Source organism: Paraglaciecola sp. MB-3u-78, assembly GCF_002835935.1.
Taxonomy (GTDB): Bacteria; Pseudomonadota; Gammaproteobacteria; order Enterobacterales; family Alteromonadaceae; genus Paraglaciecola.
This window is the reverse complement of sequence record NZ_PJCF01000013.1, coordinates 57,672-115,342: the sequence shown is the minus strand read 5'-3', so window position 1 is coordinate 115,342 and position 57,671 is coordinate 57,672. Positions and strand designations below refer to the sequence as shown.

The 57,671-nt window shown below is 41.5% G+C and carries 49 protein-coding genes (1 of these 49 only partly in view); 36 read left to right on the top strand and 13 right to left on the bottom strand.

All coding sequences use genetic code 11. The features are described 5' to 3' along the window. Positions 1-27: 27 nt before the first annotated feature. From CXF95_RS30090 to CXF95_RS24360, 3 genes are all read left to right on the top strand, one after another. A complete protein-coding gene (locus CXF95_RS30090; protein ID WP_198556692.1) occupies positions 28-168 on the top strand; it encodes a hypothetical protein in 141 nt (46 codons plus the stop codon). Next, positions 161-721, top strand: a complete 561-nt coding sequence (locus tag CXF95_RS24370; RefSeq protein ID WP_101201106.1) for a demethoxyubiquinone hydroxylase family protein — start codon at positions 161-163, stop codon at positions 719-721. The genes CXF95_RS30090 and CXF95_RS24370 overlap by 8 nt, the downstream gene beginning before the upstream one ends. A gap of 427 nt (positions 722-1,148) precedes the next feature. Then, positions 1,149-1,637, top strand: coding sequence for a ribonuclease HI (locus CXF95_RS24360; protein WP_101201104.1), 489 nt, complete (start codon positions 1,149-1,151; stop codon positions 1,635-1,637). Positions 1,638-1,779: 142 nt separating this feature from the next. On the opposite strand, the gene CXF95_RS24355 is transcribed toward CXF95_RS24360, so the two are convergent. After that, on the bottom strand, positions 1,780-2,454 hold the full coding sequence (locus CXF95_RS24355) for a type 1 glutamine amidotransferase domain-containing protein (RefSeq protein ID WP_101201103.1): 675 nt from the start codon (positions 2,452-2,454) through the stop codon (positions 1,780-1,782). A gap of 407 nt (positions 2,455-2,861) precedes the next feature. Beyond that, the gene (locus CXF95_RS29720; RefSeq protein WP_157828232.1) at positions 2,862-3,326 is read right to left on the bottom strand and encodes a hypothetical protein; all 465 of its coding nucleotides are present in this window, start codon (positions 3,324-3,326) and stop codon (positions 2,862-2,864) included. A 128-nt stretch (positions 3,327-3,454) separates the two neighbouring features. On the opposite strand from CXF95_RS29720, the gene CXF95_RS24350 reads away from it, so the two are divergent. From CXF95_RS24350 to CXF95_RS24320, 7 genes are all read left to right on the top strand, one after another. Beyond that, positions 3,455-4,582, top strand: a complete 1,128-nt coding sequence (locus tag CXF95_RS24350; RefSeq protein WP_101201102.1) for a PQQ-dependent sugar dehydrogenase — start codon at positions 3,455-3,457, stop codon at positions 4,580-4,582. A gap of 485 nt (positions 4,583-5,067) precedes the next feature. Then, complete coding sequence (locus CXF95_RS24345) at positions 5,068-7,881, top strand: bifunctional aconitate hydratase 2/2-methylisocitrate dehydratase (protein ID WP_101201101.1); 2,814 nt, start codon at positions 5,068-5,070, stop codon at positions 7,879-7,881. A gap of 417 nt (positions 7,882-8,298) precedes the next feature. Beyond that, positions 8,299-10,911 carry a bifunctional aconitate hydratase 2/2-methylisocitrate dehydratase gene (gene acnB / locus CXF95_RS24340; RefSeq protein WP_101201100.1) on the top strand — a complete coding sequence of 871 codons (2,613 nt, stop codon included), beginning with the start codon at positions 8,299-8,301 and terminating at the stop codon, positions 10,909-10,911. A gap of 186 nt (positions 10,912-11,097) precedes the next feature. Continuing rightward, positions 11,098-11,550, top strand: coding sequence for a DUF192 domain-containing protein (locus CXF95_RS24335; RefSeq protein ID WP_101201099.1), 453 nt, complete (start codon positions 11,098-11,100; stop codon positions 11,548-11,550). A gap of 192 nt (positions 11,551-11,742) precedes the next feature. Further along, positions 11,743-13,104 carry a lysine-sensitive aspartokinase 3 gene (gene lysC / locus CXF95_RS24330; protein WP_101201218.1) on the top strand — a complete coding sequence of 454 codons (1,362 nt, stop codon included), beginning with the start codon at positions 11,743-11,745 and terminating at the stop codon, positions 13,102-13,104. A 393-nt stretch (positions 13,105-13,497) separates the two neighbouring features. Continuing rightward, positions 13,498-13,749 (top strand): carboxypeptidase-like regulatory domain-containing protein, encoded by a 252-nt coding sequence (locus tag CXF95_RS24325; RefSeq protein ID WP_157828231.1) that lies wholly within the window; start codon positions 13,498-13,500, stop codon positions 13,747-13,749. 161 nt (positions 13,750-13,910) lie between these two features. Continuing rightward, on the top strand, positions 13,911-14,192 hold the full coding sequence (locus tag CXF95_RS24320) for a hypothetical protein (RefSeq protein ID WP_101201097.1): 282 nt from the start codon (positions 13,911-13,913) through the stop codon (positions 14,190-14,192). Between the two features lie 568 nt (positions 14,193-14,760). On the opposite strand, the gene CXF95_RS24315 is transcribed toward CXF95_RS24320, so the two are convergent. Both CXF95_RS24315 and CXF95_RS24310 read right to left on the bottom strand, forming a co-directional pair. Further along, on the bottom strand, positions 14,761-15,435 hold the full coding sequence (locus tag CXF95_RS24315) for a hypothetical protein (protein ID WP_101201096.1): 675 nt from the start codon (positions 15,433-15,435) through the stop codon (positions 14,761-14,763). Positions 15,436-15,953: 518 nt separating this feature from the next. Continuing rightward, on the bottom strand, positions 15,954-16,307 hold the full coding sequence (locus CXF95_RS24310) for a hypothetical protein (protein ID WP_101201095.1): 354 nt from the start codon (positions 16,305-16,307) through the stop codon (positions 15,954-15,956). 715 nt (positions 16,308-17,022) lie between these two features. Between CXF95_RS24310 and CXF95_RS24305 the strand changes: the two genes are divergently transcribed. Further along, complete coding sequence (locus CXF95_RS24305) at positions 17,023-17,607, top strand: porin family protein (RefSeq protein WP_101201094.1); 585 nt, start codon at positions 17,023-17,025, stop codon at positions 17,605-17,607. A 730-nt stretch (positions 17,608-18,337) separates the two neighbouring features. Here CXF95_RS24305 and CXF95_RS24300 read toward each other — a convergent pair. From CXF95_RS24300 to CXF95_RS24275, 5 genes are all read right to left on the bottom strand, one after another. Then, positions 18,338-19,096: a sterol desaturase family protein gene (locus tag CXF95_RS24300; RefSeq protein WP_101201093.1), complete on the bottom strand. Its 759-nt coding sequence runs from the start codon at positions 19,094-19,096 to the stop codon at positions 18,338-18,340. Between the two features lie 3 nt (positions 19,097-19,099). After that, positions 19,100-19,267: a PEP-CTERM sorting domain-containing protein gene (locus tag CXF95_RS24295; protein WP_101201092.1), complete on the bottom strand. Its 168-nt coding sequence runs from the start codon at positions 19,265-19,267 to the stop codon at positions 19,100-19,102. A 662-nt stretch (positions 19,268-19,929) separates the two neighbouring features. Then, complete coding sequence (locus CXF95_RS24285) at positions 19,930-20,946, bottom strand: tyrosine-type recombinase/integrase (RefSeq protein WP_101201091.1); 1,017 nt, start codon at positions 20,944-20,946, stop codon at positions 19,930-19,932. Then, entirely contained in the window at positions 20,934-21,914 is a 981-nt protein-coding gene (locus CXF95_RS24280) for a tyrosine-type recombinase/integrase (protein WP_101201090.1), read from the bottom strand. Before CXF95_RS24280 ends, CXF95_RS24285 begins: the two co-directional genes overlap by 13 nt. Further along, positions 21,911-23,152 carry a site-specific integrase gene (locus tag CXF95_RS24275; protein WP_101201089.1) on the bottom strand — a complete coding sequence of 414 codons (1,242 nt, stop codon included), beginning with the start codon at positions 23,150-23,152 and terminating at the stop codon, positions 21,911-21,913. The genes CXF95_RS24280 and CXF95_RS24275 overlap by 4 nt, the downstream gene beginning before the upstream one ends. Positions 23,153-23,655: 503 nt before the next feature. Here CXF95_RS24275 and CXF95_RS24270 point away from each other — a divergent pair. After that, the gene (locus CXF95_RS24270; protein WP_198556691.1) at positions 23,656-23,964 is read left to right on the top strand and encodes a phage integrase N-terminal SAM-like domain-containing protein; all 309 of its coding nucleotides are present in this window, start codon (positions 23,656-23,658) and stop codon (positions 23,962-23,964) included. 827 nt (positions 23,965-24,791) lie between these two features. On the opposite strand, the gene CXF95_RS24265 is transcribed toward CXF95_RS24270, so the two are convergent. After that, positions 24,792-25,769: a hypothetical protein gene (locus CXF95_RS24265; protein ID WP_232788017.1), complete on the bottom strand. Its 978-nt coding sequence runs from the start codon at positions 25,767-25,769 to the stop codon at positions 24,792-24,794. Between the two features lie 466 nt (positions 25,770-26,235). On the opposite strand from CXF95_RS24265, the gene tgt reads away from it, so the two are divergent. From tgt to CXF95_RS24215, 10 genes are all read left to right on the top strand, one after another. Then, positions 26,236-27,354 carry a tRNA guanosine(34) transglycosylase Tgt gene (gene tgt / locus CXF95_RS24260; protein WP_101201088.1) on the top strand — a complete coding sequence of 373 codons (1,119 nt, stop codon included), beginning with the start codon at positions 26,236-26,238 and terminating at the stop codon, positions 27,352-27,354. Between the two features lie 43 nt (positions 27,355-27,397). Then, positions 27,398-27,733 (top strand): preprotein translocase subunit YajC, encoded by a 336-nt coding sequence (gene yajC, locus CXF95_RS24255; RefSeq protein ID WP_101201087.1) that lies wholly within the window; start codon positions 27,398-27,400, stop codon positions 27,731-27,733. Positions 27,734-27,795: 62 nt separating this feature from the next. Next, positions 27,796-29,640 carry a protein translocase subunit SecD gene (gene secD / locus CXF95_RS24250; protein WP_101201086.1) on the top strand — a complete coding sequence of 615 codons (1,845 nt, stop codon included), beginning with the start codon at positions 27,796-27,798 and terminating at the stop codon, positions 29,638-29,640. A 10-nt stretch (positions 29,641-29,650) separates the two neighbouring features. After that, entirely contained in the window at positions 29,651-30,592 is a 942-nt protein-coding gene (gene secF / locus CXF95_RS24245; RefSeq protein WP_101201085.1) for a protein translocase subunit SecF, read from the top strand. Between the two features lie 244 nt (positions 30,593-30,836). Beyond that, on the top strand, positions 30,837-33,734 hold the full coding sequence (locus tag CXF95_RS24240) for an insulinase family protein (protein ID WP_101201084.1): 2,898 nt from the start codon (positions 30,837-30,839) through the stop codon (positions 33,732-33,734). Positions 33,735-33,805: 71 nt separating this feature from the next. Further along, positions 33,806-34,186, top strand: coding sequence for a hypothetical protein (locus CXF95_RS24235; RefSeq protein WP_232788016.1), 381 nt, complete (start codon positions 33,806-33,808; stop codon positions 34,184-34,186). A 70-nt stretch (positions 34,187-34,256) separates the two neighbouring features. After that, the gene (locus tag CXF95_RS24230; protein WP_232788031.1) at positions 34,257-34,685 is read left to right on the top strand and encodes a hypothetical protein; all 429 of its coding nucleotides are present in this window, start codon (positions 34,257-34,259) and stop codon (positions 34,683-34,685) included. Between the two features lie 106 nt (positions 34,686-34,791). Beyond that, on the top strand, positions 34,792-36,144 hold the full coding sequence (locus CXF95_RS24225) for a TolC family protein (RefSeq protein WP_232788015.1): 1,353 nt from the start codon (positions 34,792-34,794) through the stop codon (positions 36,142-36,144). Further along, positions 36,141-37,685, top strand: coding sequence for an efflux RND transporter periplasmic adaptor subunit (locus CXF95_RS24220; protein ID WP_101201083.1), 1,545 nt, complete (start codon positions 36,141-36,143; stop codon positions 37,683-37,685). Before CXF95_RS24225 ends, CXF95_RS24220 begins: the two co-directional genes overlap by 4 nt. Beyond that, the gene (locus tag CXF95_RS24215; RefSeq protein WP_101201082.1) at positions 37,678-40,797 is read left to right on the top strand and encodes an efflux RND transporter permease subunit; all 3,120 of its coding nucleotides are present in this window, start codon (positions 37,678-37,680) and stop codon (positions 40,795-40,797) included. The genes CXF95_RS24220 and CXF95_RS24215 overlap by 8 nt, the downstream gene beginning before the upstream one ends. 469 nt (positions 40,798-41,266) lie before the next feature. Here CXF95_RS24215 and suhB read toward each other — a convergent pair whose 3' ends face one another. After that, entirely contained in the window at positions 41,267-42,040 is a 774-nt protein-coding gene (gene suhB, locus CXF95_RS24210) for an inositol-1-monophosphatase (RefSeq protein WP_101201081.1), read from the bottom strand. Between the two features lie 265 nt (positions 42,041-42,305). Between suhB and trmJ the strand changes: the two genes are divergently transcribed. From trmJ to CXF95_RS24160, 10 genes are all read left to right on the top strand, one after another. Beyond that, entirely contained in the window at positions 42,306-43,046 is a 741-nt protein-coding gene (gene trmJ, locus CXF95_RS24205; RefSeq protein WP_101201080.1) for a tRNA (cytosine(32)/uridine(32)-2'-O)-methyltransferase TrmJ, read from the top strand. Positions 43,047-43,074: 28 nt separating this feature from the next. Then, complete coding sequence (gene cysE, locus CXF95_RS24200; RefSeq protein ID WP_101201079.1) at positions 43,075-43,884, top strand: serine O-acetyltransferase; 810 nt, start codon at positions 43,075-43,077, stop codon at positions 43,882-43,884. Positions 43,885-43,972: 88 nt separating this feature from the next. Then, on the top strand, positions 43,973-44,461 hold the full coding sequence (gene iscR, locus CXF95_RS24195; protein ID WP_101201078.1) for a Fe-S cluster assembly transcriptional regulator IscR: 489 nt from the start codon (positions 43,973-43,975) through the stop codon (positions 44,459-44,461). 12 nt (positions 44,462-44,473) lie between these two features. Next, the gene (locus tag CXF95_RS24190; protein WP_101201077.1) at positions 44,474-45,697 is read left to right on the top strand and encodes an IscS subfamily cysteine desulfurase; all 1,224 of its coding nucleotides are present in this window, start codon (positions 44,474-44,476) and stop codon (positions 45,695-45,697) included. A gap of 151 nt (positions 45,698-45,848) precedes the next feature. Beyond that, the gene (gene iscU / locus CXF95_RS24185; protein ID WP_101201076.1) at positions 45,849-46,235 is read left to right on the top strand and encodes a Fe-S cluster assembly scaffold IscU; all 387 of its coding nucleotides are present in this window, start codon (positions 45,849-45,851) and stop codon (positions 46,233-46,235) included. A gap of 27 nt (positions 46,236-46,262) precedes the next feature. Continuing rightward, on the top strand, positions 46,263-46,586 hold the full coding sequence (gene iscA, locus CXF95_RS24180) for an iron-sulfur cluster assembly protein IscA (RefSeq protein WP_101201075.1): 324 nt from the start codon (positions 46,263-46,265) through the stop codon (positions 46,584-46,586). Between the two features lie 58 nt (positions 46,587-46,644). Next, on the top strand, positions 46,645-47,172 hold the full coding sequence (hscB, locus tag CXF95_RS24175) for a co-chaperone HscB (RefSeq protein ID WP_101201074.1): 528 nt from the start codon (positions 46,645-46,647) through the stop codon (positions 47,170-47,172). Positions 47,173-47,209: 37 nt separating this feature from the next. Next, entirely contained in the window at positions 47,210-49,072 is a 1,863-nt protein-coding gene (gene hscA, locus CXF95_RS24170) for a Fe-S protein assembly chaperone HscA (RefSeq protein ID WP_101201073.1), read from the top strand. 35 nt (positions 49,073-49,107) lie between these two features. Further along, positions 49,108-49,446 (top strand): ISC system 2Fe-2S type ferredoxin, encoded by a 339-nt coding sequence (fdx, locus tag CXF95_RS24165; protein ID WP_101201072.1) that lies wholly within the window; start codon positions 49,108-49,110, stop codon positions 49,444-49,446. Between the two features lie 162 nt (positions 49,447-49,608). After that, positions 49,609-49,899, top strand: a complete 291-nt coding sequence (locus CXF95_RS24160) for a YebG family protein (protein WP_101201071.1) — start codon at positions 49,609-49,611, stop codon at positions 49,897-49,899. A gap of 650 nt (positions 49,900-50,549) precedes the next feature. On the opposite strand, the gene glnD is transcribed toward CXF95_RS24160, so the two are convergent. Next, positions 50,550-53,165, bottom strand: coding sequence for a [protein-PII] uridylyltransferase (gene glnD, locus CXF95_RS24155; RefSeq protein WP_101201070.1), 2,616 nt, complete (start codon positions 53,163-53,165; stop codon positions 50,550-50,552). 140 nt (positions 53,166-53,305) lie between these two features. Further along, on the bottom strand, positions 53,306-54,097 hold the full coding sequence (map, locus tag CXF95_RS24150; protein ID WP_101201069.1) for a type I methionyl aminopeptidase: 792 nt from the start codon (positions 54,095-54,097) through the stop codon (positions 53,306-53,308). Positions 54,098-54,671: 574 nt separating this feature from the next. Here map and rpsB point away from each other — a divergent pair. From rpsB to frr, 4 genes are all read left to right on the top strand, one after another. Continuing rightward, on the top strand, positions 54,672-55,403 hold the full coding sequence (gene rpsB, locus CXF95_RS24145; RefSeq protein ID WP_101201068.1) for a 30S ribosomal protein S2: 732 nt from the start codon (positions 54,672-54,674) through the stop codon (positions 55,401-55,403). 152 nt (positions 55,404-55,555) lie between these two features. Further along, on the top strand, positions 55,556-56,428 hold the full coding sequence (gene tsf / locus CXF95_RS24140) for a translation elongation factor Ts (protein WP_101201067.1): 873 nt from the start codon (positions 55,556-55,558) through the stop codon (positions 56,426-56,428). 221 nt (positions 56,429-56,649) lie between these two features. Next, positions 56,650-57,399: a UMP kinase gene (pyrH, locus tag CXF95_RS24135; protein ID WP_101201066.1), complete on the top strand. Its 750-nt coding sequence runs from the start codon at positions 56,650-56,652 to the stop codon at positions 57,397-57,399. A gap of 16 nt (positions 57,400-57,415) precedes the next feature. Beyond that, positions 57,416-57,671 carry the start of a ribosome recycling factor gene (gene frr / locus CXF95_RS24130; RefSeq protein WP_101201065.1) on the top strand. It continues 302 nt past the right edge of the window, so the window shows 256 of its 558 coding nt (coding positions 1-256); it begins with the start codon at positions 57,416-57,418; its stop codon lies beyond the right edge, outside the window.

Genomic DNA, 57,671 nt, shown 5'->3' with positions numbered 1-57,671 from the left:
ATTCATTATAGTTTTTAGGAGATGAGTGTGAGCGCACCTTGGGTTGCCTATATAGTTGTTGGTCTGGCAATATCGATGCTAGCGGTGCTTGGTATCGGATTAATGTCCTTATCGAGAAAAAATGCCAATACAAAAATGCCGGAGCAAGGCACAAGTAAAGATGCATAAGTTAAGTGTTTTTAATGCCACAAGATATGCCTCATCTATTCGTGCAGAACTGCGTGCTAGCCACGCGGGGGAAACTGGCGCTGTTTGGATATATCGGGGCATATTGCTGGTCAACCGTTTTAAGCGTGACACCGAGATAGAAACGTTCGCTAAACATCATTTAGCGACAGAGAAAGACCATCTGCTTCAATTTGAAAACCTGATCCATCGATTTAGAGGCAGTGCCCTTCTTTTTATCTGGATGTTCGCTGGGTTCATGATGGGGGTATTCTCGATGTTGCTTGGAAGGAATTGGGTTTATTACACAATTTACAAAGTAGAGTCATTTGTTGACGCTCATTACAGGCAACAAATACATGCCCTTTCCAAGCTAGAATTTTGTGACAAAATCGAGATTATACAAATGATGCAAGCTTGCAATGCAGATGAGCAAGCTCATAGAGACGAAGCGCTTCATGCGCTTAATGGTGAACCTAATCTAGCTATGCGAGTGTGGGGCAAACTGGTTGGAACTGGCTCACATTGCGCCGTTGTTGTGGCTAAATTACTTTAAAAGTATATACATGGGAAAGTCACTAAGAAACCGCCAACTGAAAGACTGCGATTACTGTGCAAAACCTGAGTCCGTATTGTATCGGATACGATTACAACAAGCCGCACCTTGGGTTTTTATCTGTTCTGGTTGTCAGTCGAAGGTAAAAAGCCAAGCGCTGTATCAATATGGAGGTACTTGGAAACAGCAGAAGCGACACTAATATCGTTAACTGCTTGCTGTAATGCTCTATTCACATCATATAATATAAATAAATGCTTTAACCTCCCCCCCAAGTTCCCCACCCAAGAACGTAAAGTTAAATTGAAATTGTTATCCTCAGCATACCGCTTATTTTCATTTTGAACTGAGTTGAATTGTTTAGTCCACAAGGGTGTGTAATATGCTGTAAAATTCAAAAATAACTGTATTTTTGAACGGATAATGGATGCTTCATTTAGAGGTTTTTACAGACGGCAGTGTTAATAACCAATTAAAAGTGGGATATGGCGCTTACCTAGTTGTATCAGAACAGTCTGTGTCTATAGACAGACTTAAACATAATGTGAAAATCAAACGCTTTGTACAAACGAGTTCGACTAAGTTGGAATTACAAACGTTGTTGTGGGCACTGGATGAGATCATCACTTTAGCTGATGAAAGCGATATCACTTTGTGCATTTATACCGATTCTCAAAATATTATTGGTCTGCCGGGCAGGCAAAGTGCGCTTGAACAGAGTCATTTTTTTACGGGTAAAAATAACAGGCTGAATAATTATGAACTGTACCAAGAGTTTTACCGATTAACTTCGCGTATACAATACAAGTTAGTTAAAGTGCTCGGCCATCAGGTATCCAGCAACAAAGATGAAACAGATACACTTTTCGGATTGGTTGATAAGGCATCTAGGCGAGCGTTGCGAGAAGAGTTTTAAGCAGTGCTTCTGGCACTGCCAGTCTTTGAGCCAAATACTTTTCAATCTTAATGCATATTTGTGACATGTCTGTACTTAAATTCATGTTTCTATTAAGTTTGTGGAGAACAGATATGATGTTTTGTTCTCCACATTTGAGAACTTATTTAGCTAACTGTTTCACAATCGCTGCAGCAACAGCATGAGCACTGGTAGGGTTTTGACCTGTTATTACGCGTTCGTCTTCGATGACAAACTCCCCCCAAGGCTGCACTTTGCTGTAACGAGCAGCGTTACGGGCAAGTGACTCTTCTAAAAGAAAAGGTACATCATTGATTGTGCCGTAATCTATTTCTTCTTCACGGGTAAAACCGGTGACAGATTTATTGGCTAATAGACTTTCACCGTTGCTTAATGCGATAGGCAATAAGGCCGCCGGACCATGACAGACTGCAGCGATAATACCGCCTTTTTCATAATGTTTGGCGCTAAGTGCCGCAAAATCGTGGTTACTCGCTAAATCAGATAACAGTCCAAAACCACCTGGATAGAATACAGCGTCGTAATCATCAATATTAACGTCAGATACAGGCAGAGTATTATTGAGCTTATTTTGAAACTCTTGGTTGTTGAGTATGGCGTCGTTAACTACGTCGCCTTCAATGTCGGTGCCATAAATGGGCGCTTTGCCACCTTTGATAGAAGCAATGTCATATTCAAACCCTGCTTCCAAAAAAGCATGCAATGCATGGGTTAATTCTGGTGAATAGGTACCATTTGCTTGGTCTGTGGTGCCTAATGTTCCATGATTAGTTACCGGAATAAGTATTTTTTTCATTGTGATCGCCTTTTAATTTGTCTTGTCAATTTGATGAATTTCAATTGGAGCGATTATAATCATTAAGCGCATTGACAACAATAAAGAGGCAACCATAAAATCATTGTGACTGCTGTGATATCCAAACCTCAGAAAGTATTTGTGGTGAAATCATCTTAGATGAACTCGATGGACAAACTGAGTTAAACACAGTTGTTGCGGGAAATTGCTGCCCATCTGTGGTGGTCCTATTGATAACTGTGAAGTGTATGCAGAAGAATTTTTGCGCCAAGGAGAAAATATGCCTTTAGCGCTAAACCTAGGGTTGTTTTTATGGTGCTTGTACAGGCTCAGAACACAAGCTTGCCAAGGAGATTAATAGCTTCTGGGCAAGGTAATGTAAAGCGAAGTGATAGGCAGCTAGCTGTCTAAATGACAGCTTTTGCGCCTGATTGACGAGTGCGTAAATGACTGAAAATCAAGCCCCCCATTGCTCCCGCCAAGCTCTGGCATAAAAAACCAAAGGTGCTGCGAGCTCCCGCTAATAAGGTGATTTCTAAAATCGGATGCATAGCTAAAAGAGCCACAGTGACCCCAACGCCTCCCGCCAAACAATACAGAAGGTAGGGTGACCACTTGAACCATTTGATGAATAGGCCTGCCACGATAAAAGCAATAAAATAACTAACGGCTACAACGATCCCATAAGTAGGATACAGGCCTAATAAGTCATCAAGACTCATACTGAGGCGATCGTTGAACAAAATTTCCACTCCTACCTTGGTCAATTCGGCCATCACAAATTGGCTATGAAACAAGCTTGCTAAAACAAATGCAAAAATCACTGCAACAAAAAAATGTGTACAAAGCCTAAGGTAAAAATTTAATTTCATAATGTGTTACTTATTTTAGTCTTGATGCGGGATATATAATGTGGCGATAATGGGCGAACTGAATGTTAATATCAACAGAACTATGATTATGTATTCAGATTTTATTCTAATTTAGAGACGACACACCTATGCAATATCGGGGTTTTATTTTTGGGCTGATTATACTCTTAAGCAGCAATTTTTATGGTTTAGCTGCGCAACAAGCAACGTTCCACAGTTATAAAATACAGGAAGTCGCCAGTGGTTTACATTTTCCTTGGTCGTTAGCCTTTTTACCTGATGGCAGTTTATTGGTAACTGAGCGTACGGGTAAATTGACTAGGGTAAGCAATGGCGAAGTGTCTGCGCCGATTACTGGCTTGCCCACTGATATATACGTTAAAGGGCAAGGCGGACTATTAGAGGTAGTGTTGCATCCTAATTTTGCCTCTAATCAATGGGTGTATATTTCTTACGCTATGGGCAATGATGACAAAAATGCTTTACAAGTTATGCGGGCAAAATTAATTGGTAACGAATTAGTAGAGCAACAAGTTGTTTTCACCGTGACACCTTTTAAGTCAACGCCCGTCCACTTTGCAGGGCGAATGGCTTTTTTACCTGATAACACATTACTTATCACCAGTGGTGATGGCTTTGATTACCGCGAAGATGCACAACGATTAAATAGTTTGCTGGGTAAAATAATTCGCATTAACGACGATGGCAGCGTACCAACCAATAACCCCTTTGTGACTGAAAACCCTGATTCGCCCAGCAATTATGTGTTTAGTTATGGGCATCGAAACCACCAAAGCCTACTTTTTGACTCCAAGCGAAATGTGATTTTTTCAAACGAGCACGGTCCAGATGGTGGTGATGAACTGAATATTATTCAAGCAGGGGTAAATTATGGTTGGCCCGTGATTACTCAAGGACTCGATTATATCGGCTCTCGCATTAGCCCTTTTACCGAATATCCAAATATGCAGCAACCCAGACTAGATTGGACCCCTTCTATTGCTCCTTCTGGTATGGCTGTTCACCAAGGTAATCTGTTTAGTGAACTAAATGGTGATTTATTAGTCAGTGTTCTGAAGTTTAAAGAAGTGCGATGGTTACATATGGACGGATTAAATGTGGTTGGTCAAACATCTTTGTTTAAAGAACTAGAGCAAAGAATTCGTGATGTTCGCGTTCACCCAGATGGTTCCATTTATATATTAACCGATAGCGATCAAGGAAAAATCTTGCGCATTATTCCAAGTGAAAATTAATAAGGTACGTTTTGAGATAGAAAAAATGTAATTTTTTTTAAGAAATAAACAGACTTATCAATTAAATAAATATTGAATATAAGTAAACAATGGCTTTAGCCAATGTCACTTTTTGGTCATAACCTTTATAATTTCACGGTTAAATCTCTATGCTCCAATGTGAGTTGCTATTTTTGGAGTCAACTTGAGGACACAAATTGTGTGAAACGCTTCTCGTAACACCTTATAGCGTAACCACATTATAGAGTGTGCCGCAGAGAATATCCCGCCTAAGCTGTGAGACGCTAAGCAAGTTGCCGGTTTAGTTGCGTTAACGAAAACACCACCCGCTGGAAAATAAACCGCTTATTTAAAGAATGCTGATATGCACAGCGCTTATTTTACCAAAAGATGCTTAATGAATAGAAAATTAGGTAAACTATCGACAAAATTTCATCATGCTAATTATCATATTATTAGCATGTTATATCCCTTGGGAGTTGTATATGAGTTTGTATTTAGAATACGTTAAAGAAATTGAAAGCCGTAAGAAAGATCTAGGATTGGCACCTAAGCCAATTGATGGCGCTGAATTATTAGCGGAAATTATCGAGCAAATTAAAGCCTCGGCCCATGAGCACAGAGAAGACTCGCTTCATTTCTTTATTTATAACACTTTGCCTGGAACAACCAGTGCAGCAGGTGTAAAAACTAAATTCTTAAAAGAAATCATTTTAGGTGAAGTCGTCGTCAAAGAAATTACACCTACCTTTGCTTTTGAGTTGTTATCTCATATGAAAGGTGGCCCCTCTGTAGAAGTACTTTTAGATTTAGCATTATCTGATGAGACATCAGTAGCAAAACCAGCTGCAGAAATATTAAAGAATCAAGTGTACTTATATGAAGCCGATATGAGCCGTCTTGAAAAGGCGTTTAAAACGGGCAATGCCATTGCCAAAGATATTCTTGAAAGTTATGCCAGAGCTGATTTTTTCACCAAACTTCCTGAAATAGACGAAGAAATTGAGGTGGTTACTTACATCGCTGGTGAGGGTGATATTTCTACGGATTTATTATCGCCAGGTAATCAAGCTCACTCTCGTTCAGATAGGGAATTGCACGGTAAGTGCCTTATTTCTCCCACTGCTCAAGCTGAAATCCAAGCACTGCAAAAACAACACCCAGCCAAAAGAGTGATGTTAATCGCTGAAAAAGGCACTATGGGTGTAGGTTCTTCTAGAATGTCAGGTATTAATAACGTGGCTTTATGGGCAGGTAAACAAGCCAGTCCTTATATTCCATTTGTGAATTTTGCTCCCGTTGTTGCAGGTACTAATGGCATTTCGCCTATCTTTTTAACGACTGTTGGTGTGACTGGCGGTATCGGTTTAGATCTTAAAAACTGGGTTAAAAAACTCGATGCTAACGGTAAACCTGTGCTTAACGAAAGTGGCGACCCCGTTCTTGAGCAAACTTACTCTGTCGAAACGGGCACAGTGTTAACGATTAACACTAAACACAAGAAGCTATTCAGCGGCGATAAAGAACTGGTTGATATCTCTTCGGCTTTCACCCCTCAAGCCGTTGAGTTTATGAAAGCAGGCGGGTCTTACGCCATTGTATTTGGTAAAAAATTACAAACTTTTGCAGCTGAAACTCTCGGTGTCGCGTTAGTGCCTGTATACGCTGCTTCTAAAGAAATTTCTCATCCAGGCCAAGGTTTAACTGCCGTTGAAAAAATCTTCAACAAAAATGCAGTAGGTGTTGCCTCTAAAACTGCTCTTCACGCTGGCTCTGATGTCCGTGTAACGGTCAATATTGTGGGTTCTCAAGATACAACCGGCTTAATGACGTCTCAAGAATTAGAGTCTATGGCCGCCATGGTTATTTCTCCTATTGTTGATGGAGCTTATCAATCGGGTTGTCATACTGCTTCAGTATGGGATTCCAAGGCACAAGCTAATATTCCCAAGCTAATGAGCTTTATGAATAAGTTTGGTCTTATCACAGCACGCGATCCTAAAGGTGTTTATCACCCAATGACGGATGTTATTCACAAAGTATTGAATGATATTACTGTGGATGAATGGGCGCTTATAATCGGCGGTGACTCGCACACTAGAATGTCGAAGGGTGTAGCGTTCGGTGCTGACTCAGGAACGGTTGCACTTGCGCTGGCTACTGGCGAAGCGAACATGCCTATCCCAGAGTCTGTCAAAGTGACGTTTAAAGGCAATATGAAAAACTACATGGATTTCCGTGATGTAGTGCATGCTACGCAAGCTCAAATGTTGAAGAAATTTGGCGATAATGTGTTCCAAGGAAGAGTCATCGAAGTTCACATTGGTACTTTACTTGCCGATCAAGCCTTCACCTTTACCGATTGGACTGCTGAAATGAAGGCGAAAGCCTCTATTTGTATTTCTCAAGATGACACTTTGATTGCGTCATTAGAAATAGCCAAGAGCCGTATTAAAATAATGATCGATAAGGGCATGGATAATGAAAACCAAGTTCTTCAAGGATTAATTGATATAGCAAATAAGCGAATTTCTGATATTACATCTGGAGAAAAGCCAGCACTAAGACCAGATGATAATGCTGAATATTTTGCCGAATTAGTGGTTGATCTTGATGCCATTGACGAACCTATGATTGCCGATCCAGACGTTAATAATGCCGATGTTTCAAAGCGTTATACTCATGATGCTATCAGACCTATTTCGTATTACAAAGGCAGCAAAAAAGTGGATTTAGCTTTTGTTGGGTCATGTATGGTTCACAAAGGGGATATGCAAATTATTTCTCAAATGTTGAGAAATATTGAAAAGCAAAACGGCAAAGTTGAATTTAAAACACCATTAGTGATTGCACCGCCAACCTATAATATTGTTGATGAGCTTAAAGCTGAGGGTGATTGGGATGTGCTTAAGAAATATGCGGGTTTCGAATTTGATGACGTTGTGCCTAAAAACACTGCCCGTACCAAATACGAAAACATCATGTACCTTGAACGCCCTGGTTGTAACTTATGTATGGGTAACCAAGAGAAAGCTGAAAAAGGCGACACGGTACTCGCCACCTCAACGCGTTTGTTCCAAGGTCGTGTAGTAGAAGATACTGCTGAAAAGAAAGGTGAGTCATTACTTGCTTCTACACCAGTGGTGGTTCTATCTAGCATTTTAGGCCGTACGCCTACTCTGGAAGAATACAAAAAAGCAGTTGAAGGCATTAACTTAACTGATTTTGCGCCACCGTTGGAACAACTAACGACAGCGCCATCAGCGCCTGTTGCAGTTAAAATTGCAGATCCTAGCTAAGCTAGTACCTTTCAGACATTAAAGTAAAACAAGCCATGAGGCTTGTTTTACTTTACTTAACTAAAACTTCACATCGACCAAAATACTGAAATAGCCCGCATATTCACAACGATCCACATCCCTATTTAGCCAGATCAACACATCCATAAAGATGTGGCAAGTGTGTAGCAAAATCCTTTTCATCCCAATAGATCATCTCTTTACCTTGTCTTAGTATTGTTACCTGCCTTCTACCTCAAGCTGTTTATATGTACTCACTTAACAGAATTGCATATAGATAATGCAAATGTTGATTATAAGCAAACTAAGGCCTTGGCGGATTTAACTTTTTGGCAATAACCCTTATAATTAATCGGTTTCATTCCTACACTCCAATATTTTTTGTTATTTTTCGGGGTCAACTTAGAGGATATAATTTTGTTAGATGCATATCGTAAACATGTTGCAGAACGTGCAGCACAGAGTATTCCACCTAAACCACTTAATGCAGAGCAAGTCGCTGGTTTAGTTGAGTTGTTAAAAGCACCACCTGCAGGCGAAGAAGAAACATTATTAGAATTATTAGCTGAGCGTGTGCCTCCTGGTGTTGATGAAGCCGCTTACGTTAAAGCCGGTTTTCTGACTGCAATCATTGAGGGCGAAGCCTGTTCACCTCTTATTTCTAAAGATGCCGCCATACAATTGTTAGGTAACATGCACGGTGGTTATAACATCGTTACTTTGATTGCGGCACTTGATAACGCAGACTTAGCCGAATTGGCAGCAGAAGAACTCAAACATACCTTATTAATGTTTGATGCTTTCCACGATGTAGAAGAAAAATCCAAAGCGGGTAACGCTTATGCAAAAGATGTGATCGCATCTTGGGCCGACGCAGAGTGGTTTACTTCTCGTGAAGATATGCCAGAAAAAATCACTGCCACTGTCTTTAAAGTGACAGGCGAAACCAATACAGACGATTTATCACCTGCACCTGATGCATGGTCTCGTCCAGATATCCCATTGCATGCTCGTGCTGCTTTTAAAATGACTCGTGATGGCCTCACACCTGAAAAACAGGGTGAAGTGGGTCCATTAGCACAAATCGACGAAATCAAAGCTAAAGGTCATCAAGTTGCTTTTGTTGGCGATGTAGTGGGAACAGGCTCTTCACGAAAGTCAGCCACTAACTCGGTTTTATGGTTCTTCGGTGAAGATTTACCTGGCGTTCCTAATAAACGAGGCGGCGGTATCTGTATTGGTAGTAAAGTCGCTCCTATTTTCTTTAACACTATGGAAGATGCAGGCGCTTTAGTATTTGAAACTGACGTTGATAAAATGAATATGGGTGATGTGATTGATATTTTCCCATTAGCTGGAAAAATCACCAATACATCTACTGGCGAAGTGTTAGCAGAGTATCAATATAAGTCAGAGGTATTACTTGACGAAGTGCGTGCTGGTGGCCGTATTAACTTAATTATTGGTCGCGGCTTAACTGAAAAAGCCCGTGAATCTCTAGGTTTAGGCCCATCTGATTTATTCCGCAAACCTGACCAACCTGTTGATACTGGTAAAGGTTACACGTTAGCTCAAAAAATGGTTGGCCGTGCGTGTGGTGTAGACGGTATTCGCCCGGGTACTTACTGTGAACCTAAGATGACCACAGTAGGCTCACAAGATACCACTGGACCCATGACCCGTGACGAACTTAAAGATTTAGCTTGTTTAGGTTTCTCTGCCGATTTAACCATGCAATCTTTCTGTCACACCGCGGCTTATCCTAAGCCCATTGATATTGAAACTCAGCATACACTGCCTGACTTTATAATGAACCGTGGTGGTGTATCGCTGCGTGCCGGTGACGGTATCATTCACTCTTGGTTAAACCGTATGTTGTTACCTGATACCGTTGGTACAGGTGGTGATTCCCATACGCGTTTTCCTCTGGGTATTTCATTCCCAGCAGGTTCTGGCTTAGTTGCTTTTGCTGCTGCTACAGGTGTGATGCCACTGGATATGCCGGAATCAATATTGGTGCGTTTTAAAGGTAAAATGCAGCCGGGTATCACACTACGTGATCTGGTTCATGCCATTCCTTTATACGGTATCAAGCAAGGTTTATTGACCGTTGCCAAAAAAGGCAAAATCAATGCTTTCTCTGGTCGTATCTTAGAAATTGAGGGCCTTGATGAATTAACGGTTGAGCAAGCGTTTGAACTATCAGATGCTTCTGCCGAACGTTCCGCAGCGGGTTGTACTATCAAAATGTCTGATAAGTCTATCGCTGAATACCTTAACTCCAACGTCACTATGTTGCGTTGGATGATCAACGAAGGTTACGGTGATGCGCGTACGCTAGAGCGTCGTGCTCGCAAGATGGAAGAGTGGTTGGCTAAGCCTGAATTGATGCGCGCTGATGCCGATGCTGAATATGTTGAAATCGTCGAAATTGATTTGGCTGATATTAAAGAGCCTATTCTATGCTGCCCGAACGACCCAGATGATGCGAAAACATTGTCTGAAGTTGCAGGTAACCAGATTGATGAAGTCTTTATCGGTTCTTGTATGACCAATATCGGTCACTTCCGTGCAGCAGGTAAGTTGTTACAGCAGTTTGAAGGCACATTGCCAACCCGTTTGTGGATGTCACCACCGACTAAGATGGATCAAGCTCAGCTTACAGAAGAAGGCTACTACGATATTTATGCCAAAGCGGGTGTGCGTCTTGAAATGTCTGGCTGTTCACTGTGTATGGGTAACCAAGCGAGGGTTGAGCCTAATTCAACTGTGCTTTCTACCTCTACTCGTAACTTTCCTAACCGTTTAGGTGATGGCGCTAATGTCTATTTGTGTTCAGCTGAAATAGCCGCTGTAGGTGCGATTATGGGTAAAATCCCCTCTACAGAAGAGTATATGACTTATGCTACTAAGATTGAATCCATGTCAGCTGAAGTGTTTAAATACTTAAATTTCGACCGGATGGATGGGTTCAAAAAAGCCGCAGCAGAAGCAAAAGCGAATATTATTCCAGCACTAAATATTGCCTAGTCGTTAATTAGTCAATACAAACCGGTATAGCCTGATGGGCGTGCCGGTTTTTTTATGTGTTTATTCTTGAATGCCAATCTGAAATTATTGACACTTTCAGAAATGGGAAACGAGCGATAAAGAAATAGGCTGTTCCTGCAAAAAACTGTAATCTAACGGTCTAATTTTTTTAAATAATCAAAAAATATGCCTAAGCTCCGTTTACCTTCAGTGATTTTAATACTTGCCTTTATTTCTAGTCTGACCTTTGCTAATCAAGCAGATAAGGAATTTCCGCAGATACAGGTAGAGGTTAAGCAGCAGGTTTACCCTTTAGAATATGCCAATACCTTTGAATTGCGTGCGCAAGGCTTGATGCATAGAGAAAATATGTGTGAAAACTGCGGCATGTTGTTTAATTTTCAACAAAATAAAACTGCTGGCATGTGGATGAAAAATACCCTGATACCCCTTGATGTTGCTTTTATTCGACAAGATGGCAAAATCACTGATATCAAAGCCATGCAGCCTCACGATTTAACTAATATCGGTTCATCAGAGCGGGTGCTTTACGCATGGGAAATGAATCAAGGCTGGTTTGCGAAAAATGCTATAAAAGTAGGGGATACCGTGGTTATTCCGCTTAACCATAAACCCTAGACTAATATTTGGAATAAGCCTTAGTTTGAGCTTTCTGCTCACCCCCCAAACAGCCTGAATCAAACAGGCTGTTCAAGACGAATATACTATTCCAAAAAAGCTGAGCAAAGCTTGAAACTTTGCTTATTAATTATAACAAAAAACTGTTATTTTTATGAGTATCAAGATTTAGATGAATGAGTGAAAAAGACAGTGAGCAATACCGCTATTAAGAACCTGAATGTAGCCAAATTTGGTGGCACAAGTGTGGCAAATTTTGCCGCCATGGAAAATTGCGCCAACATTATTAAAAACAACCCTAATACCAAAGTAGTGGTTGTCAGCGCATCAGCCGGTGTCACTAATCTGTTAGTCGACATCGCGTATACGGCTATGTCGAAACAACAAATCAAACAAAAGTTAACTGAAATTGACAATATCCAACAAGCTATTTTGCAGGCCCTAGAAAACCCCGACGAAGTAGAACCCAAATTACAACAGTTACAAAGTTCACTATCAGATTTAGCCTTACACGAAGAAATGCTTCATCGTGCAGATTTAAAAGACGCCTTGTTATCTCATGGCGAAAGAATGTCTTCATTGTTCTTCAGCGCAGTATTAAACCAATTCGATGTAAAAGCTGAAAACTTTGATGTGCGCAAGGTACTTAAAACTGACAGTGAGTTCGGTCAGGCTGTACCTAATCTAGAACAAATAGGCGTAGCGGCCAAACAACTGATGTTGCCTTCATTGGTTGACACAGTGCTCGTTACCCAAGGGTTTGTTGGTTCAGACCAACAAGGTAATACCACCACTCTTGGACGAGGTGGATCCGACTTTACGGCAGCCTTGTTAGCTGAAGGATTAGGTGCTGATACCTGCGAAATTTGGACCGACGTGATTGGTGTATACACCACAGATCCTCGGATCACCGATGCCGCACGGCCACTACCAGAACTCAGCTTTGAAGAAGCCGCAGAAATGGCGACCTTCGGTGCCAAAGTATTACACCCCGCTACAATGGAGCCTGCACTTAGACAAGATATAAAAGTGTTTGTTGGTTCAAGTAAAGAGCCTGAAAAAGGAGGGACTTGGATAGTACGCGATTGCACAACCGAACCTTCTTATCGGGCTATCACTCGCCGTAAAGAACAGGTCATGGTGACGGTCAAAACACCCAAAATGATGTATGCACAGGGCTTCCTACAAAAAGTGTTTACCATTATTGCGGAACATAAACTCAGTGTTGACTTGATTACTACATCAGAAATTTCCGTGTCTTTTACTCTAGACAATCCCGCCAACTCAGTATTGAAACGTCTTAACCAAGAAACGATTGAAGAGCTCAGTCAGTTTTGTGAGGTGTTAGTGGAAGAAAACTACGATTTGGTAACGGTTGTAGGTAACAACATGCACAGTGCCGCTGGGGTATCTAGCAAAATTTTTGCTGCTGTTGCTGACTATAATTTACGGATGATTTGTTATGGAGCTAATCCCCATAATCTTTCTTTGTTGGTAAATGATAGTGACAGTAAAGACGTGGTTTGTGCTTTGCATAGGGCATTATTTGAATAAGTGACAGCATAGCTACAAGTTTGTAGCTTATGTTAAAGCACTAACTGCATGGGTTACGCTTTTAGTGCTCAAGTTTCTCCCCTCAAAGATTCTACTCTCAATATCGAAGGATGAAATATTCCAGCCCGATCGTATAGTGTCAGCACTTAACCAGACAACCATTAAAAATAGAGAAAAACCAAATCTGACAGAGAGCTTTGTGCCATAAGCCGCCGTTGAACTTCTGGTCAATCAATTTCACTGACCCTATCGATTTTCAACGACCCCGCAGGTCTTTCAGGTCTTTTAGCCTATTCGAGGAATTGAACAAGAGTATTGTGAAGCAAGCAACTTGACCCCTTTTGTTCCCTTTTGGTTTATTTGGAGCGTTGCGAAAACGTAGACTGTTTCGCTGTGGCAATAGCCTATACCGATGATTTTGGTCTTTTTGTGTTTGATGGTATCAACTACAATTTAAGTCCAGGTAATTATCGATTGGTCGGCTTTGCTGATGGATATCAAAAAAATATATCTCCACAAATTTCAGTTGCCGCTTTTGAACAGGTCGATATTGGTGATTTTGCATTAACCCCCTTACCCATTCAGTTTGTGCTGCCCTACCTTGTACTATCTCCTCTGGTGGAGGAGTATGTGAATTTGGTATAGAAATACGCTATCGTGGGACAGATAATCGCTACCTTGGCAAGACTTGGGGCATTATTGAGTTTTATAGTCCGCAGAACGTCACTCGTTTTCAAGTAGGTAAGCGTGGGATCGATAATGCCAATCCACAACGGATAAGTTTAAAACAAGACCAAAGCGAAACAGTGACCTTTCAGCTCAGTGTTGGCCAATCTGTTCCAGATGGTTCAACAGTATGCGGTTTCATTGCTGTAGGTCAGGAGCCTGATGCTCAGTTTAATAGTCAGGGTGAACAATTTATATTTTGTTCATATAAACAGTCTGATGGGCTTATTCCAATGTCAGAAAAAGAAGCTCGTAAGCAGCTTAATAAACTAAAAAAGAAAAATTTTCCTGAGGGACTGTGTTTACCAAAACAGCTAAAACCTAATAGCCAATTTTTATGCAACTCTGTCATTGTAAAGTAATAACATAGGGGACTAGCCTAGGGAGCAGCTTAGGCTAGTCTGTATTTTCAGTGCTGATGGATTTATGTCGCTTTCAAAAGATCGCAGAAGAAGAGACGTTAAAATATAAACGCCATAAACCAGAGCAAACTCTTTGTTTTCAAATTATTGAAAAGTATTACAAGCAATTTATGGCTTTCATGGCGCAATAAGATAAATATTTACATCTTAGATGTGCGGTCAAACTTTGAATAATATCTAAAATGTGACCTCCTTGGCATGGTCTTTATGTGTACGCACTGAATGTATCCTATCTTAGTGTTACCGACCTGCTAGCCGACTGGCGGCATATGTGTACTATTTTTAGATCAGACTGTCAGGTTTTTTTGCAGTACTTCTGGTGATGGCCGTAAATAGATCGTCAGCCAAGGCAGGTTCACAGCTAAATCAGATCGTTAAATCACATTTTTTAGAGCATCTTCGCTCAGAATTTGTTCGTGATCTTGCCGTGAGCGTTACTTAAGTAAGAGATAATCTATTACCCCTTCAGCCTCTAATTTAAGAGTCGAATTCGGGTAACTCATAACTATCATTTAACCCATTCAGATATGGGCGGTCCCGCAGATTGAGGTCCGTGGAGAATGGGACGTCTAATCCATCCTCCGGCATTCGACTCATCACACTCAATCCACATGGCTCTAGCTGGGCCAATGCCCGAGAGAGTAGACAATACAGCATAAAATTCTGAAGTTTGTTCCAGACTGGCTTTGCGGCACGGACTCCAGTCATCTGATTTTCGGAATAGTCTTATAACTTTACCCACTATGTAACCTGCAGGAGTTTTATTCAGCTCAACTTCGACTAGATCACCTGATGTATCCCAAGTGGCATCCAAATCGCCCTTGAGCTTTCCTTGCAGTTCAACAGGCACATGAGCAACGTAGTGACCGTGATGAGCACATATAGGAACACCACTATTCCAGCCATAGCAATAGGTGAAAATTGTTATTTCACTGCCATCAACGATGTCATTATCAGTATATCCAGCTGAAATTAATTTGTCCCTCCAACCCAATAACAATCCTTTGTTGGATAGGCTTTCATCACGAGTTGTAATCATAACGACCTCAGCAAGAATTCGTGTTCCGTTGACAAATTCAGCAGATGTCGACTGAGTTTCCCATCCACTTTGTGAAGCGCACCCAGCAGTAATAAGTAGCAACAATAAATAACTGGCCTTACAGTAAATATGTAATTTTTTCATACTTATCCTCGTTAAGTTTTTTTGAGATTTAAATTGACTAAGGAACCCATCTTTACTGAAAGTTAACAATGTATACATTGGCAGATTGCCGTCCTTTTTGTATGAAATGTTTGCAGTGACAGATGCAATATCAATAAGTTACACCTACATATAGACAGATAAGTTAACAAATGCAAAATGTCGTTTATTTGGATGAGATAAATATAAGCCCTCACTCAAAAAACGTGGCGAATTTGTAATCTGTGGGGTAGAGCCGCTGATTTCGCGACAGGTATAAAAAAGGCTGTGGCTTAGCAAAAATATTCGCTAACTTCACCAACTGCAATTTATTGACTATCTGCAATGCAGAAATTATCTGATAATTAAATTTAAACTCTCTATGACCGCATTCGCTCAATTACTGCCTGTCAGGCAAATAAAATGAAAATAATATTTCAGCTGAGAAAGACAATAAGCATGGAGTCATATTTTAAAATAAAAGTTAACTTTTATGATGGGTGACGATTCAGCTTAAGGGTTTACAAAGCCAACACGCCACCAAGTGAAATGATGACCAGAGTCAGCGTAATCAAATAAGTACCGCAGACCAGCAAGGCGGTTTTACCCCAACTGACTTTGCGGTTTTCCACCGCAATAATGTTGCTGATTTCGAAAGTTTGCTCCTCTCCTGATACCTGTGTGCTCGACAGTGCCGTCACGCTAAACTCGTGATGCCTTCCGTCAGCAGTTACTATTTTGATATTGTCACCTGGCTTAATAATTTCCCCTGCAGCAATGCGTTGGTGCAATGCATCGGGAGAGAGTTCTACCGGAGAAACTGTCATACAGGCCTGACAGCAGCACAGTAAAAAAAGTAAAACCAGATTACGCATGATCGCCTCTAAATACTCGTTTCAAACCATAGGGTATGAGAGTGTTTTTAATGTTGTCTGTTGTTATATTTCAACTAGCCAAGGCAAACGACCAAGCCAAGAAATATTAATATCAAGATAGTAAGCAAGGTATAACTTAAAGCGTTAAATTTTACGAGGGAGTGAAGCGATAAATTGAAAAATATGTATGAGTACAGGTAAAATAAAACGTTATTTTTTATAAAATGAAGATACGTTGCGCAAACCAGTTATGAATATTGCTTTTGTTTATGATGATGCACTGCTTTTCAAACAGACTTGTCTGAGGCTGCGCCATATTTTATCCGTTAGATGCCCGCTTTCAGCGCGTACTTGGTATTTAAACGGTTAGATAAACTAATTCTCCCACCGTCTGCAATTCACTGGAGCCATTCGCTGATCGTCGCAAATGTGCAGACGTTGCCGAGTCGTTCAGTGAACGATCCCAATTAGCAGAATGCGGATCATCAGTAACGTCGTTTGGCAGTTTCACAGATTTATACCCAGATTCTTAAACGGAGAAAAATGGCTTGCAGCTAGAGCCATTCATGTCTGCTGTTTTTTTTCTCTAAGATCATATTTATCATCAAAAAATTTCACCATAAGAGTAAAATAAATTGCTTTATTTCTAAATAAATATCGTTAACCTATAGCTCTCTAATGATAGAGATATTAAAAAAACAAGGAAAAAAGTTATATGAAAATTCAATTATTGGCAATCGCTACAGCGGCATTTTTCTCCACAACAACTCTTGCAAAAGCTCCTTCATGGAATCAGATTGAAGTTGGATACGTTAAAGGTGATATTGATGACTTAAGTGAAGTGTCTCCAAGCGGTTTTGCTATAGGTGGCTCAAAGCTTTTGGGTGAGAATGTATTTGTTCTCGGCAGTTACAGTATGTTGTCTGATGATTATCAGGGAGTTGATTTAGATCTTGATCAGGCTTCTGTAGGTCTTGGTTATCGCCTTGGTTTAAACGAAACAACTGATGCTTATGTGACTGCTAGCTACGAATATATTGAGCTTTCAGGCAGCGGAAGCGGCAATAGTGTAAGCGTTGATGATAATGGTTATGGCATTGGAGTTGGTGTTCGCAGCCGTCTTACAGACAATTTTGAAGTTGATGGTTCAATTGGTTACATTGATATTGCGGACGAAAGTGAAACTGCATTTGGCGTGAGCGGGCACTACTACTTTACTGATGCAGTTGCAATAGGCGCACATTATTCTTCAACAGCAGATGTCAGTCTTTACGGTGTTTCGCTACGTTACTCATTTTGAGATACGAATCTTGATTCGTTAAAATGGCCTAATATTAGGCTTATTGGTATTTAAGGGACGATTATCGTCCCTTTTTTAGGGTAATCAAAACCTAAATAACCAATTAACGTATAAAGTGATATGTTCACTAAAATACAACAAATACATATATGGTCGACCTACTTCCCGCAAGACAACGTTAATCTGTACTACTTTTTTGGTAGGTTAAAGCACATCTAAGCATGAACGCAGTGGCAGGGGGTGCCTCCTTTCTCAGTGAACCAGTAATAACCATGAAAGTTTTCGGCTGACTATAGATCGCTCAAACTTACCCTTTATTCAATTTCGCAACAGCTTGTCGCAAAATTGGGTGTCTCAACGTTTTAGCATTTTGTGCAACAACCGAGGATTACTCGATTGTTCGGAAACTATGACTATGAAGCAAGTTTTATTGATAGTTTAAAGATAGCGCTATGACCGCTTTTCGCTCATAAGAGACATACAGTCTGAGACGGATAGTGAGCGTTTAATGGCAAATTGTTTAAAAAATGGAACAGTGATGGCGTTATCAACGCGTTATAAGGATTAGTTTAAGCAGTGGTTGGGGTAGTTTAATATATTAAAACTCAATACGTTTGAATGGCTTTATCACTATTCAAGTTTTGATTCTTTGGGCGCAATCTAGCAGATAAAGGGTATTGTATTATTCGATTGTACATTTCTGGCAAAATTTATTGTTGTAGTGCGGCCTTCACTTTTTAGAATATCTAAAAGGTTGTGTTAACAAACTCGAAAAATTTCCTTCTTTTTTGTCCCTAAAGTATGTCAATCCAAAATCAGCTAATTCCGGAGCCGTTTGATAAGTGCGGAATATCCGATCCCAAAACGGAAATAAGTTTCCATAATTGCTATTGGTAAAGGTTTTATCTGAACTGTGATGAACTTTATGTGTGGCAGGCGTAATGACAATAAACGACAAGTAGTCTAGTAAACGTTCAGGAATAGCTAAATTAGCATGGTGCAGTGGCTGAACTAATGAAGATATAAAGGCATATAGCACCAAAAGGCTATTAGGCACTCCGCATAACCAAGCAACACACATCACTATTATATAATGACTAATAACTTCGACAGGGTGATGTCGAAAACTTGTCGATACATCGACCTGAAGGTCTGAATGATGCACCAAATGTAAACGCCACAGAGGTTTAAAATAATGATCAAGGCGATGTTTAGTATAATAAATCAAGTCAATCAATAAAAACTGCATGATTAGCATCAATCCATTTTTAAGGCCGTTTGGTAAAGTAAGAGTAATAATCTGAGATGAAAAAATTGCTTCAATGGATACAATGTAATTCAAACCATAAAATAGAAATGAACCTAAAATATAAGTCAAAATATTAGCGAAATAGACATGTTGAATTCGATTTAAAGATGTTTTAGGACGTTTATATTCCCAAAACATCACCATCAAAATGACAACAATATAAATATCAAATAGCGTCAAAATCTATTTTTTCCTCCCTTTAGAAATAAAATAAACCATAGCGACGCCAAGTCCAATTAAGGCCGTAATACTGGGTTCTGGAACAGGAGTAACAGCAGTACCAGCAAAAGCAACACTGGAATATAAAAATGTGAGCAACGCTGCTATATTGAAACGAGTTATTATTTTCATCTTATTTCCGTTTATAGTGAATTCAAACTACTAATGCATATTACAAGCCAAAAATTATTCTATTGATATATATAAACTATTTATATTTTGAAATGCCTAACTGTAAGTAAAGCTGACATATAATACCCATCTGCAGGTGCATAACCCACTCAGAAAGCCCAAAATCGAACTCCGTTTATTCTGCTACCACTAGCATTAAAATAAAGCACATCCCCCCATGCTGACTAGTGACACTAGTGAACTCAATCAGCGACTTAGCACCGATATTTCGACGAAATATCCATGCGTCTACATTGTGTAAAAAAATCTGACAGTGTGCAACGTATTGAAAGTGCTGACTGTCCGGTGCTCGCTCATTGCCGTCAGTCAAGTTTGATTAATCGTATGATGATTTTGCGCTCAATATAGTCTGATAGTTTTCACACAGGCTGGGTCGTCAGTCGCCATTTTGCTAACGGCAAGTTTTCCGACAAAGCAGACATACGAACGAAGAATTATTTTGCTGCTAAAACCCTTCAACATCAACTTCCTCTATCCGTCGGCCATGTGCCACTATGTATAGCTGTACATAGTGGCACCTATGCACAGAAGCTAACTATGTATAGTTTTGCCCGTCACCCCATACGCTACTAGACACTGCTGGTAGCGAACTGTACATAATTTTACAGCGACTGCAGGAACTGCATCAGTTCGTCATCTGCGGGATGATAGAGATGCATTTTTGTATCGGGCTCTTGAAGCTTTGCCAGCGCCTTCGTTTTCATCTCCAAGTTTGCCTCTACGTATCGATGGGTGGTGATCATGCTTTCATGCCCGAGCCATAACGCAATCACACTAAAATCGACACCTGATTGCAGTAAATGCATTGCAGTCGTATGCCGAATTGTGTGCGGCGAAATACTTCGTTTGGATAAGCTGCTGAATTTCTCGGTCGCCTTGACTACTGCGATATTGAGGCGTTGCGATACGTTACCGCGTGTCATTGCGTGTCCAGCACGATTTGGCAGCAGGGCAGCATCCCTCCCAAACGTTGGGTTGTATTTAAGCCAAGCCCGAATTTCCTGAACAGTGCTTTTCCACAAAGGTGTTGAGCGTTGCTTACGTCCCTTGCCGAGTAGGTGTACACAGGCTGCTACATCCAAAACAACATCACAGACACGTATGCCGATAATTTCCGAGACTCTCGCTCCGGTGTTGTATAGCAAAGTCAACAACAAATGGTCACGCTTGGATGTCCATGTATCGCCTGGCTGACCCAGCACTGCCAACATCTCCTCGCGCGACAGAAATCCAAGCATCGGTCGTTCAAAACGTTTCATCGGTACACCCAGCGCACTCTCGATGAAGTAGAAAGAGGATACATCACGCCGTGCCGCGAATTTCAGGAATGAACGTAACGCGGTCAGCCGGAGGTTTCGACTACGAACCGAATTGTGTCGGTCAATTTCCAAGTGATCCAGAAATGCCAGAATCAAATCCGGATCAAAGTCCGACAGGCTAAGTGCTGTCGGAGACTTGCCCAAACGTTCATGCGCGAAATCCAGAAACAACATCATCGCATCCCGGTAAGAAGCAATAGTACGTGGACTCACTGCACGCTGTTTTACCAGGTACTCGGTAAAAAATTGCTGAATCAAGGATGCAAATGATACAGAGCGTGGCGCTATTATTTCAGACATGGCTCACCTCCCTGCATTTGCGTAAACGCTTCAAATTTATTTGCCACCACGGTCATGAGTTGCGGTACACCGCTGAGATACCAATAGGTATTGGTTACCTTTGCGTGCCCCACATATGTGGACAATGCCAGCATCTGCTGATCGACATTCACGCCCTGAGAATGCCAAAGCATCACGCGATTAACGATAAATGTGTGTCGCAGGTCGTGAATGCGAGGGGCATCGTTAGTGCCGCGATTGAGCCATTTTAATTGATCGCGCAAGCCCGCAAAGACTCTATGTACCTGGCGCAATCCCAAACAATGACCTTTACGACGACCGCGAGTGCCCACAAAGAAAGGCATTTCTTCGGTAAATTCAATGTGTAAATTGCGTAAGGATTGATAACGTCTGAGTACGTTGACCACGCTCGGGTGCATCGGCACATAGCGTGATTTGGCGAACTTGGTCATCCGGATAATCAGCATACCCGCCTTCAGGTCAACATCTGTCTCCAGTAAATTTACTGCTTCTGAAACACGTAGTCCTGTCGAAGCCATTAAGCCAAACAGTGTTTCGTAGGTTGCACCTCGTAATCCAGGGAACGGGCCGAGACTACGTGCTGCAGCCAGCAATTCGATGACTTCCTGCTCAATATAGATATGTGGTGCTGGCCTCTGCCCGGTTTGGCCAAAGGTGAAGTCGTTAGGCACTTCTGTAAGCGGTTCAAATTGTTGCAGGTAACGGGTAAATGGACGTAACTTGCCCAGGCGCCGCGCCCATGTCTTGGGATTGCCGCTATTTCCTTTGTCGCACTGTGCCCAAGCGGTCATGACCTCGATGGTCAGTGGCCCCTCTAAATTAAGAGAGTCAACATAGCCTGCAAAACTATTGACAGAATAGCCTACCGAGCGCAGATCAAAACCAAGCCGGCGACGTTCTTCAAGGTAATTGGTTGCGTGCATTTGCATCGTAATGTGGGTAATCATAATGCGCTCCCTGGCCAAGGTAGCGCGACCGCAGCGAGATTTCTACTGTCGAGCTTGGCGTAAATCATCGTTGTATTCAGCGAGCGATGTCGCAGAACATCCGCTACTTCCTTGAGCGAACTACCACCTTCGAGCAAACGATTTGCCATCGTGTGTCTCAGAAGGTATGGCCGTGTGTGCGGCAGACCAGCTCGCGCAAACGCCTGTCGTATTGTTTTACTGATTAGATGATGACTAATTGCCTGATCGCGCGGAGCGATGTTGCGCACAAAAACAGCACGATTGGAGGTTTGTGGTCGTTCAAGTCTTAGGTAGTCGGCAATGGCGCGACCTATCGCTGCAGGTAAAGGCATGACATCTTCGCGGCAACCCTTGGTTCTTCGCAGTGCAATGGTGGCAGCACGCCAGTCGATATCATCTAGCCCGAGATTGGCTATTTCGCCACTTCGCAGCCCAAGACCCAACGCACAATGCACGATGGCCGCAGCTCTGCGTGCAGATGGGCCGTCATGCTCAAGTGACCCAATCAAACATTCGATCTCGACGCTATTGAGCGTCTTTGGCAACGAAGCAAGTTGCCACTTAGCTGGGCGGCATAGAACCCCAGTTAGATGATGGACTGGATCGCCTTGCGTAGCGCGATAGCGAAAATACCCACTCAATGCCGAGATGGTGGGAGTAATACTGAGTGGGGTGCTGCACAACTCGCTCTGCTTCGCGACAAACTTGCGCACATCATCGGGATTCATCGCGGAAATTATCACAGTGTTATTTGCGAATTTATCAAGCAGCAGACGCGCAATGACTCGAAGGCGCTGTCGGCACGTACTTGGCGCAAGCCCTCGAGCATGGCTCATATACATATCGAAGCGGCGTAATTCCTCATCTGCTGGCGTCATGCCAATTGCCGGCTTTTCGATGACTGCATTTGCGCGTAGGACGCTGAGAAGATGGTTGAGTGCAGTTTGTAATGTTCTGCGAACACGGTATACCCGACTTGCGCAGTCGCAATGCGGCAGGTGCTCATAAAGAAACTGATGAACTATTTGTTCATCGATTCCATGAATATCGATTCCAGATTGAGTTAACCAGTGAGCGAAGTGGGCAATGCTGGCTAAGTAATTGTCAACGGTTGTAGGGACGTAGCGACCTTCCGTAAAGCGACGCTTGAAAGCGTCAACGTATGCCGCCAGTTGGCTTTCAAGAAGCCAAGTGGTTGAGTGATAGTTGGGGTTCATTTCAGTCTCCTGAGGTGGGTGGATTACCACTTCAGAATACGGGTAAAACTATGTCAAGTTAATGGGTCATGGCCTTGCCTGAAGCCCAATAGAATAGAGAGTCTTGGATTTTCAAAAACAACAACTATACATAGTTAGCTTCTGTGCATAGGTGCCAAAAGGTGCCATTGGCGTTTTCTTCTATCATACTAATTGTTGCTACTAAATTAGTATTCTGGCTCACAAACAAAAGGGCAAGAATGAACAAACCGGACGTTTTTAGTGATTTTTTATAAATCTAAAATGAGCAAAGCACACTTGCATTTGCAGCTAAAAGTTGAGTGTGAAAATTTGAAAGCGGACATTAACGCTTAACATATGGGGATTTTAGGAGCGCTTTATCAGCGAGTAAAATTCCCACCATGATGTTTTTGTTGAACGAAGCCGCTGAGCGGCAGAAAAAGCAAAGATCGTCTGTACTACTTATACCCTTCAATATTGGAGGTGCCTTAAGGAGTATTGTTATGAACATCAACGACCAAACCCGTTTTAATCAATTCTACCAAGCATATCTAAATGAACTCACCTTGCAAGGTAAAAGTCCCAAAACCATCGACATGTATAGTCGCTGTATTCGACAAGTATCGGTCTTTTTTGATACCTGCCCTGATACATTAACTGCCGCACAGCTTAAGGCTTACTTTTTGTCTCTGGTGCAGACCAAATCATGGAGTGCCGTTAAGATTGCTCGCAATAAAAAGAAAAGGGGTCAAAAAAAAGGGGGCAAGTTGCTTGCTTCACAATACTCTTGTTCAATTCCTCGAATAGGCTAAAAGACCTGAAAGACCTGCGGGGTCGTTGAAAATCGATAGGGTCAGTGAAATTGATTGACCAGAAGTTCAACGGCGGCTTATGGCACTTTGAAGACATACAATGTACAAAACGCACTCGTCAATCTATCGCTTTGTCGAATCAATATTTATATTAGAATATTCAAGCTTGAGTTAACTGTCATTGGTTTAACAAAGCAATATTGATTAACCTCAATGGTAAGTTTAAGCGTTCAACAAGCCGTACATTGCTTGCACCTAACCCATACACGTTGTATTGCAAACGTAAAGGCAGTTTTCAGAACACATTCACGCTGTTACAAATGCGCTACAAATAAAACCATAAAATAAATAACATTAAACCCTTGATTATATTGGTTTAAATATATTATATAAACGCCGTATTAGGGAGCGTCCATCTCATCAGTCACTATAGTGACTGTTTAATAATAATCGGCTTTACCGATGTTCATCATTGGTAAAGCCGCCACTGCTCTTCCGCCTTTAAAGTTTTATGCGGTTAAAAACTTTACTAGCGGCGGCATTTTTTGGTTACTTATTTTTTGCTGTTGACCATATTTACAGGATAAGTATGGAACAGCTTTAGCTGGCCTGAAAGGTAAAGTACAGGACGTACTTTATAAAAAAAGTAACTGGCTTGAAGGGATTCAAGTCAAAAACCATCAGCGGACGCCGCGCGGGACGATGGCGCGCAGCGTGCTTTTAGTTTTTAATCCACCGAATGTGCGTAAAGCACATTCGTGTCTATACCCAAGGCATTGTTATTCACAGTGATAAATCAAAATAATAGCCACCGTTTACGGCGACTATTATTTAGGAGGGGTATCAACCTCCACTTGTCGCTCAACGTCAGAGAAATTCCCCTCACAAGGCCCAACGCTAAACTGATAGCCTAAAGCAGAATCGTCTTCAGTGACCAGTAAAATCAAATTTTCGTCTATGGGTAAACTTCGTTGTAGAGGACCCTTTTTACAGGCTGACTTTGGGTACGTTTCTAAGTGATAAATAAACCCCGCAATGATTTTATCTAACCATTTTATCGAACCTTCTTCGTCCACTGGCATGGTAAAAGGAGCTTGATTAAAAGTGAGTCTGATATTTTTAGTGTCTGTTTCGTTAACCTCTAGATTGTCGTTGTACTCTTTTGTTTCATCTTGGTTATCTGCAACTGATTCTTTGAATAACGCGATGGGCTTTTCAAATAATTCGATTTGTTTGGCATAAGGCACGGCCATAAAAAAGATAGAAGTGATCACGTAAGGTATCAATACCAGTCTCAGTATCATGGTAATTAACACAAATGTTTTGTCTTCCCAGTGCACTTTGACTTTGACTCTTACTAAACGCAGCAATAACCCAATCACTAACCATAAGTTACCTGCTATCAGAGCTACAGAAAAAAAAATGATGGAGCTCATTAATAACCAAAATGGCAGCATTATTAAAGTGGCGAATCCTAATGTGAAAACAAAAGGCCCAGGCTCGATACCAGTGATAACATTAATTTTAAGGGCGGATATAGCCAAAGCAAAGTTAGCCGTGGCGGCATACAGAACCAGGATAAAGGCTTTGCCTAACATATGTTCCCAAATGCGGTTAAACACATGCCAAAGCTCTCTAACAAGGCCCACACCAGCAATAGCGCCTACCCATAACAACTCATAATCTTGTTCGATATCTTTTTCAACGTGAACCAGTAATAACAAAAAAGCTATGAGATACATCCATTGGGAGACTGTCAGTTGTGAAAACTTGTTGCGTAGAGAGGGGATAATATGTGTTGGCAACCGTGGCCTGTATCTTTTGAAAAACGCTTTAGGTTTAATTATTGGCGTTTCTTCAGATTTTTCCATGAGTGGTAACTGACTGTTTGACAAGTGATTTCGCCGTGCTAAATAATTAATTTTATATCCAATGCATCTAATATAATAGATTTTTAATCACTATGTTAGTGGATATATTGTTGATGTTATTTGACATAAAACGCGATCACAAATTTGTGTGCCTAGCAGGATTCTACAACTGCCACGGCAACGGCTAATTCAAAGGGTAGAATGGTGCGGTTTAACGCAGTTGTAGAATGAAGCTCAAATTATCCGTGATAAGTTTTCAAACCTATGGCTGATTCGTATATAATCTCGCATCGTTTTTAAGCATGGCTTGTTAAATTGGGTATTGCATTCAGATATGTTTGCACTCTATAACAACCTCATTTCGCCACTGGACTGTTTTCCGGTAAGCAGAGATAAATTAATGAAATTTGAATTAGATAATACCGACGGTAAAGCCCGTCGTGGCCGTTTGATTTTTGACCGTGGTGTAGTAGAAACCCCAGCTTTCATGCCAGTGGGTACTTACGGCACGGTAAAAGGCATGACGCCAGAAGAGTTAGACGAAACTGGCGCACATATTTGCTTGGGCAATACTTTCCATTTGATGTTGCGTCCAGGTACCGAAATCATCAAACAACATGGTGATTTACATGATTTTATGCACTGGGACAAACCTATACTCACTGACTCAGGTGGTTTTCAGGTGTTTAGCTTGGGAGATTTGCGCAAGATAACCGAAAACGGTGTCACCTTCCGTTCACCTATTAATGGTGAAAAAATTCTGCTGACACCAGAAAAATCCATGCAGGTGCAACGTGATTTAGGTTCAGATATCGTGATGATCTTTGACGAATGCACGCCTTATCCGGCGACTGAAAGCGAAGCTAGAGTTTCTATGGAGTTGTCGCTACGCTGGGCTAAACGCAGTAAAGACGAGCATGGCGATAATCCATCGGCATTATTTGGTATCATTCAAGGTGGTATGTACGAAGGCCTGCGTGATTTATCCTTGGCTGGTTTAGAAGACATTGGTTTTGATGGTTATGCCATAGGCGGTTTATCAGTAGGTGAGCCGAAAGACGAAATGATCAAAGTGCTTGATCATACTACCAACCAAATACCTGCAGATAAACCGCGGTATTTGATGGGCGTCGGTAAACCAGAAGATATCGTAGAAGCGGTGCGCCGTGGTATTGATATGTTCGATTGTGTGATGCCAACGCGTAATGCGCGCAACGGCCACATGTTTATTACCAGCGGTGTGGTTAAAATTCGTAATGCGGTACATAAAACCGATATCGGCCCATTAGATGAAAAATGTGATTGTTACACTTGTAAAAACTATTCTCGGTCATATCTACACCACTTGGACAAATGTAATGAGATACTTGGCGCGCGCTTAAATACTATCCATAACTTGCGTTATTACCAACGTATTATGCAAGGTTTACGAGATGCCATTGCTGCTAACGAACTCGATGCCTTTGTCACCGAATTTTACGCACAAAAAGAGTTGACTGTGCCGCAGTTGCAAGACTAACCGGTTTTAACACAATTAAAATTTACAAAAAATAGGGGAAATTATGAGTTTATTTATATCCAATGCCTACGCGCAAGATGCTGGTGGTTCAGCCGGTGGTGGTTTTGAAATGTTAATCATGCTGGGTGTGTTTGGTTTGATTTTTTACTTTATGCTTTATCGCCCACAAGCGAAGCGTGTTAAAGATCATAAAAACTTGGTCACTTCGCTAAGTAAAGGTGATGAAGTGCTTACTCAAGGTGGCATGGTTGGTAAAATTATTAAAGTTTCTGATGAAAAAGACTTTATCGAAATTGGCTTGAATGACACGACTAACATCGTCATTCAAAAGTCAGCCGTTTCAGCGGTGTTGCCTAAAGGCACTATGAAAGCCATCTAAATATAGATATCGAATAGGGGCGTTAAGCCCCTTTTTTATTGGAAAAACGGAAGGAATTTCTTGTGTTAAATCAAACTCCGCTATGGAAGTACTTTTTGGTGATCGTAGTGGTCGGCCTATGTGCTTTATATGCCACTCCCAATTTGTATGGCGAAGATCATGCAGTGCAAATATCTGCGGGTAAGAACGCAGTTGTGAATACTGCCGTCGTCGAAAAAGTGACAGCAGAGCTCGCTGCTGCCAATATCACTAGCAAAAGCATTGTGCTAGAAAACGATCAGATCCTTGTTCGTTTGAATGACTCTGATACCCAGTTAGTTGCTCGTGAAAAAATCGAAAGAGCCTTAGGTGATGATTATTTTGTGGCCATGAACTTAGCCCCTGATACCCCCGCATGGCTAGAAAGTTTGGGTGGCACGCCAATGAAGCTTGGTCTTGACTTGCGTGGTGGTGTGCACTTTCTGATGGAAGTGGATATGAAATCGGCTCTGTCTAAAAATTTAGAAGATATGGTGGGAGATTTTCGTACTGCATTGCGGGAAGAAGGCATTCGCTATCGCACCGTAAAACAATTGGATGACGGGGTAGAAATTTATTTTCGTGACCAAGAAACCTTAGATTCAGCTGAGTTCTTCCTAAAAAATCGTAATCGTGACTTAGTTTTTGTGGAAAGAAGTGATTTAGTTATTTTTGCCAGTATGTCTGACCAAAAGCTAACTGAAACTCGTGATTACGCAGTAAAACAAAACATTACTATTATTCGTAACCGCGTAACCCAACTAGGTGTGGCTGAGCCAACCGTACAAAAACAAGGGCCAGACCGGATAGTCGTGCAACTTCCAGGTATTCAAGACACCGCCAAAGCCAAAGAAATTCTTAATGCGACTGCAACCTTAGAATATCGTGAAGTCGATCTTGAACATGACGTGCGTGATGCCATTAATGGACGCGTGCCGGCGGGATCTGAGTTGTTACCTTATGAAAAAGGTGGCCCACAATTACTTAAGAAAAAAGTCATAGTGGCTGGTAGTTCTATTATCGATGCCAACAGCGGTGTCGATCAATATGGTATGCCAAAGGTGTCCATTTCACTTGATTCAAAAGGTGGCGCCAAGATGCTCAACTTCACTAAACGTGCCGTGGGCAAACCTATGGCCGTGGTTTTTATTGAATTTAAAACCAATGGTGAGCGAGACGAGAACGATAAGCTGATCTTTATAGAGGAAAGGCGTGTCATCAGTGTGGCAACCATCAACGGTGTATTTAGTAATCAGTTTGAAACCACTGGATTAGACTCCCCCCAAGAAGCCTACGATTTGGCCTTATTATTAAGAGCCGGGGCCTTGATTGCACCTATTCAAATTATTGAAGAGCGCACCGTTGGCCCAAGTTTAGGTCAAGAAAACATAGACTTAGGTACCAAAGCAATTATTTATGGCTTTATTGCCGTACTTATCTTTATGCTGATTTACTACAAAAAATTTGGCTTTGTTGCCAATATTGCATTGACTCTCAACTTAGTCATGATTATTGGTGTGATGTCGATGATCGGTGGGGCTGCGTTAACGTTACCGGGTATGGCTGGCATAGTCTTAACCGTAGGTATGGCGGTGGATGCTAATGTGCTGATATTTGAGCGAATACGTGAAGAAATCAAAGACGGACGAAGTCCTCAGCAGGCTATTCATCACGGCTATGATAGTGCGTTTTCAACCATTTTAGACGCCAATATTACTACCTTCCTTGTTGGGCTGATTTTGTTTGCTGTAGGCACAGGGCCAATTAAAGGTTTCTCCATCACCTTGATGATCGGGATCATCACTTCAATGTTCACTGCGATCATTGTGACTCGTGTCATCGTTAATGCATGGTGGGGCGGTAAACGCCTGACCAAGTTGTCAATCTAGGAGCGCCAACATGCAAATATTAAATATGAAAGAAACCATCGCCTTTATGTCGCTGAGAAAACCTGCGGCTTTTTTGTCGGTGTTTTTGATTATCGGATCGCTTACATCATTAGCCATTAATCAACTGAATTGGGGACTAGATTTTACGGGTGGTACCCAAATTGAAGTAGGTTATGAGCAAACTGCAGATTTATCACAAATTCGTAAACAGCTAGAAACATCGGATTTTAAGGATGCCGTGGTACAAAATTTTGGCAGTAGCCAAGACGTACTTATCCGCTTAGCTTCACGGGATGGTGTTAAGCCTTCTGAATTAGGTGATGCTGCGTTAAAGATACTTAAAGAAGCAGACAGCACCGCAGAAATGCGTGGCAGTTCTTATGTCAGTTCAAGCGTAGGTGAAGAGCTGACTGAACAAGGCGGACTGGCCTTGCTGGTGGCTTTAATTTGTATTCTGATATACGTAGCATTACGTTTTGAATGGCGTTTTGCTTTAGGTTCGGTAGCCGCATTAACCCATGATGTGATCATTACTTTAGGGCTATTTTCAGTATTTCGCTTAGAGTTTGATTTAACCGTTTTGGCTGCAGTACTGGCGGTAATTGGTTATTCACTTAATGACACCATAGTGGTATGTGACCGTATTCGTGAAAACTTCCGCAAAATACGTAAAGGTGAGTCAGAAGAAATCATCAATATTTCTTTGACCCAAACCTTGAACCGCACCATTATCACCTCTTTTACTACCATTTTAGTGTTGCTTGCTTTGTTCTTTGTAGGTGGCGCGACTATCCATGGTTTTGCTACTGCTCTGTTATTCGGTGTGGTGATCGGTACCTATTCTTCTATCTATGTTGCCAGCTTAGTCGCCTTGACATTAGGCATTAGCAAAGAAGATTTAATGCCGACCGAAATAGAAAAAGAAGGCGCTGACCAAGACCCATTAGGGTAAATTACAAACAGTTAAAAAAGCATTTTGACCACAGGTAAATGAGAACACCTAGTAGCGAGCACAGAGAAAAGCATTGAATATTCTATCTTTTCTCTGTGAGCGCAGTATCTTTGCCCTCTGTGGTGATATTCTTTTATTTCTGTCCTAAAACACACTTTTTAACAGTTTTTATACCCAGTTATAGTTCTGGATAGGGTATATTTTCACACTGCCCATCTTTGTAGTAATAACATCAGGAAATATTATGACCGTATTGACCGGACGCAACACCTATTTCGTCCTTTTGATTGGCGCGAGCATATTCTTACATGCTTGTGGCTCAACCGACAAAGCTAAGTCTGTGGTTATATCAACCCAGCCAGAACCGCAAGGTGAAATAGTCAAAAGTCCTATTGATAGCCGTGAATACGCTTCCATGGTGCTAGATAATCAGCTAGAAATCATGTTGGTATCTGACCCCAGTATCGAAAAGTCAGCCGTTGCCCTGAGTGTGGCTGTTGGGTCTTTACAAGAACCTAAAGAATTTGGTGGTTTAGCTCATTATCTTGAACATATGTTATTTTTAGGCACCACAAGTTATCCCACTGTAGGTGACTATAGCGAGTTTGTTAGCCGCCACGGCGGTACTCAAAATGCTTACACTCAGCTTGATCATACGAACTATATGGTGGCCGTCAATAATGATGCCTATGACGAGGCACTGTCACGTTTTAGCGGTTTTTTTTATGAAGCTATTTTAGACGAAAGTTATGCAGATAAAGAGCGCAATGCGGTGCATTCAGAATGGACCATGAAAAGTCCTAACGATTGGGTTATTTTGGAACAACTGAACGGAACGACGTTAAATCCAGCACATCCCATTTCGCAATTCAATTGGGGCAACTTGGACTCGTTAGTCGATAAAAAAGACAACAAGTTACAGACTGCTTTGGTGGATATGTACAACACCTATTATTCTGCCAATTTAATGAAAGGCGCAATGATCAGCAATTTACCTATTGCTGAAATGCAAAAGTTAGCTAAGCAATATTTCGGTAAAATCCCGAATAAAAATACCCAACGTCCTACAATGACAGTCCCAGTAGCCAAACCTGAACATTTGAAAAAAGTGGTGCATTACATTCCGCAAACTGAAATGAAACAGTTACGCATAAATTTTGTGATTGAAAATAATGCCCTGCAATTTGCGGTTAAACCTAATGGTTATGTGAACTATTTACTCGCCAATGAAATGCCTGGCACTTTAGCATCAGTATTACGTGATGCCGGATTAAGCGACGCGGTGTATTCAAACTTCGATGCCGATGAATATGGCAATGCAGGCAGTTTTACTTTATACATCGATTTAACCGAAACGGGTGTCCAAAATCGCGATAAGGTCATGGGCGCAGTGCTTAAGTATTTAGGATTATTAAGAGAAAAAGGCGTTAATCCTCAATACTTCAACGAAATTAAGCAGTCACTAAGCAATAGTTTTCGCTTTAAAGAAAAAACCAATGATTATAACTATGCGATGAAAATATCTGCAGATTTACAACACATCCCTGCTGAATATGTATTGAGTAGTGCTTACGAATATCAACGTTTTAACCCACAAGTGATTCAAGCTGTGCTCGATCAATTGACGTTGGACAATGCGCGTATTTTTTATATAGATAAACAGCAAACTGCTGAGCAGGGTATGGAATATTTTGCGGGTAAATACACAGTGCATGATATCAACCCTGAATTAGAACAAAAGTGGCAACAATTGTCTTCGCAGTTCGCTTTAACTTTGCCAAGAGCCAACAGCCTGATGCCAGAAAGTTTTGATTTGGTTGCAGCTGAACATACTGGTAAACCTGCGCAACTAGTGTCAGAGCAAGGACACACAGTCCACTTAGGTCATTCAGCAATGTTCAAGCAACCAAAGGGTAGGGTTACCCTTGATTTAAATAGTGGATTGACTAAATCTACCGCAAAAAACCACGTTTTAGCTGACCTGTTAGACCGAGGCTTAGGCCAGCAGTTAACCGAGCTTCAATCTGAAGCAGGTGCGGCAGGCATGGGATTAAATGTCAGTTTATCTAATGGCTTGTCACTGACTGCAAGTGGCTTTACTGACAAACAAGGCATGTTGTTGGCGAGTACACTAAAACAGATATTAGATTTTGATATGAGTGAAAGTGAATTAGCTAACCTTAAAGCTAGCTTTAAGTCAGACATTCAAAGTAGTAAACGACAAATTTTACTCAATCAATTGTTCCCAAAATTTAGTCAAGTGGCGAATTTAGATGAATTTAGTGACGAGGCGTTACTGGCTGAAGTGGACGGGATATTAGCGTCTGATATTCAAGTGTTTAGAGATCAGTTATTAAAACAAGCTACCTTAAGGGTATTTGCTTTTGGCAACTACTCAGATCAGCAAGTGAAGCAGTTATCTGATTTGGTTTTGAAGCAACTGCCTGAAGAACGTCAAGTGTCCGACGTTTATCAAACACCCTTATTACAATCTGAAGCAGGAAAAATTTACAGCTGGCAAGAAGATATAGAAATGACGGACGTAGGTTTGATCGATGCGTATTTGGCACCGCGAAATGATCTAGACCTAGCTGCGGCAAGACTGTTATCACAAATTATTCGTCCTGCGTTGTTTAAACAAATCAGAACAGAAGAACAACTGGCCTATGCCGTTGGTTTTTTTGGGCAAACATTTAGGGAGCAAATGTTGGTGGCTTATTACATTCAATCACCTGCAAAAGGGCTGGCAGATGTAGGTGATCGAATTGCATTATTCCGCAAAGGATTTTCTAAGCAGTTAGCCGCAGTGACGTCAGAAGAGTTCGCCACCACTAAAAACAGTGTATTGATAACGTTAACGCAACCTGCTAAAAACTTATCCGAAGAAATGGGCAAATTTATTGGTGATTGGCGTGACCAGAAATGGCAATTCGATAGTCGAGACAGACTGATTGCAGCCATAGAAAAAGTCACCTTAGACGATGTGATAAATCTTTATAATCGTATTGAAGGCGGTAAAGACTTCGGTCAAGTGCTAATCCAAATGCGTGGTACTAAATTTGCCGATCAAGCTTTTATTGAACCTGAAGGAGCAATCAAGGTCACAGATATCGACAGCTTCCATCAGCAACTTAGTCTGTAAATTTTTGTGATGGCATATCCTTCTCACTGAAGTTGGAGGATATGCAACTGTTTTCAACATTAGAGATAAATATGAAATTGGTCAAAATAGCAGTGTTATGTAGCCTTATTCTAGTAGCAAACAGTTGTACAGTTTTAGGGTTTGCCACTGATATGGCACTTTTGTCTGTGTTGCATGATGGAGATAATGTGGATGCAAGTAAGGAAAAATTGTTCTTCACAATTGAGGGGCTTGAGCAAGATGCTATGTTAATAACAAAGGTAGTGGCGCAACTCCCCAGCTCTAAAGAAGCCTTCAAGCCGCTATTTGAAAAAAAGAGCCTGACAACTACATTGATATGTAAAGATGTGGTGGATGGCAAACAACAATGTTTTCCACCTGAATATTATAAAGCCATGTATATTGAAGACGGCGCGAGTAAAGAGGACAAGATGACATCTCCCCAAGACTAGTTTCAAAATAGACAGTGTTTCATATTATGGTATTCTCTAATTTCTCAGTACAAGGGATAAAAGACAGTTGATGACAAATAAGGTGATGACATGGGGTTTGATTATGGCGCTGTTAATCGGTCAGTCATACGCCTATGCGGTTGTACCTTGTGAGTCAAATGCACATGCCAGTAGTCAGCATATTGATGATATGGGCCCCATGAATCAGAGTCTGCTTGAGTCTGAAATGCCTAATCATATGCAACACAATATGAAGCAAGATACCCAGCAAAATACTCTACAACAAGATATGGCTATGGATTGCTGCGATCAAGAATGTAGTTGTTTCACAGGAACCTGTGCTTCTGTAACACTCTCTCATTTTATGACTGCCACGGCTTTAAGTGTAGTGGCAGACTCTTCAGATTTTTACTTGTTTTCAATACAAGACGCATTCCTGCCGTCTTTACGTAAACCCCCCCATTATTCGCTAACACAGGACAGATCCGTTTTTAAATAGACAATTGCGGCTCTTTTTCTTTAGCTGGCGTTTTCGCCGAATTCCCCCTTGATTTTAATACCCTAGTATTCTTGCGTTTGGTAAAACTAGGCAACATGGACTACCCATGCAACACACTAATAAGTTCCATTTTTCGCCCTCATCGTTAGCCTTGTTTGTGATGCTGATGAGTACTTTTCCCTTTAGCGTATTTGCGGTTATAACCATGCAAGACGCCGTAAAAATAGCTATTGCGCATGATCCTTGGTTAACGGGTAACCAACTTCAAGAACAAGCGCTTCGCGCTGCGAGTGAAGGGGTGAATAATCTGCCTGATCCTATGTTAACAATGGGACTACTAAATTTACCTTCAGATGGTTTTGCATTTAACCAAGAGGCAATGACGCAATTTAAGGTAGGGATCGCTCAAACCTTCCCCCGTGGCGATAGTTTGGCTATCAAGCAACAGCAACTGAGTTATCAGGCTGACCAACATCCGTATCAGCGAGAAGATCGCAAAGCCAAAATACAGGTGACGGTGTCACAACTTTGGTTAAACGCAATTAAAGCTGACCAAACCATCCGCTTAATTGAGCGTGACCGTGTGCTCTTTGAGCAATTGGTAGATATCGTAAAAGCGAGTTATTCCTCAGCCCAAGGCAATACCCGTCAACAAGATGTAATAAGCGCACAACTTGAGTTGGCTAGATTAGATGACAGATTAACCGCTGTTAATAGTCAGCGAGATATGGCCCTGACAAACTTGTCTGAATGGCTTTCTCCTGCTGCTCAGCTGGCAGTATACGAAACCTTTGCAGCAAACACTTCTATTCCCACATCCCCTGAACTGCCAGATGCGTTTACAGTGCTTTTACAACGAGCAGACAATATGGGGTTGTTGCAGGTATTAACACAGCATCCAGCCTTACTTGCTATCGAACAATCAGCTAAAGCTGGCGACACAGCGGTAAACTTGGCGCAACAAAAATACAAACCGCAGTGGGGAGTGAATGCCAGTTATGCCTACCGAGATGACGACCAGCTTGGCCAAAGCCGTGCGGATTTTTTCTCTATTGGTATTACCGTGGATGTACCTTTATTTGGATATGCACAACAAGACAGTGAAGTGGCGGCATCTCGCCTTACGGCCCAAGCCATAGAGACCGATAAACGTTTATTGCAGCAACGCATGCTGGCTCAGATGTTAAGCCTGTATCAACAGAAAACCCGCTTTGGGCAACGTGAAGCAGGCTTTTTAACCGCAATACTGCCACAAACTCAAGAGCAAGCAGATGCGTCATTGTCAGCCTATACCACTGATGATGGGGATTTTTCAGAGGTGATGCGTGCTCGAATTTCCCAGCTCAGTGCACACATCGATTTGATCGATATTCAAATCGAAAAGTTCAAAATACGCATCCAGCTTTGGTATTTCTTGGAAGGTCACACAAGTTCATATAATACAGGAGAATATCGATGAAAACGCTATATGCCATCATCGTTGGTGGAGTGGGCGGGGCAATATTAACCGCGACTATTTACTCACAATTTGTATCCACAGAAATGGATATGACTCACGCGACCGCTACCGAGTCTGCTCCCCTTTATTGGGTCGCCCCTATGGATCCTAATTTTCGCCGTGATGAACCTGGGAAGTCACCTATGGGTATGGACTTAGTGCCTGTTTTTGCAGACTCCACAAAAGAGGAAGACCCTGGTGTCGTGCGGATTTCGCCAAGTGTGGTCAATAATTTAGGTGTGAGAACGGCAAAGGTTAAGCTGGCTGTACTTCAGGAGTCTATAAAGACGGTAGGTTACGTGCAATATAATGAAAATAACCTGTTGCATGTACACCCTCGTGTTGAGGGATGGATTGAAAAACTTTACATCAAAGCATCGGGTGAACAGGTGAGTAAGGGCGAGCCTCTGTATGCTTTGTATTCACCTGAACTCGTGAATGCACAGGAGGAATACCTATTAGCCAAAAAGCGTAATAACCAAGAGTTAACCTTAGCGGCAGAAAGTCGCTTATTAGCATTGCAAATGCCTGAACAAAGCATGAGAGAACTTAAAACGAGTCAAGTTGTACAACAAACTATTGTGTTTAACGCTCCGCAATCTGGGGTGATAGACAACCTAGCCATCAGGGAAGGATTTTTCGTAAAACCTGGCACTACTTTGATGTCTATCGGTGCATTGGATGATGTGTGGGTAAAAGCTGAGGTGTTTGAACGCCAAGCAGCCCAGGTCAAAATAGGTCAGTTGGTCACTATGACTCTTGGTTTTGTTCCCGGGAAAACATGGCAAGGGCAAGTTGATTATGTTTATCCCACAGTCGATGCTAAAACACGCACACTGAGGGTCAGGTTACGTTTTGACAATGTTGATATGTTGCTTAAACCTAACATGTTTGCTCAGGTCATCATTCATAACGACTCACAAGAGCAAACCTTATTAGTCCCTAAAGAGGCGGTTATTCGCACCGGCACCCAAGATAGAGTGGTGTTAGTTGTAGGTAAAGGTCAGTACAAATCTGTAGAGGTGAATTTGGGACAAGTCACCAGCAAGTTGGCGCAAATATTGGACGGTGTGGAAGTGGGTGAGCAAGTGGTGACTTCAGCTCAGTTTTTGCTGGACTCGGAAAGCAGTATCCATTCTGATTTTATGCGTATGTCTTTGTCACCAGCAGATATTGGTCAAAAAAATAAAGGTCAAGAAAATAAAGCAGATGACGTTCAAGTTAACACCTCAGATGAAAACGTAGACTCAGCCGATGTTGAAGGCGTCATTAACCAAATCAATTTTCAGACCCGGGTGGCTAATATTAGTCGTGGTCCTATCGAAAAGTGGGGACGTGATCCTGAGACCATGGATTTTGTTTTTGCTGATAGGTTGTCTCTCAACAAATTGCAGCAAGGGGACAAAATACACTTCACTTTTGAAATTCAAAACGGTGATTTTTTGATTACTGATTATGGGTTAACTATTCAGGAAAATGGGCAGGAGCTTAACCATGATTGAACGGATCATCCATTGGTCAATCAACAATCGTTTTTTTGTTTTGCTGGCTACTTTTATTGTTATTGGGTTAGGACTGTTTGCCATACGTAATACCCCAGTCGATGCCTTACCTGATCTGTCCGATGTACAAGTTATCATTAAGACCAGTTACCCTGGGCAGTCTCCACAGGTTATCGAAGATCAAGTGACTTACCCTTTGACCACTGCCATGTTGTCTGTACCGGGGGCAAAAACCGTCCGTGGTTTTTCATTTTTTGGTGATTCTTTTGTCTACATTATATTTGATGATAAAACCGACCTCTACTGGGCGCGCAGCAGAGTGATGGAATATTTGTCACAAGTTGCTCCACGTCTACCTGCAGCAGCAAAGCCGCAACTAGGCCCTGATGCAACGGGTGTGGGCTGGATTTATTTATATGCGCTGGTAGACCGCACCGGCAAACATGATCTTAGTCAGTTACGCTCTATTCAAGATTGGTTTCTCAAGTTTGAGTTGCAAACTGTGTCTGGTGTATCCGAGGTGGCTTCGATTGGGGGGATGGTCAAGCAGTATCAAATTATAGTCGACCCAGACAAGTTGCGTGCATATGGCATACCTTTAAGTCTTATTCAACTAGCCGTTAAACAGGGCAATCAGGAAGTGGGTGCCTCTGTGATTGAAATGGCAGAAGCTGAATATATGGTCAGTGCTTCTGGATATATTCAATCTATTGAAGATTTAGCCCTTATTCCATTGGGTATCAATGATAAAGGCACCCCTTTGTTACTAAGAGACGTGGCTGATATTCGTCTTGGCCCACAAATGCGCAGAGGCATTGCAGAGCTTAATGGCGAGGGTGAAGTGGCTGGCGGGGTGGTGGTGATGCGCTTTGGTGAAAATGCGCAAAAAACCATTTCCGGAGTGAAACAAAAATTAGCTACGTTAAAAGATAGTTTACCTGAGGGAGTTGAAATAGTGACGGTGTACGACCGTTCAGATTTAATTACGCGGGCCGTGGATAATTTATGGTCGAAACTAGGCGAAGAACTGCTTATTGTTGCTTTGGTGTGTGCCGCGTTTTTATTTCATATTCGTTCATCCATTGTGGCGGTAATCAGTTTACCTATAGGTATTCTGGTGTCATTTATCATCATGTATTGGCAAGGTGTTAATGCCAATATTATGTCTTTAGGAGGCATTGCCATAGCTATAGGTGCCATGACTGATGGCGCTATAGTGATGATTGAAAACATGCATAAACACATGGAAAAAACACCACTAACCAATGAAAACCGTTGGCAAATAGTCGCAAAGTCGGCATCAGAAGTAGGGCCTGCTTTGTTTTTTAGCTTATTAATTATCACAGTGAGCTTTCTACCTGTGTTTATTTTAGAGGCGCAAGAAGGCAGAATGTTTGCTCCACTTGCCTATACCAAAACGTACGCAATGGCGGCCTCAGCTGGCTTGGCCATTACCTTAGTGCCCGTGCTGATGGGGTATTTCATTCGCGGTAAAATTGTGAGTGAAAAGAAGAACCCACTAAACAGACTATTAGTGGCCATGTATTTACCTGTTTTACGTTTAGTGTTACATCACCCCAAGAGTACTGTGCTAGTCACTTTGTTGATTGCAGTGGTAGGTTTTTATCCTATTAACAAACTGGGCAGTGAATTTATCCCTCCCTTGGATGAAGGTGATTTAATGTATATGCCAACTACTTATGCAGGTTTATCAATAGGTAAGGCACGAGAACTGTTGCAACAAACCGATAAATTGATCGCCACCGTTCCAGAAGTTAAAAGTGTATTTGGGAAAATAGGCCGCGCCGAGACTGCCACCGATCCAGCACCACTGACTATGATTGAAACCTTTATTCAGCTTAAACCGCAAGACGAATGGCGTGTTGGCATGACAACCGAAAAGCTGCGGGCAGAGCTCGATAAACTGGTGCAGATCCCAGGATTGACGAATGCGTGGGTGATGCCGATAAAAACCCGTATCGACATGCTCGCAACAGGTATTAAAACCCCAGTGGGTATTAAAGTGGCAGGCAGTGATTTGGTTGTTATTCAACGTATCGGTCAAGATATAGAGGAAATCCTTTCACAGATGTCGGGTACCGCTTCGGTGTATTCAGAACGGGTTGCCGCTGGGCGTTATATTAAAGTCGATATCCAGCGTGAAAAGGCATCTCGTTACGGCCTAAATATTTCAGATGTGCAACAAGTGATATCCACTGCGATTGGAGGCATGAATGTGTCCGAGTCGGTTGAAGGTTTGGAGCGTTACCCCATTAACTTACGTTATCCACAAAGTTATCGAGATTCACCAGAGCAACTTGCTTTGTTGCCTATAGTCACGGCAACTGGACAACGTATTGCCTTGGCTGACGTTGCAAAAATTTACGTAGAAGATGGCCCCGCGGGGATAAAAAGTGAGAATGCGCGAATAAATGGCTGGACCTACATTGATATTAAAGACATTGATGTTGGCAGCTACGTCCAAAATGCAAAGTTGTTGTTATCTCAAGAGTTAGACTTGCCAACGGGTTACAGCCTAAATTGGGCAGGGCAATATGAATATATGCAGCGGGCTAAAGAGAAGCTTGCCTACGTATTACCCTTAACGCTGGCGATTATCATTATTTTGCTGTATGTCAACTTTCGCAACTTTGTTGAGGTCGCCATTATAATAGGCACTTTACCTTTAGCTCTAATTGGTGGTGTTTGGTTGTTATATTTGGAAGGTTTTAACCTGTCTGTGGCATCTGGCGTTGGTTTTATCGCACTGGCCGGTGTGGCAGCAGAGATAGGCGTGATTATGTTGGTCTATCTCAATCAGTCGTATCAAGAATTGATACAAACCCATCAAAATAATAACACTCAGCCTAGTTTAGAAGACTTGGTTGAAACAGTGATGCAAGGAGCTGGGCTTAGAGTAAGGCCAGTGATGATGACAGTTGCCACCATTATGCTAGGTTTATTGCCGGTTTTGTACGGCTCAGGTACAGGTTCAGAAGTGATGAGTCGTATTGCTGCGCCAATGGTAGGAGGCATGGCCAGCGCTCTAGTGCTGTCGTTAATTATTGTGCCTGTTGTTTATTTGTTATGGCGCAAACAATCTATTAAATGAAAAGCAAAAAGTTTATTAACCATTGAGAGAAAAGAGCGTTGGGTGCCGACCGCTAAGCTTCACAGAGAAAAGCAAAAAAGAACGACTTGATTCAAGTAGTTTAAAGCGATTTTTTCTTTTGTGAATGTTGTTAGCGCTCTGTGTTCTCGGTGGTGCAAAATAATTTGGCATTAAATGTTGAAAAGACGAAAGTTAAAGATATTTTGCACCACCGAGGAAGATGAGGCTTCGCTGCACAGAGAAAAACAAAAACTATCTTTAGATCCAAGTCGTTTGACCATTAAGCGTTTATATCAGAGTTAAAGGTGAGGTTCACCGAGCGGATAAAAACACTACTTGCTAAAACTATTTTAAAGCCATGTTTAATCTTTGGCTTTTTTATATGTTTAGACAAAAGGCGGGAAGGTGAAATGGGGGAGGGCAAACAAAAAAGGCGAGCTGCTGCTCGCCTTAAAAATTCATGAAGTTTTTACTTCAAGTGTTTCACTAAACACTGCACAACCTTAGGGCTACCAGCAACAATATCGCCTTTATGCATGGGGTCGTTACCACCAGAAAAGTCTGTTACCAACCCTCCAGATTCACGTACCATTAATTCACCGGCTGCTATGTCCCAAGGTTTGAGACCACTCTCCCAATAACCATCATAACGGCCAGCTGCGACGTATGCCAAATCTAGTGCTGCTGAACCGCTGCGACGTATATCGCCTGCTTGCATAAATATTTTATTAAAACCTTCTAAATACTGAGGCAAACTGGTTTTATTTTTAAAAGGAAAAGAAGTGGCTAGGATAGTTTGACTTAATTCTTTGGCCTTACTGGCACGAATACGAAAGCCATTGAGCTGAGCACCTGCGCCTCTGCTTGCTGTGAATAATTCGCCACGTATAGGATCAAATATTACGCCTTGGTCTAAGCGACCTTTGTGTATGAGGGCAATAGATACGGCAAAATGAGGGATGCCTTTGATAAAATTGGTGGTGCCATCTAACGGATCAATAACCCATTTAAAATCGTTGTCACCTTCCACTACGCCACCTTCTTCACCCACAAAACTATGTTCAGGGTAAGATAGCTTGATTTTATGGATTATGGCCTGTTCGGCTTCTTTATCGATACGAGTGACGTAATCGTTGTCACCTTTTGCTTCAGTTTGCAAGTCGGTCTGATTATCAAACCCATTAGCAATGATATTACCCGCAGCACGCGCAGCACGGATCGCTATATTCAGCATAGGATGCATAGTTAACCACCAATTTTAAAAGAACATTAAATAAAGAACATTAAATTAATAGTTCAGCAAATAATTAATAGCGTTTGCTGAACAAAAAATCGCCGCGTAGTATATCAAGATATGCCAATTTAGCAATTAGAAAATTTTTTGACGATTTGTCTTACTAGGTAATCCATTTCATATTTATGCTAAAACGTCATTTTGAGGTGGTTTAGCATAAATATGTTATTATTCGCGCCCAAAATTGAGCAGCTAAACAAAAGATACCCTCATCATGTTAGAAAATATTCGCATAGTGTTAGTTAATACCTCCCACACAGGCAACATTGGCTCGGCTGCAAGGGCAATGAAAACCATGGGGTTGAGTCAATTGGTGTTGGTTGCTCCTATCACTGCACCAGATGGTAAATCCAGTGCGTTAGCAGCAGGCGCGGGTGACGTATTAGCGAATGCAAGAACGGTAGATACCCTGGCCGAAGCTGTGGCTGATTGTGGTTTAGTCATTGGCACTAGCGCTCGTTCTCGCACTTTATCTTGGCCAATGTTAGAGCCAAGAGGATGCGGTGAAAAGATGATAAATGAAGTATCTAAGTATCCTGTCGCTTTGGTGTTTGGTCGTGAAAATAATGGATTAAGTAATGATGAATTACAACAATGTCATTTTCATGTATGTATTCCAGCAAATCCTGAATATAGCTCTTTAAACCTAGCCGCTGCAGTTCAAACGTTGTGTTATGAAGTGCGAATGGCTTACTTAAATTTATCTCGTGGCCAATACCCAGAAAATCACCCTGAAGACACAGAATACCCATTGGCGGAGGATCTTGAAGGTTTTTATAGTCATTTGGAACAAACCCTTATCAAAACGAATTTCATCATTGCCAAACATCCCGGTATGGTAATGGCTAAATTACGCCGCTTATATAATCGTGCTCGCCCCGAGTCGCAAGAATTGAATATATTGCGTGGTATTTTGGGCTCGGTAGACAAGAGCATTAAGAATCGAGATCAGTAAACTAAGCAACCTCAGTTCGGGATAAGCAATGTTCAGTAGAATAAAAGAAGATATACAAAGTGTTTTTCATCGTGACCCTGCGGCACGTAATTCCTTCGAGATACTGACTAATTATCCGGGTTTGCACGCTATTTGGATCCACCGTCTTAGTCATAAATTATGGAAAGCCAACTGGAAATGGTTGGCGCGTTCTATTTCAACTTTTTCTCGTTGGTTAACAGGAGTTGAAATTCACCCAGGAGCAACATTGGGGCGCCGCTTTTTTATAGACCATGGCATGGGGGTCGTTATAGGTGAGACCGCAGAAATTGGGGACGATGTGACTTTGTATCATGGTGTCACACTTGGCGGAACAAGGTGGAATGCTGGTAAGCGACATCCTACTTTAGAAGATAACGTAGTAGTAGGAGCAGGTGCGAAAGTACTTGGGCCAATCACTATGCACAAAGGTGCAAAGGTGGGATCTAATTCGGTGGTGGTGCGTGATGTGCCTGAGAATGCAACCGTTATTGGTATTCCAGGGCGCGTGGTAGTGCAGCAGAATCAGCCAGAAGCGCCGTCTAATGGTGAGCGTGAAAAAATAGCCAAAAAATATGGTTTTGATGCTTATGCGGTAGCAACAGATAATCCTGATCCCATCGCTCATGCTATCGGTGTGATGGTGGATCATGTTCATATTGTTGATAAAAAAGTGGAAGAAATGTGTCAAGCCATCAATAAGATGGGCGGTGATGTCTGTGGTAAATCATTACCCACTTTAGACTTAGAAGACTTCTCTGATAACGAGCATGTAGAAGATATTAAAAAGGTCAGTGATGCCTTTGATCCACATATATAATACTTGACTAAAATTTGGGGTTAAATACTTGACTAAAATAGTCAGGTATGTAAAAATTTAAATCTAGTTTGGTATTGGATTCATTACTATGAAATTGACTTCTAAAGGTCGTTACGCAGTGACAGCTATGTTAGATGTGTCATTACACTCGAAACGTGGACCCGTGTCTTTAGCCGATATATCCGAGCGCCAAGAAATTTCTTTGTCCTATCTTGAACAACTTTTCTCCCGTTTACGTAGAGAGAAGTTAGTAGACAGTGTGCGTGGTCCAGGTGGTGGTTATAAACTTGGACGTACAGCTGATGAGATCTCTATAGGTGAAGTTATCCGCGCGGTAAACGAATCGGTAGACGCGACTAAGTGTCAAGGTCAAGGCGGCTGCCAAGGCGGGGAAAGATGCCTAACCCATAATTTATGGGAAGGCTTAAGTGACAGAATTAGTGTGTTTCTGGACGGTATTACTTTAGGTGAACTCATGCAACAGCATGATGTGAAGCAAGTAGCGGAAAGACAAGACAAAAATAAACATCATAATCAAATAGCAGCAAATGAAATTTCTATTAGTTTGCAGCTTTAAGCGGAGTAAAAAATGAGCGAATTAAAGCTTCCGATCTATCTGGATTATTCTTCAACTACCCCAGTAGATCCTCGTGTTGCAGCCAAAATGGCAGACTGCTTAACCACAGATGGTGTATTCGGTAACCCCGCATCTCGTTCCCATAAATTTGGTTGGGTAGCAGAAGAAGCAGTCGATGTTGCTCGTAATCAAATTGCAGATTTGGTCAATGCTGACCCAAGAGAAATTGTATTTACTTCAGGTGCGACTGAATCCAATAACCTAGCCATTAAAGGCGCTGCTAATTTTTATGGTAAAAAAGGTAAACACCTTATTACCCTTAAAACTGAGCATAAAGCCGTACTAGACACTATGCGTCAGTTAGAGCGTGAAGATTTTGAAGTGACTTATCTTGATCCCGAGCCAAATGGCTTGGTAGAAATGGATAAATTGGTTGCTGCCATTCGCCCTGATACTATTTTGATCAGCATTATGCATGTCAATAATGAAATCGGCGTTATTCAAGATATCGCAGCCATTGGTGAAATGTGTCGTGAACGCAAAATTTTATTCCATGTGGATGCAGCTCAAAGCACAGGTAAAGTGCCAATCGATTTACAAACTACTAAGGTAGATTTGATGTCGTTTTCTGCACACAAAACCTATGGCCCTAAAGGTATAGGCGCTTTGTTTGTGCGTCGTAAACCACGTATTCGCCTAGAGGCTCAAATGCACGGTGGCGGTCATGAACGTGGTATGCGATCTGGCACTATGGCAACTCATCAAATAGTAGGTATGGGCGAAGCTTTCCACATTGCCAAATTAGAAATGGGCGCTGAAAACGAACGTCTGTTGATGTTACGTAACAAATTATGGAACGGCATCAAAGATATGGAAGCCGTATACTTAAACGGTGATATGGAAAGTCGTATCGCAGGTAATCTTAACGTCAGTTTTGCTTATGTTGAAGGTGAATCATTGATTATGGCCTTGAAAGATATGGCTGTGTCTTCTGGCTCAGCTTGTACCTCTGCGAGCCTTGAGCCTTCGTATGTTCTTCGGGCATTGGGCTTGAACGACGAGCTAGCTCATAGTTCGATTCGTTTCACCATGGGCCGATTCACTACAGAAACTGAAATTGATTATGTGATTGGTGTGATCCGTAACGCCATAGATAAATTACGTGACATGTCGCCACTTTGGGATATGTACAAAGAAGGCATAGATTTAAGCAAGGTAGTGTGGGCCCATCACTAAAGGACTTACCTAGAGTCGTTAAGCAATAGTAGTCTTGAACTAATAAGTAGTCTTGAACTAACGAAGAGTCTTAAACGAATAAAGTAGCGAAATTAATATTCATGTGGTGCAGCACAGAATGCTTCATCACATAACCAAAAGGTAAAATATCATGGCTTATAGCGAAAAAGTAATCGACCACTACGAAAACCCACGCAACGTCGGTGGTTTTGACAAGAATGATCCATCAATTGCAACAGGTATGGTCGGCGCACCTGCTTGTGGTGATGTGATGAAGTTGCAACTTAAGATTGATAAAAATGGCATTATTGAAGACGCAAAGTTCAAAACTTATGGCTGTGGTTCGGCCATCGCTTCAAGTTCATTAGTCACTGAATGGGTGAAAGGTAAGTCTATAGACGAAGCTTCTACTATCAGTAATATGGATATTGCTGAAGAGTTGGCCTTACCACCAGTCAAAATTCATTGCTCTATTTTGGCTGAAGATGCCATTAAAGCCGCAGTTGCAGATTATAAAAGTCGCCAAGTCGAAGTTTAAACTAAGTTAATTAAGTAGGAGTAGCCAGTGGCCATAACTGTATCCGATACCGCAGCATTACGTGCTAAAACGTTTCTCGAAAATAGGGGATCCGGTTTAGGGCTGCGTCTTGGTGTCAAAACCACTGGCTGTTCAGGTTTAGCTTATGTGCTTGAGTTTGTTGATGGTGTTAATCCTGACGATAAACTATTCGAAGATAATGGTGTGAAAATTATTATTGATGGTAAAAGTTTGGCGTACTTAGATGGTACACATCTGGATTTTGCCAGAGAAGGCTTAAACGAAGGTTTTCAATTCACTAATCCCAATGCAAGTGGCGAATGTGGTTGTGGCGAAAGCTTTAATGTTTAATGTTATCTTTGTTAAACTCTGCCGCACGTAAAACACATCAAGCCTAATTAGTAGCCAGATGAATTATTTTGAACTCTTTAATATCCCCGTGTCTTTCGATGTGGATTTGTCTGTTTTGCCACAAACCTATCAGCAATTACAGCGCTTAACTCACCCAGATAAATTTGCCAGCGGTAGCGAGCAAGAGAAGTTGTTGGCAATTCAAAAGAATGCGCAAGTAAATGACGCATATTCAATACTTAAATCACCCTTATCTAGAGCGGAATACTTATTGAGTTTGCGGGGTATCGATTTAAAACATGAACAACAAACCATAAAAGACACCGCTTTTTTGATGCAACAAATGGAATGGCGTGAAGAGTTAGCTGAAATAGCTGAACGAACCGATCCTTTGGATGTATTGTCATCACTGGAAGATGAAATTAATCAATCGATTAAAAGTGATTTAACTAAGTTAAGAAACTTTCTCGAAAGTGATCACGAAATGGCTGAACAAAATGCGGCCAATATTATTCGCCAACTTAAATTTTCATATAAAATGTTGTCTGAAATTGAGCTAAAAGAAGATGTGTTAAGTGATTTTTAACTTTATTCATTGCAACCTAAAAGAAACGAATTAGACCATGGCATTTTTGCAAATATCTGAACCCGGTCAAAGCGCCGCCCCTCATCAACGTAAATTAGCGGTTGGTATCGATTTAGGTACCACAAACTCATTAGTGGCATCTGTGCGTAGTGGTGAAGCACTCACGTTACCTGATGCCCAAGGTAGACATTTATTACCGTCAGTAGTCAGATATTTAGCCGACTCAGAAGTGATTGGACAAGAAGCCAAACAACTGGCAAGTATTGATCCATCTAACACTATTGTGTCAGTTAAACGTTTTTTAGGTCGCTCTGTGCAAGACATCAAAGCCGCTTATCCAAATTTGCCTTACCTATTTACAGATTCTCTATCGCCAGTGATGACTGTTGCTTCGGGCGAGGTGAACCCTGTTCAGGTATCAGCAAAAATATTAAACGAGCTTAAAAAGCGTGCAGAATCAACCTTAGGTGATGAATTGCAAGGTGCAGTCGTCACCGTTCCTGCTTATTTTGATGATGCCCAGCGTCAAGGCACCAAAGATGCCGCGGCACTTGCCGGTTTGAAGGTTTTACGTTTACTCAACGAACCCACAGCTGCAGCTGTCGCTTATGGTTTGGATTCTCGTCAAGAAGGCATTATAGCCGTTTATGATTTAGGCGGTGGCACCTTTGATATTTCTATTTTGCATTTAAGCAAAGGTGTATTTGAAGTGCTTTCTACCGGTGGAAACTCTGCACTGGGTGGAGATGATTTTGATGCCTTGTTAGTGGAATTTATTCGTCAGCAAAGTCAATTAACGGGTACCTTATCTAAAAGCTTACATCGTATTTTGCTAGACAAAGCGAAAGAGGCCAAAGAAGAATTAAGTCATGGATCTGTGGTTACTGTTCAGTTTGAAGATGACACAGGTAAACACCAATCAGTGATGATCAATCTAGACAAATTTCAACAACTTATTGCCCCCTTGGTTAAGGATACATTACGAGCTTGTCGCAGAGCTTTAAAAGACGCCAAGCTAGAAAAGCAACAAGTGATTGAAGTAGTGATGGTAGGTGGCTCAACCCGGGTGCCTTTAGTTTGTCAACAAGTTGGCGACTTTTTCGAGCGGACCCCACTGACTTCTATCGATCCTGATAAAGTGGTGGCTATCGGTGCCGCTATCCAAGCCGATATTTTGGTTGGCAATAAGCCTGATAGCGACATGCTGTTATTAGATGTTTTGCCTTTATCTTTGGGTATAGAAACCATGGGCGGTTTGACTGAAAAAGTGATTCAACGCAACACCACTATCCCCGTTGCTAAAGCGCAAGAGTTTACTACTTTCAAAGACGGGCAAACTGCCATGATGGTACATGTGGTTCAAGGGGAACGTGAGTTGGTAAAGGATTGTCGATCTCTTGCAAAATTCACATTACGAGGCATTCCCCCCATGGTTGCGGGAGCTGCTCATATTCGGGTGACATTTCAAGTTGATGCCGACGGATTGTTAAATGTGAGTGCTATGGAAAAATCCACAGGAGTGCAGGCCGAAATTCAAGTTAAGCCTTCATATGGGTTAGAAGACAGTGAAATTGCCACTATGCTAAAAGCATCTATGGATAATGCCCAAGAAGATATGCAAGCTCGTATGCTTAAAGAACAACAAGTTGAAGCCGCAAGAGTGCATGAAAACTTGCAAGGGGCATTAGCTGCTGACGGCCTAAACTTACTTAAGACATCAGAAATACAAGCCATTGAAGCGGGACTCGCAAGACTTAACGAGTTAGCGAAGGGCACAGACAAAGACGTCATTAAAGCCGCTATCGAACAACTCGATAAGTTGAGCGAAACCTTTGCGCAGAAACGCATGGATCAATCGATTAAAAGCGCTTTCTCTGGCCAGTCCGTTGACAGAATTTAAAATAAATAACTTTACTGAATATTAGGAATCTAACTATGCCACAAGTAATTTTTTTACCTCACGATGAGTTGTGCCCAGATGGCGCTGTTTTAGAAGGTGAAAAAGGCACCTCAGTGTTAAATCTTGCTTTGAAAAACGGCATTGGTATTGAACACGCCTGCGAAAAAGTCTGTGCTTGCACCACTTGTCATATCATCGTACGTGAAGGCTTTAACTCCTTAAATGAAGGTGATGAACTAGAAGAAGATATGTTAGATAAAGCATGGGGGTTGGAACCCGATTCTAGACTTGGTTGCCAAGCTATTATTCAAGACGAAGATTTAGTGGTAGAAATCCCTAAATACACTGTCAACATGGTGAGTGAAGCGCAATAGCCTAGAATAGCCTCTAAGTTTTATGAAGAGAACCAGCTATGTGCTGGTTTTTTATTGCCTGCAAGCTAAACTGATTTGCATATCGACTCCAAAAGTAACTGTTCATACATACAGTTATTGTGTTAGCCTTGTACAATCAAGTTAAACAAAAGAGAGCAAATTATGGCCGTAATCACACGTTATGTAGTTGAACACAAAGGGGTGGAGAAGTTTGTGAGCGCAGATAAAAAAGAAGCCGATCAATACGACAAAATGCTCGATGTAGCGGATAACCTAAGTGAATATATTGAAGGCAAAGGCTTTAAAATTGAAGCCAAGGTATTAGAAGAGTTATCTATTATGTTGTCTAAAAATAAAGACTCTCTCGGTAAGTTATTAAAAGGGATTACAGCAGATACTCTTTTAGCTGAAGAAAAAGCAGATGTGGTGACGTTGGATAAGAAAAAAGCTTAAGTCAGTTGATGCTTTTGTAAAAGTGTTGCGTTACCGAGCCTATTTACCGTTTCAAATAGCTTTTTGTTAAAAGCGAAAAAACAGACTTCGCGCTAAATGCCTCAGGACTCAGTATCCGTGAGGGCTTGTAGCGCGAAGGTAACATCTAAAATGTAAACTTCTGCTAAACCCTCAAGGCTAGGTGTCAATATCTAGATAATGGCAAACACACTTAAAGTCACAGTGGGTATTTCCCTCAGCGAGTTAGCCAATCGGGCAGTGGATAAAATCTACTGAAGGACAGCTCAGAGCGATAGCTTGTAAATCCTCATCATCCGCTATCTGCTATTTGTAATCGTTAAGTAAGTGGTTCACCAACGCCAGGTTTTGGCACATTAGAGCCAGACAGTTCTAGCTCCGCAACCCACTATACCTGCTTTTCCTCTGTGCTCTGTGTGTCCTCTGAGGTGCAATATTTTAGCTTTTAACTACTCTCGCTAAAGATAGAGTAATTCCGGTTTAAAAGGCTACCGCTATGACTATAGTTGGCACAAAGTACCCATTACCTAGATAGTCCTGACCGTCTGCTGTTATTGTATCTAACCCTGAAGATTAGCTCTTTGAGTAGCAGGTGATGGTCATGCTTCAAGTAAACAGACCATCCCAAAATGCTAATCTAAGGCTTCACACAGTCGTTTCTTTAACTGCACCTGTTCAGCTTGCGTCAGCGGTTGGTCAAACTCGTTACTGACAATAAATAAATCCTCTGCACGCTCCCCAATAGTGGATATTTTTGCTTGGTGTAATTTGAAATTAAGAGCAATAAATTGTTCACTAATATTAGCCAATAATCCTGGTGCATCTAGGGCTTCAAGCTCAACCAAAGTGACATTGGTTTGGCTGGGGTAAAATCTAATTTTGGTTTTTACATCCAATTGTTTCATTTGACGAGACATTTTGCGTCTATTGATGTGTTTTTCGCCGGGTTTATTTAACTGCGTTTCTACCGCATCTCGTAAACTATCTAAACGTGATTCAGAGGTGATCCTATCGCCGTTATGTTCAAAAATTGTAAAACTATCAAACATAAAACCATCTTGAGTACGCATGATTTGTGCATCGTGGATGGAGCAGTTTCGGCTATCTAGAACAGAGGCTATTTGCGCAAACATCATGGGCCTGTCTTTGCCATATACAATCAGTTCAGCACCCGCTTTCGATGTATCAGCACTAGTGCCAACCATTAAAAAGTCATCGGTCATAGGGTGCGCGGCTAAGATGAGGTTGGCATGCCATGCGATTTGTGCTGGTTTGAAACGAGTAAAATAGTCATCACTCAGGCGTTGCCAAAACTGTAATATTTGGGTCTCGTTCATACCGTTATCAAGCATCGAGGCCATAGCTTTGGTTTGATGTTCACTAATTCTGTCTTGCAAGGCCACTTTGCACTCTAAACCATTGTCTAGGGCTTTTTGTGTGAGTAAATATAATTCTCTTAAGAGTGTCGCTTTCCAATCGTTCCATAGATTGTCATTAGTTGCCCGAATATCTGCGAGGGTTAATACATATAAGTGGTTTAAATTGTTGTGGGTACGCACCGCTTGTGCAAACTCGTTGATCACCGTTGGGTCGTAGATATCTCGCCTTTGAGCGATAACAGACATTAACAGATGACTTTCTACTAACCACCTAATCAGTTCTGTATCTTTAGCATTGATACCATGACGATGACAAAACTCTTCTACGTCCACTGCACCCAGTTTAGAGTGGTCACCATTACGGCCCTTGCCAATATCGTGATAAATAGCAGCAATGTATAACAGCTCTGGTTTATCAAGGTTTTTAACAATATTTCCACAACGGGGGAATTCTTTATTGTCGGGTTGTGAATAATGATAAATGTTTTTTACCAATCGATGAGTATGTTCGTCGACAGTGTAGGCATGGAATAAATCAAATTGCATCATGCCTACTATGTGATCCCACTGTGGGATATAAGCCTGTAAAATGCCATGTTTATGCATAATATCCCAGCCTAACGCGAAGAAGTTAGGATGTTTGGCTAATTGTAAAAATAATTCACGACATTCGACTCGTTCTACATAATATTGCTTACGAAATTTACGTCTTGCCAAACGTAATTGCCGCAGGCAATTTGAGTGTAGATCTTTTATTTGAGGGGTATCGGCAATCAGTAGTAAAAATTGTAAAATGGCTTCCGGAGATGCAAACACGTTTTCTTTAGTCGGGGCAATATAACCATCGAGTAGTTCAAAATCTGTATTAATTTCAATATGTTGTTTTACATTTAAGTTCAGTACGTCTTGACTAAAACGTTGCATTAACATTTTGTTCAGTTCACTAATGCGCCTAACAGTTCTGAAAAAGGATTTCATCATGCGTTCTACTGATGCTTTGCCTTCGTCACCATAACCTAGGCGTGTGGCTACATCAGTTTGATAGTCGAACAATAAGCGGTTTTCGCTGCGACCAGCCACAATGTGTAAAGCAAACCTAATTCGCCAAAGGTTTTCTCGACATTCTATTAATTCATCAAATTCTTGCTGATTAAAATAACCATGTGCTACCAAATCTTTGCCGTCTACGGCGTTAAAATGTTTCTTTGCAACCCACCCAATAGATTGAATGTCTCTTAAACAGCCTGGGCTTTCTTTGACGTTAGGCTCTAAGTTATATGACGTGTCTTTGAATTTTCTATGACGTTGTTTTTGTTCTTGATATTTTGCCAAGAAAAAATCTTTACTGCTCCAATATCCCCGTGAACTGAGTTTTTCTTGTAAGCCTTCAAAGGTTGCCTGACAGCCACTTAAAATACGTGCTTCGACTAAGTTTGTGGCTATAGTGACGTCTTGTTTAGCCAGTTGAAACGTTTCTTTGATGGTGCGCACGGATTGCCCAACATCTAATCCAATATCCCATAAAAGTGTAATGAACTGGCTTATACGCTCTTGCTGTTTTGTAGATAATGATTTTTTGCTTAGCACCAGTAAATCGATATCCGAGTGAGGTTGTAGTTGTCCTCTTCCATATCCACCTACTGCAACTAACGTTAAATGTTGCTCATGATGCAAGTCCATTAATTGCCAGATATGCCTTAGCAATGCATCCACTAATGTGGCCCTGCCTAACACCAGTCCTGTTACTTCTCCTGTACCTAATTCACTATCTAGCCATTCGTAACTATTTGCGACTATGGTTTTGTAAGCAGCAATATTATCTGTGCTGTTGATCAGTTTTATTTGGCTAAGTAGGCTTTGTAGAGACAATGTGAATACCTTTAAATGAGTGACGGCCTGATTTATTGGCACAAATTACGTGAATCATGGGTTATGACAAATAACTATTTACGGCAAGCAATAATTATTTATCATAAGGTTTGATTGGTTATATCGAGTCTAATGTTGAGTTAGTGGTTAATAACACGGTCAATATCTTCGTCGTCTCGTAAGGTTAAAATTTCGACGCCCTTTGCAGTGACCAGCAAGGTATGTTCCCACTGCGCGCTTAAACTTCTGTCTTTGGTGACCACAGTCCATTTATCAGGTAATACTTTTGAATAACGTTTACCTGCATTGATCATCGGTTCAATGGTAAAGCACATTCCCTCTTCAAGGGTTTCTCCGGTGTTGGGTTTTCCGTAATGCACTACTTGGGGGTCTTCATGAAAGTTGGCACCTATGCCATGACCACAATATTCACGCACAATTGAATAATTGTGACTTTCAGCATATTGCTGAATAACATGGCCAATGTCTCCTAATCGAGCGCCCGGTTTGACCATTTTTATTCCTTTATACAAAGACTCTTGTGTCACCCTAATCAGTCTTTCAGTCATGATGGAGGCTTTGCCTACTACAAACATTTTGGAGGTGTCGCCGTGATAACCATCTTTAATGACCGTTACATCAATATTGACTGAGTCCCCATCTTTGAGTTGTTTATCAGCAGGAATGCCATGACAAATAACATGGTTGACTGAAGTACAAATAGATTTTGGGAAAGGCGGGCTACCATAATTAAGAGGCGCAGGGATGCACTTTTGCACATCAACAATGTAATCGTGACAAATCTGATCAAGCTCGTTGGTGGTTACACCTTTTTTGACATATTCACCGATCATTTGTAATACATCTGCAGCGAGGCGGCCAGCGACGCGCATTTTTTCAATTTCAGCTGTAGTTTTAATTGTGATGGGCAATGCTTTATTCCTACTAAATACAATTCGTTGAATACCGGCTATTGTATCTTTTCGGAGTGTATCCCGCCAGAGCTGAATAAATATGGTTATTGAAATTTCTGGTTCTATTCGAAACAATGATAAAAAATGCTTTTCAAATACGGCAAGAATAATGAAACTAGGTAAGCTAGGAGCGTTTTGACCGAGATCAGTAAATCCGCTAATTTTCCCAAAGTTACAATGGATATCAGTTGCGCGAATGTTTTTGGTTTATTTTGATGTATGGCGGATACTGACTTTTATGTAATAATATCTTGGGCTTAGCTTAAAGATTGTGGCTTGATTTTAAAAGTCATTATGAAGAATTTACTTGAATACATCCCATCCTCATGCTATAAAGCGCACCGCTGAAATTAATGAGGGTGAGAGCCCCACGTAATTATCGCGAAGTAGCTAAGTAAATTAGCGTAAATATCACACATACATCGACACATTTTTCGGGGTGTCTGCTAAGCGTTTTTCTAATTAGAATTATTCTAAGTGGATCGAGAACTGGGATGTATGGAGGCCTAACCCCTATTAAGGAATTTTTATAATGGCAAATGTATCTATGCGCGACATGCTTCAGGCAGGCGTACACTTTGGACACCAAACTCGTTATTGGAACCCAAAAATGAAACCCTTCATCTTTGGGTCACGAAATAAAGTTCATATCATCAATCTTGAAAAAACAGTTCCTATGTTCAACGAAGCACTTAACTTTGTTGGCAACATAGCTTCTAAGAAAGGTAAAATCCTTTTTGTTGGTACTAAGCGCGCAGCAAGTGATGCCGTGAAAGACGCAGCAGACAAATGTGACCAATTTTATGTAAACAAACGCTGGTTAGGCGGAATGTTAACTAACTGGAAAACAGTTCGTCAGTCAATCAAACGTTTAAAAGAACTTGAGCAGCAAAGCCAAGACGGTACGTTCGAAAAATTGACCAAAAAAGAAGTGTTAATGCTTACTCGTGAAATGACTAAGCTTGAAACTAGTCTTGGTGGGATCAAAAACATGGGTGGTTTACCAGACGTGTTATTCGTTGTTGATGCAGACCATGAGCACATTGCTATCACTGAAGCGGGCAACCTTGGTATCCCAGTTGTTTCAATTGTTGATACTAACTCAAACCCAGATGGTGTTGATTACATCGTACCTGGTAACGATGATGCTATCCGTGCCGTTCAACTTTATTTGAACGCTGCAGCTGATGCTGTTATCAGTGGCCGAGATCAAAACCTAGAAGCGCAAGCTGAAAAAGGTGAGTTCGTAGAAGCTGCTGAGTAATCAGCCTAGCGATAAACGGCACTATAGGTAGCGGGCATCCCGTTATCTAATACGAATAAATTAAACGGGGGCCTTCGCCCCTGTTTTTAAATCTTAATTTCATATGATTTGTTCAAATAAATCGTTCAAATTATTTTGATGAGGAAACGAAAATGGCAGTGACTGCAGCCCTGGTAAAAGAATTGCGTGAGCGTACAGCCGCCGGTATGCTTGATTGTAAAAAAGCATTGGTTGAAACTGATGGTGATATTGAGTTAGCAATTGAAAACATGCGTAAAAGTGGTCAAGCCAAAGCCGCTAAAAAGGCAGGTCGTATTGCCGCTGAAGGTGTGATTTTGACTAAAGTTGCTAAAGGTTTAGCAACTATGATGGAAGTGAACAGTGAAACTGACTTCGTGGCTCGTGATGATGGTTTTGTAAAGTTCGGTCAAAAATTAATTGAAGTCGCATTTGCGAATAAAATTAACGACATGGACACACTTAATAACACTGAAGTTGATGGCGTTAAAATCAGTGAATTACGTGACACTCTAGTTGCCAAAATTGGTGAAAACATCAGCCCTCGTCGTGTTGTTACTGTTGAAGGTGATAACCTTGGTGCCTACGTTCATAGTGCACGTATCGGTGTTATCGCAATTTTACAAGGTGGTGATGAAGAATTAGCTAAAGACATCGCAATGCATGTTGCTGCTTCTAGCCCTCAATTTGTTAAGCCTGAAGATGTGCCAGCTGAAGTCGTAGCTAAAGAAAAAGAAATTCAGCTTGATATCGCTCTTCAGTCTGGCAAACCACCTGAAATTGCAGAAAAAATGGTTTCTGGTCGTATGAAGAAGTTCACTGGCGAAATCAGTTTGACAGGTCAGCCTTTCGTGAAAGATCCTTCTATCTTGGTTGCTGATTTACTTAAATCAAAAGGTGCTGAGGTGATTAACTTCGTACGTTTTGAAGTGGGTGAAGGCATTGAGAAAAAAGAAGAAGACTTTGCAGCTGAAGTGGCTGCTCAAATGGCAGCTGTTAAAAAATAGAAATACCACAGGCATGAATATCGAAATCAATTTTAATTCACGCTGAAACATGCATTTTAAAGTTGTTTGGGTATAATACTGGCACCTCACATTGAGGTGCTTTTTTATATATACCTGTGTTGTTTTGCATCAATTATTTTGAAACAACACTGGTATATGTAATATAGGCTTATAGGCCCTTAACATCGCCGCCTTTTATCACCTTTAGGAATTATCAATCTATGAGTATCGCACCCAAGTCCGCTTATCGAAGAATATTGTTAAAACTCAGTGGTGAAGCACTAATGGGAGACGAAGGCTTCGGCATCGATCCTAAAGTGTTAGAACGCATGGCTCAAGAAATAAAAGAAATTGTTGAGTTGGGTGTTGAAGTGGGTTTGGTTATTGGTGGTGGTAACCTGTTCCGAGGCGAAGGTTTGGCTAAAGCTGGCATGAACCGTGTGGTCGGCGACCATATGGGTATGTTGGCCACTGTTATGAATGGTCTTGCTATGCGTGATGCACTGCACCGTGCTTTTGTTAACGCCCGTTTGATGTCTGCTATCCCATTAAATGGAGTGTGTGACAATTACAATTGGGCTGAGGCCATCAGTTTACTGAAATCAGGTCGCGTAGTCATTTTTTCTGCCGGTACGGGCAATCCCTTCTTTACTACTGACTCCGCGGCTTGTTTGCGCGGCATTGAAATCGAGGCTGATGCGGTATTAAAAGGCACCAAAGTAGATGGTGTATACGACGATGACCCGGCTAAAAACCCAGAAGCAAAATTATACAAAGTATTGTCTTATGATGAAGTGTTAGACAAAGAATTAAAAGTAATGGATTTGGCAGCCTTTACTCTCGCTCGCGATCATAATGTACCCATTCGTGTGTTTAACATGAATACACCTGGCTGTATGAGAGCGGTTGTGATGGGGGAAGATGTAGGTACGTTGATCTGTCATGCCGAACAAACAAAACTACTAAAGTAGAAATAGGAAAACTATCGTGATTGACGAAATTAATGATGACGCGCGTCAGCGCATGGAAAAAAGTATCAGTGTATTAAAGGGCCAACTTTCAAAAATTCGAACTGGCCGAGCACATCCTAGCTTGCTAGATAGCATTATGGTGCCTTATTACGGCACAGACACGCCACTTAAACAGTTAGCCAATATCATCGCAGAAGATTCCCGGACGTTAGCATTAACCGTGTTTGATAAAAGTTCTGCAAAAGCGGTTGAAAAGGCCATTATGCAATCGG

Bases quoted from the DNA above. Each gene is read 5' to 3' on its own strand.
- CXF95_RS24370 (WP_101201106.1), top strand. From the start codon at position 161: ATGCATAAGTTAAGTGTTTTTAATGCCACAAGATATGCCTCATCTATT.
- CXF95_RS24360 (WP_101201104.1), top strand. From the start codon at position 1,149: ATGCTTCATTTAGAGGTTTTTACAGACGGCAGTGTTAATAACCAATTA.
- CXF95_RS24355 (WP_101201103.1), bottom strand. From the start codon at position 2,454: ATGAAAAAAATACTTATTCCGGTAACTAATCATGGAACATTAGGCACC.
- CXF95_RS29720 (WP_157828232.1), bottom strand. From the start codon at position 3,326: ATGAAATTAAATTTTTACCTTAGGCTTTGTACACATTTTTTTGTTGCA.
- CXF95_RS24350 (WP_101201102.1), top strand. From the start codon at position 3,455: ATGCAATATCGGGGTTTTATTTTTGGGCTGATTATACTCTTAAGCAGC.
- CXF95_RS24345 (WP_101201101.1), top strand. From the start codon at position 5,068: ATGAGTTTGTATTTAGAATACGTTAAAGAAATTGAAAGCCGTAAGAAA.
- CXF95_RS24335 (WP_101201099.1), top strand. From the start codon at position 11,098: ATGCCTAAGCTCCGTTTACCTTCAGTGATTTTAATACTTGCCTTTATT.
- CXF95_RS24315 (WP_101201096.1), bottom strand. From the start codon at position 15,435: ATGAAAAAATTACATATTTACTGTAAGGCCAGTTATTTATTGTTGCTA.
- CXF95_RS24310 (WP_101201095.1), bottom strand. From the start codon at position 16,307: ATGCGTAATCTGGTTTTACTTTTTTTACTGTGCTGCTGTCAGGCCTGT.
- CXF95_RS24305 (WP_101201094.1), top strand. From the start codon at position 17,023: ATGAAAATTCAATTATTGGCAATCGCTACAGCGGCATTTTTCTCCACA.
- CXF95_RS24295 (WP_101201092.1), bottom strand. From the start codon at position 19,267: ATGAAAATAATAACTCGTTTCAATATAGCAGCGTTGCTCACATTTTTA.
- CXF95_RS24285 (WP_101201091.1), bottom strand. From the start codon at position 20,946: ATGTCTGAAATAATAGCGCCACGCTCTGTATCATTTGCATCCTTGATT.
- CXF95_RS24280 (WP_101201090.1), bottom strand. From the start codon at position 21,914: ATGATTACCCACATTACGATGCAAATGCACGCAACCAATTACCTTGAA.
- CXF95_RS24275 (WP_101201089.1), bottom strand. From the start codon at position 23,152: ATGAACCCCAACTATCACTCAACCACTTGGCTTCTTGAAAGCCAACTG.
- CXF95_RS24270 (WP_198556691.1), top strand. From the start codon at position 23,656: ATGAACATCAACGACCAAACCCGTTTTAATCAATTCTACCAAGCATAT.
- tgt (WP_101201088.1), top strand. From the start codon at position 26,236: ATGAAATTTGAATTAGATAATACCGACGGTAAAGCCCGTCGTGGCCGT.
- yajC (WP_101201087.1), top strand. From the start codon at position 27,398: ATGAGTTTATTTATATCCAATGCCTACGCGCAAGATGCTGGTGGTTCA.
- secF (WP_101201085.1), top strand. From the start codon at position 29,651: ATGCAAATATTAAATATGAAAGAAACCATCGCCTTTATGTCGCTGAGA.
- CXF95_RS24240 (WP_101201084.1), top strand. From the start codon at position 30,837: ATGACCGTATTGACCGGACGCAACACCTATTTCGTCCTTTTGATTGGC.
- CXF95_RS24235 (WP_232788016.1), top strand. From the start codon at position 33,806: ATGAAATTGGTCAAAATAGCAGTGTTATGTAGCCTTATTCTAGTAGCA.
- CXF95_RS24230 (WP_232788031.1), top strand. From the start codon at position 34,257: ATGACAAATAAGGTGATGACATGGGGTTTGATTATGGCGCTGTTAATC.
- CXF95_RS24225 (WP_232788015.1), top strand. From the start codon at position 34,792: ATGCAACACACTAATAAGTTCCATTTTTCGCCCTCATCGTTAGCCTTG.
- CXF95_RS24220 (WP_101201083.1), top strand. From the start codon at position 36,141: ATGAAAACGCTATATGCCATCATCGTTGGTGGAGTGGGCGGGGCAATA.
- CXF95_RS24215 (WP_101201082.1), top strand. From the start codon at position 37,678: ATGATTGAACGGATCATCCATTGGTCAATCAACAATCGTTTTTTTGTT.
- suhB (WP_101201081.1), bottom strand. From the start codon at position 42,040: ATGCATCCTATGCTGAATATAGCGATCCGTGCTGCGCGTGCTGCGGGT.
- trmJ (WP_101201080.1), top strand. From the start codon at position 42,306: ATGTTAGAAAATATTCGCATAGTGTTAGTTAATACCTCCCACACAGGC.
- cysE (WP_101201079.1), top strand. From the start codon at position 43,075: ATGTTCAGTAGAATAAAAGAAGATATACAAAGTGTTTTTCATCGTGAC.
- iscR (WP_101201078.1), top strand. From the start codon at position 43,973: ATGAAATTGACTTCTAAAGGTCGTTACGCAGTGACAGCTATGTTAGAT.
- CXF95_RS24190 (WP_101201077.1), top strand. From the start codon at position 44,474: ATGAGCGAATTAAAGCTTCCGATCTATCTGGATTATTCTTCAACTACC.
- iscU (WP_101201076.1), top strand. From the start codon at position 45,849: ATGGCTTATAGCGAAAAAGTAATCGACCACTACGAAAACCCACGCAAC.
- hscB (WP_101201074.1), top strand. From the start codon at position 46,645: ATGAATTATTTTGAACTCTTTAATATCCCCGTGTCTTTCGATGTGGAT.
- hscA (WP_101201073.1), top strand. From the start codon at position 47,210: ATGGCATTTTTGCAAATATCTGAACCCGGTCAAAGCGCCGCCCCTCAT.
- fdx (WP_101201072.1), top strand. From the start codon at position 49,108: ATGCCACAAGTAATTTTTTTACCTCACGATGAGTTGTGCCCAGATGGC.
- CXF95_RS24160 (WP_101201071.1), top strand. From the start codon at position 49,609: ATGGCCGTAATCACACGTTATGTAGTTGAACACAAAGGGGTGGAGAAG.
- rpsB (WP_101201068.1), top strand. From the start codon at position 54,672: ATGGCAAATGTATCTATGCGCGACATGCTTCAGGCAGGCGTACACTTT.
- tsf (WP_101201067.1), top strand. From the start codon at position 55,556: ATGGCAGTGACTGCAGCCCTGGTAAAAGAATTGCGTGAGCGTACAGCC.
- pyrH (WP_101201066.1), top strand. From the start codon at position 56,650: ATGAGTATCGCACCCAAGTCCGCTTATCGAAGAATATTGTTAAAACTC.